General features: G+C 70.3%; 55 protein-coding genes and 2 pseudogenes (2 of these 57 running past the window's edge). 36 read left to right on the top strand and 21 right to left on the bottom strand.

What is annotated here, in order from left to right:
* Positions 1-179, bottom strand: the 5' portion of a protein-coding gene (locus ACF08W_RS19435; RefSeq protein ID WP_385217753.1) for a hypothetical protein. It extends 49 nt beyond the left edge of the window; the window shows 179 of its 228 coding nt (coding positions 1-179); it begins with the start codon at positions 177-179; its stop codon lies beyond the left edge, outside the window.
* A gap of 741 nt (positions 180-920) precedes the next feature.
* Here ACF08W_RS19435 and ACF08W_RS19430 point away from each other — a divergent pair.
* The 5 genes from ACF08W_RS19430 to ACF08W_RS19410 all read left to right on the top strand — a co-directional run bounded on the left by ACF08W_RS19430 (position 921) and on the right by ACF08W_RS19410 (position 7,722).
* Positions 921-2,747, top strand: coding sequence for a glycoside hydrolase family 15 protein (locus tag ACF08W_RS19430; protein ID WP_392279950.1), 1,827 nt, complete (start codon positions 921-923; stop codon positions 2,745-2,747).
* Entirely contained in the window at positions 2,744-4,123 is a 1,380-nt protein-coding gene (locus ACF08W_RS19425) for a glucose-6-phosphate dehydrogenase (RefSeq protein WP_392279949.1), read from the top strand. The genes ACF08W_RS19430 and ACF08W_RS19425 overlap by 4 nt, the downstream gene beginning before the upstream one ends.
* A gap of 141 nt (positions 4,124-4,264) precedes the next feature.
* Positions 4,265-4,723, top strand: a complete 459-nt coding sequence (locus ACF08W_RS19420) for a universal stress protein (RefSeq protein WP_385217744.1) — start codon at positions 4,265-4,267, stop codon at positions 4,721-4,723.
* 211 nt (positions 4,724-4,934) lie between these two features.
* Positions 4,935-6,725: an IlvD/Edd family dehydratase gene (locus ACF08W_RS19415; RefSeq protein ID WP_385217742.1), complete on the top strand. Its 1,791-nt coding sequence runs from the start codon at positions 4,935-4,937 to the stop codon at positions 6,723-6,725.
* Positions 6,712-7,722, top strand: coding sequence for a C-terminal binding protein (locus ACF08W_RS19410; protein ID WP_392279948.1), 1,011 nt, complete (start codon positions 6,712-6,714; stop codon positions 7,720-7,722). Before ACF08W_RS19415 ends, ACF08W_RS19410 begins: the two co-directional genes overlap by 14 nt.
* A gap of 208 nt (positions 7,723-7,930) precedes the next feature.
* Here the strand turns inward: ACF08W_RS19410 and ACF08W_RS19405 are convergent.
* Positions 7,931-8,132, bottom strand: a pseudogene (locus tag ACF08W_RS19405) (MFS transporter); the annotation flags it as partial.
* A 244-nt stretch (positions 8,133-8,376) separates the two neighbouring features.
* Between ACF08W_RS19405 and ACF08W_RS19400 the strand changes: the two are divergent.
* The 18 genes from ACF08W_RS19400 to ACF08W_RS19315 all read left to right on the top strand — a co-directional run bounded on the left by ACF08W_RS19400 (position 8,377) and on the right by ACF08W_RS19315 (position 26,717).
* The gene (locus tag ACF08W_RS19400; protein WP_385217735.1) at positions 8,377-9,282 is read left to right on the top strand and encodes a LysR family transcriptional regulator; all 906 of its coding nucleotides are present in this window, start codon (positions 8,377-8,379) and stop codon (positions 9,280-9,282) included.
* A gap of 442 nt (positions 9,283-9,724) precedes the next feature.
* Positions 9,725-11,293, top strand: coding sequence for a 4-hydroxyphenylacetate 3-hydroxylase N-terminal domain-containing protein (locus ACF08W_RS19395; protein WP_392279947.1), 1,569 nt, complete (start codon positions 9,725-9,727; stop codon positions 11,291-11,293).
* Between the two features lie 274 nt (positions 11,294-11,567).
* Complete coding sequence (locus ACF08W_RS19390) at positions 11,568-12,446, top strand: VOC family protein (protein ID WP_392279946.1); 879 nt, start codon at positions 11,568-11,570, stop codon at positions 12,444-12,446.
* Positions 12,443-13,246, top strand: coding sequence for a dimethylmenaquinone methyltransferase (locus ACF08W_RS19385; RefSeq protein WP_392279945.1), 804 nt, complete (start codon positions 12,443-12,445; stop codon positions 13,244-13,246). Before ACF08W_RS19390 ends, ACF08W_RS19385 begins: the two co-directional genes overlap by 4 nt.
* A gap of 25 nt (positions 13,247-13,271) precedes the next feature.
* Complete coding sequence (locus ACF08W_RS19380) at positions 13,272-13,673, top strand: cupin domain-containing protein (RefSeq protein WP_392279944.1); 402 nt, start codon at positions 13,272-13,274, stop codon at positions 13,671-13,673.
* A 66-nt stretch (positions 13,674-13,739) separates the two neighbouring features.
* Positions 13,740-15,317 (top strand): aldehyde dehydrogenase family protein, encoded by a 1,578-nt coding sequence (locus ACF08W_RS19375; RefSeq protein WP_392279943.1) that lies wholly within the window; start codon positions 13,740-13,742, stop codon positions 15,315-15,317.
* A 14-nt stretch (positions 15,318-15,331) separates the two neighbouring features.
* Positions 15,332-15,733 (top strand): RidA family protein, encoded by a 402-nt coding sequence (locus ACF08W_RS19370; protein WP_385217716.1) that lies wholly within the window; start codon positions 15,332-15,334, stop codon positions 15,731-15,733.
* Between the two features lie 77 nt (positions 15,734-15,810).
* A complete protein-coding gene (locus tag ACF08W_RS19365; protein ID WP_392279942.1) occupies positions 15,811-17,271 on the top strand; it encodes a purine-cytosine permease family protein in 1,461 nt (486 codons plus the stop codon).
* 140 nt (positions 17,272-17,411) lie between these two features.
* Positions 17,412-17,999, top strand: a complete 588-nt coding sequence (locus tag ACF08W_RS19360) for a flavin reductase family protein (protein WP_385217708.1) — start codon at positions 17,412-17,414, stop codon at positions 17,997-17,999.
* Between the two features lie 2 nt (positions 18,000-18,001).
* Positions 18,002-19,195, top strand: coding sequence for an acyl-CoA dehydrogenase family protein (locus ACF08W_RS19355; RefSeq protein ID WP_392279941.1), 1,194 nt, complete (start codon positions 18,002-18,004; stop codon positions 19,193-19,195).
* Between the two features lie 32 nt (positions 19,196-19,227).
* On the top strand, positions 19,228-20,046 hold the full coding sequence (locus ACF08W_RS19350) for a fumarylacetoacetate hydrolase family protein (protein WP_385217703.1): 819 nt from the start codon (positions 19,228-19,230) through the stop codon (positions 20,044-20,046).
* A gap of 384 nt (positions 20,047-20,430) precedes the next feature.
* Entirely contained in the window at positions 20,431-21,285 is an 855-nt protein-coding gene (locus ACF08W_RS19345; protein ID WP_392279940.1) for a HipA family kinase, read from the top strand.
* The gene (locus ACF08W_RS19340; protein ID WP_352274276.1) at positions 21,282-21,665 is read left to right on the top strand and encodes a DUF3037 domain-containing protein; all 384 of its coding nucleotides are present in this window, start codon (positions 21,282-21,284) and stop codon (positions 21,663-21,665) included. The genes ACF08W_RS19345 and ACF08W_RS19340 overlap by 4 nt, the downstream gene beginning before the upstream one ends.
* Before the next feature lie 235 nt (positions 21,666-21,900).
* Positions 21,901-22,662 (top strand): 3-oxoacyl-ACP reductase FabG, encoded by a 762-nt coding sequence (fabG, locus tag ACF08W_RS19335; RefSeq protein ID WP_352274277.1) that lies wholly within the window; start codon positions 21,901-21,903, stop codon positions 22,660-22,662.
* Between the two features lie 20 nt (positions 22,663-22,682).
* Complete coding sequence (locus tag ACF08W_RS19330) at positions 22,683-23,438, top strand: SDR family oxidoreductase (protein ID WP_392279939.1); 756 nt, start codon at positions 22,683-22,685, stop codon at positions 23,436-23,438.
* 117 nt (positions 23,439-23,555) lie between these two features.
* Complete coding sequence (locus tag ACF08W_RS19325; protein ID WP_352274546.1) at positions 23,556-25,136, top strand: ABC transporter substrate-binding protein; 1,581 nt, start codon at positions 23,556-23,558, stop codon at positions 25,134-25,136.
* 81 nt (positions 25,137-25,217) lie between these two features.
* On the top strand, positions 25,218-25,901 hold the full coding sequence (gene ung / locus ACF08W_RS19320; RefSeq protein WP_352274279.1) for a uracil-DNA glycosylase: 684 nt from the start codon (positions 25,218-25,220) through the stop codon (positions 25,899-25,901).
* Between the two features lie 330 nt (positions 25,902-26,231).
* Entirely contained in the window at positions 26,232-26,717 is a 486-nt protein-coding gene (locus ACF08W_RS19315; protein ID WP_392279938.1) for a hypothetical protein, read from the top strand.
* A gap of 31 nt (positions 26,718-26,748) precedes the next feature.
* Here ACF08W_RS19315 and ACF08W_RS19310 read toward each other — a convergent pair whose 3' ends face one another.
* Positions 26,749-27,222 carry a hypothetical protein gene (locus ACF08W_RS19310; protein WP_392279937.1) on the bottom strand — a complete coding sequence of 158 codons (474 nt, stop codon included), beginning with the start codon at positions 27,220-27,222 and terminating at the stop codon, positions 26,749-26,751.
* 352 nt (positions 27,223-27,574) lie between these two features.
* Here ACF08W_RS19310 and ACF08W_RS19305 point away from each other — a divergent pair, with 352 nt between their 5' ends.
* Positions 27,575-28,474: a Gfo/Idh/MocA family protein gene (locus tag ACF08W_RS19305; protein WP_392279936.1), complete on the top strand. Its 900-nt coding sequence runs from the start codon at positions 27,575-27,577 to the stop codon at positions 28,472-28,474.
* A gap of 93 nt (positions 28,475-28,567) precedes the next feature.
* A complete protein-coding gene (locus ACF08W_RS19300; RefSeq protein WP_392279935.1) occupies positions 28,568-28,912 on the top strand; it encodes a hypothetical protein in 345 nt (114 codons plus the stop codon).
* Here ACF08W_RS19300 and lnt read toward each other — a convergent pair.
* The 3 genes from lnt to ACF08W_RS19285 all read right to left on the bottom strand — a co-directional run bounded on the left by lnt (position 28,899) and on the right by ACF08W_RS19285 (position 31,942).
* Positions 28,899-30,500, bottom strand: coding sequence for an apolipoprotein N-acyltransferase (gene lnt, locus ACF08W_RS19295; RefSeq protein WP_392279934.1), 1,602 nt, complete (start codon positions 30,498-30,500; stop codon positions 28,899-28,901). The genes ACF08W_RS19300 and lnt overlap by 14 nt on opposite strands.
* A gap of 15 nt (positions 30,501-30,515) precedes the next feature.
* On the bottom strand, positions 30,516-31,013 hold the full coding sequence (locus ACF08W_RS19290; RefSeq protein WP_385217679.1) for a nuclear transport factor 2 family protein: 498 nt from the start codon (positions 31,011-31,013) through the stop codon (positions 30,516-30,518).
* Positions 31,014-31,078: 65 nt separating this feature from the next.
* A complete protein-coding gene (locus ACF08W_RS19285) occupies positions 31,079-31,942 on the bottom strand; it encodes a universal stress protein (protein ID WP_392279933.1) in 864 nt (287 codons plus the stop codon).
* A gap of 532 nt (positions 31,943-32,474) precedes the next feature.
* On the opposite strand from ACF08W_RS19285, the gene ACF08W_RS19280 reads away from it, so the two are divergent.
* Both ACF08W_RS19280 and ACF08W_RS19275 read left to right on the top strand, forming a co-directional pair.
* Positions 32,475-32,993: an RICIN domain-containing protein gene (locus ACF08W_RS19280; RefSeq protein ID WP_385217672.1), complete on the top strand. Its 519-nt coding sequence runs from the start codon at positions 32,475-32,477 to the stop codon at positions 32,991-32,993.
* Between the two features lie 289 nt (positions 32,994-33,282).
* Positions 33,283-34,293, top strand: coding sequence for a hypothetical protein (locus ACF08W_RS19275; protein ID WP_392279932.1), 1,011 nt, complete (start codon positions 33,283-33,285; stop codon positions 34,291-34,293).
* A 154-nt stretch (positions 34,294-34,447) separates the two neighbouring features.
* Here ACF08W_RS19275 and ACF08W_RS19270 read toward each other — a convergent pair whose 3' ends face one another.
* Complete coding sequence (locus ACF08W_RS19270; RefSeq protein WP_392279931.1) at positions 34,448-35,341, bottom strand: DUF1963 domain-containing protein; 894 nt, start codon at positions 35,339-35,341, stop codon at positions 34,448-34,450.
* Between the two features lie 498 nt (positions 35,342-35,839).
* Between ACF08W_RS19270 and ACF08W_RS19265 the strand changes: the two genes are divergently transcribed.
* The 3 genes and pseudogenes from ACF08W_RS19265 to ACF08W_RS19255 form a co-directional block, all read left to right on the top strand.
* Entirely contained in the window at positions 35,840-36,109 is a 270-nt protein-coding gene (locus ACF08W_RS19265) for a hypothetical protein (protein WP_385213936.1), read from the top strand.
* Between the two features lie 47 nt (positions 36,110-36,156).
* Positions 36,157-36,411: a DUF1049 domain-containing protein gene (locus ACF08W_RS19260; RefSeq protein WP_392279930.1), complete on the top strand. Its 255-nt coding sequence runs from the start codon at positions 36,157-36,159 to the stop codon at positions 36,409-36,411.
* Between the two features lie 21 nt (positions 36,412-36,432).
* A pseudogene (locus ACF08W_RS19255) lies at positions 36,433-36,738 on the top strand (hypothetical protein); the annotation flags it as partial.
* Here the strand turns inward: ACF08W_RS19255 and ACF08W_RS19250 are convergent.
* The 9 genes from ACF08W_RS19250 to ACF08W_RS19210 all read right to left on the bottom strand — a co-directional run bounded on the left by ACF08W_RS19250 (position 36,660) and on the right by ACF08W_RS19210 (position 46,677).
* Positions 36,660-37,529: an alpha/beta fold hydrolase gene (locus ACF08W_RS19250; RefSeq protein ID WP_385213931.1), complete on the bottom strand. Its 870-nt coding sequence runs from the start codon at positions 37,527-37,529 to the stop codon at positions 36,660-36,662. The pseudogene ACF08W_RS19255 and the gene ACF08W_RS19250 overlap by 79 nt on opposite strands.
* Positions 37,530-37,585: 56 nt before the next feature.
* Entirely contained in the window at positions 37,586-38,473 is an 888-nt protein-coding gene (locus ACF08W_RS19245) for an acetamidase/formamidase family protein (RefSeq protein WP_392279929.1), read from the bottom strand.
* An 80-nt stretch (positions 38,474-38,553) separates the two neighbouring features.
* Positions 38,554-38,880, bottom strand: coding sequence for an extradiol ring-cleavage dioxygenase (locus ACF08W_RS19240; RefSeq protein WP_392279928.1), 327 nt, complete (start codon positions 38,878-38,880; stop codon positions 38,554-38,556).
* A 13-nt stretch (positions 38,881-38,893) separates the two neighbouring features.
* Positions 38,894-39,760: a hypothetical protein gene (locus ACF08W_RS19235; protein WP_392279927.1), complete on the bottom strand. Its 867-nt coding sequence runs from the start codon at positions 39,758-39,760 to the stop codon at positions 38,894-38,896.
* Between the two features lie 45 nt (positions 39,761-39,805).
* The gene (locus ACF08W_RS19230; protein WP_385213925.1) at positions 39,806-41,569 is read right to left on the bottom strand and encodes a hydantoinase B/oxoprolinase family protein; all 1,764 of its coding nucleotides are present in this window, start codon (positions 41,567-41,569) and stop codon (positions 39,806-39,808) included.
* Positions 41,570-41,583: 14 nt separating this feature from the next.
* Positions 41,584-43,677 (bottom strand): hydantoinase/oxoprolinase family protein, encoded by a 2,094-nt coding sequence (locus ACF08W_RS19225; RefSeq protein ID WP_385213922.1) that lies wholly within the window; start codon positions 43,675-43,677, stop codon positions 41,584-41,586.
* Positions 43,678-43,877: 200 nt separating this feature from the next.
* Entirely contained in the window at positions 43,878-44,618 is a 741-nt protein-coding gene (locus ACF08W_RS19220; protein WP_352274298.1) for an IclR family transcriptional regulator, read from the bottom strand.
* Positions 44,619-44,868: 250 nt separating this feature from the next.
* Positions 44,869-45,741, bottom strand: a complete 873-nt coding sequence (locus ACF08W_RS19215) for an undecaprenyl-diphosphate phosphatase (protein WP_385213919.1) — start codon at positions 45,739-45,741, stop codon at positions 44,869-44,871.
* 222 nt (positions 45,742-45,963) lie between these two features.
* Positions 45,964-46,677 carry a TVP38/TMEM64 family protein gene (locus ACF08W_RS19210; protein WP_385213917.1) on the bottom strand — a complete coding sequence of 238 codons (714 nt, stop codon included), beginning with the start codon at positions 46,675-46,677 and terminating at the stop codon, positions 45,964-45,966.
* 392 nt (positions 46,678-47,069) lie between these two features.
* Between ACF08W_RS19210 and tuf the strand changes: the two genes are divergently transcribed.
* Both tuf and ACF08W_RS19200 read left to right on the top strand, forming a co-directional pair.
* The gene (gene tuf, locus ACF08W_RS19205) at positions 47,070-48,257 is read left to right on the top strand and encodes an elongation factor Tu (RefSeq protein ID WP_392279926.1); all 1,188 of its coding nucleotides are present in this window, start codon (positions 47,070-47,072) and stop codon (positions 48,255-48,257) included.
* Positions 48,258-48,355: 98 nt separating this feature from the next.
* Positions 48,356-49,201, top strand: a complete 846-nt coding sequence (locus tag ACF08W_RS19200; protein WP_385213911.1) for a spermidine synthase — start codon at positions 48,356-48,358, stop codon at positions 49,199-49,201.
* Here ACF08W_RS19200 and ACF08W_RS19195 read toward each other — a convergent pair.
* On the bottom strand, positions 49,163-50,461 hold the full coding sequence (locus ACF08W_RS19195) for an MFS transporter (RefSeq protein ID WP_385213908.1): 1,299 nt from the start codon (positions 50,459-50,461) through the stop codon (positions 49,163-49,165). The genes ACF08W_RS19200 and ACF08W_RS19195 overlap by 39 nt on opposite strands.
* Before the next feature lie 60 nt (positions 50,462-50,521).
* Positions 50,522-51,592 carry a hypothetical protein gene (locus ACF08W_RS19190; RefSeq protein WP_392279925.1) on the bottom strand — a complete coding sequence of 357 codons (1,071 nt, stop codon included), beginning with the start codon at positions 51,590-51,592 and terminating at the stop codon, positions 50,522-50,524.
* A 153-nt stretch (positions 51,593-51,745) separates the two neighbouring features.
* Between ACF08W_RS19190 and ACF08W_RS19185 the strand changes: the two genes are divergently transcribed.
* The gene (locus tag ACF08W_RS19185; protein WP_352274547.1) at positions 51,746-52,183 is read left to right on the top strand and encodes a DUF4442 domain-containing protein; all 438 of its coding nucleotides are present in this window, start codon (positions 51,746-51,748) and stop codon (positions 52,181-52,183) included.
* 162 nt (positions 52,184-52,345) lie between these two features.
* The gene (locus tag ACF08W_RS19180; protein ID WP_352274305.1) at positions 52,346-53,005 is read left to right on the top strand and encodes a DedA family protein; all 660 of its coding nucleotides are present in this window, start codon (positions 52,346-52,348) and stop codon (positions 53,003-53,005) included.
* 54 nt (positions 53,006-53,059) lie between these two features.
* Here ACF08W_RS19180 and ACF08W_RS19175 read toward each other — a convergent pair whose 3' ends face one another.
* On the bottom strand, positions 53,060-53,590 hold the full coding sequence (locus ACF08W_RS19175) for a gamma carbonic anhydrase family protein (protein WP_392279924.1): 531 nt from the start codon (positions 53,588-53,590) through the stop codon (positions 53,060-53,062).
* A 154-nt stretch (positions 53,591-53,744) separates the two neighbouring features.
* On the opposite strand from ACF08W_RS19175, the gene ACF08W_RS19170 reads away from it, so the two are divergent.
* Positions 53,745-54,500, top strand: a complete 756-nt coding sequence (locus ACF08W_RS19170; RefSeq protein WP_392279923.1) for an acyltransferase — start codon at positions 53,745-53,747, stop codon at positions 54,498-54,500.
* Positions 54,501-54,639: 139 nt separating this feature from the next.
* Here ACF08W_RS19170 and ACF08W_RS19165 read toward each other — a convergent pair whose 3' ends face one another.
* Positions 54,640-55,473: an aminoglycoside N(3)-acetyltransferase gene (locus ACF08W_RS19165; RefSeq protein WP_392279922.1), complete on the bottom strand. Its 834-nt coding sequence runs from the start codon at positions 55,471-55,473 to the stop codon at positions 54,640-54,642.
* A 74-nt stretch (positions 55,474-55,547) separates the two neighbouring features.
* Positions 55,548-55,958 (bottom strand): CoA-binding protein, encoded by a 411-nt coding sequence (locus ACF08W_RS19160; RefSeq protein WP_352274309.1) that lies wholly within the window; start codon positions 55,956-55,958, stop codon positions 55,548-55,550.
* A 58-nt stretch (positions 55,959-56,016) separates the two neighbouring features.
* Here ACF08W_RS19160 and ACF08W_RS19155 point away from each other — a divergent pair, with 58 nt between their 5' ends.
* Positions 56,017-56,272: the 5' end (the start) of a YigZ family protein gene (locus ACF08W_RS19155; protein ID WP_385213894.1), read on the top strand. 371 nt of this gene lie beyond the right edge of the window; only the first 256 of its 627 coding nucleotides appear in the window; it begins with the start codon at positions 56,017-56,019; its stop codon lies off the right edge, out of view.

The following is a 56,272-nucleotide window of genomic DNA, read 5'->3' as shown; positions in this document are numbered from 1 at the left end:
TCGGCAGCGACCTGTTCGTCCACCCACACCTTTCCCTGGCCGTGGCAGTCTTCGCACACCTCCCAGCGGAGGTCGGGCGTATCGGTGGCTTCGTCGAGCATGCCGTGCAGGACCTGAACGGAGCCGTCTCCGTCACACTCGTCGCACTGGAACTCGTACTCGCCCTCAACCAACTCCATGACGCGAACCCCCCTGACCAGGAACGGATATGAGAACTGTGATCCTATGCGCGAGGCTGCCCCGATCTACACGCCGCCTTGCCGGAGCCGTACGGGAACATGGCCCCGGAGTCGACCTGGCCCCCTGGGTCCGCCGCGTGATCCGGACGCTGGCCGGCCCGGACGACGACGAGGACGGGGCGGAGGGCTGACGACAGCAGGTACCGACCAGGGCACCGATGAGCCCATGCCAGTGCTTCGGCACACCTACGCCTCGATCAAGCCGGAAGCCGGCGGGTCCGTCGTGACCCTGTCCCGGCGGCTTGGGAGACTTTTCGTCGACGACTACTCTCGGTTACTGTTCTCGCATCACGCCGCTCCGTGAGGGCCGGCTCGCTCCCCGGATCGTCGAGACCGACGATCCCGGCACGTACGTCATGAGGTTGCCCGCCCGGCGGCGCTGAACCGCGTCGATGCGGCCATGCCCATCCCTCGGCCGCGCCGACAAGCCTTGAGTGTCCTTCGGGACGGCGCCGTGTCACGCGGTCGATTCACCCCGTGCGCTCCCCGGGCGATGTCCTGACGGACCAACTGCGTCAGGACGAGCCTGCCGCGCCGCTGGGCCGGCCCAGCGGCGGCCCAGGGTGGTCCCGCCGCTTCCGCCCGGTCACGGAGGACAGCGTGTTCGCGCGGCGCGCTGCCATGGGCCCGACCAGCCGATGCCGACTCGCCGCTCGACCCGCTCCGGGGCAGGCTGGAGGCATGCACGATCCCGACCCGTCGTTCCGCCCGGTTCGCCTCCTGGACGGATACCTGCCCCTGGAGGATCTCGGCCTGATCGGGGACGGCACCACCGCGGCACTCGTCGGCCTCAACGGTTCCATCCCGTGGATGTGCCTGCCCCGGTTCGACTCCGACCCCGTCTTCTGCGCGCTGCTGGACCACGCACGGGGCGGCCACTTCACCGTGGCACCGGAGAACCTGCGCGAAGCACGGCAACGGTACGAGCCCGACACCGGCGTGCTCCACACGGAACTGCGCAGCGACACGGGCCTGGTACGCGTCACGGACGCACTGGTCCTGCGCTCGGGAGCCGATCTGTCCGACGACGCACCGTCCAGCCGCGGGGAACTGGTCCGGTCGGTGACCGTACTGGAAGGAGCCGTACGCCTCGCGGTGGAGCTGGAACCACGCGGCGGCGCACAGGCCCACCACCTGTACAGCGGACTGGAGGTGCAACCCGCCCACCACACGTCCCCGCGCCTCCACCTCCGCTCCAACCGCCCCCTGAACGGCCTGCGGACCGTACACGACCTCGGGCAGGGAGACCGCCTCGACCTCGTGCTGTCCTGGGGACGCATTCACCGCCACCACCGCTTCGAGCCCGACGCGACGGTGCGCCAGACGGCCGATGCCTGGCGGCGGTGGATGCGGTCCTTCGACTACGCCGGCCCGCAGCACGCACTCGTCCGGCGCGCCGCGATCACACTGAAGATGTGCGACGACTGGGCGAACGGAGCGCTTGTCGCCGCCCCCACGTCCTCCCTGCCCGCGCCCGTCGGAGGAATCCGGAACTGGGACTACCGCTACGCCTGGATCCGGGACGCCGCATTCGCGGTCTTCGCACTGCGCCGCATCGGCTTCGGGGGCGAGGCCGAGGCATTCCTCGGCTGGGTCCTCGACGCGTTCGAACGCGGACGCCGGCCCCGCATCATGTACACCCTGAACGGCAACCAGGTGCCGGACGAGATCGAGGACCCCGGGCTGGAGGGCTACCGCGGCTCGGCCCCCGTCCGCTGGGGCAACGGAGCCGCCGACCAGCGACAGCACGACGTGTACGGCGAGATCCTGGACTGCGCCGACCAGTGGCTGCTCCGGGGCCGCGAGATCCATCCCGCGATGTGGTCGAGCCTGGCCGGCCTAGCCGACGCGGCCGGCCGCGCCTGGCGTCAACCGGACCAGGGCATCTGGGAGATCCGCAGCGACGGCCGCCCGTTCACCTACTCCGCCGGTCTGTGCCACGTGGCCCTGGACCGGGCGGCCCGGATCGCGGAGCGCTTCGCGCTGCCCGGCGACACCGGCCACTGGCGCGCCGAGGCGGATCGGCTGCGCTCCCTCATCCTGGAGCAGTCCTGGGATGAGAAGGCCCAGGCCCTCAGCGTGTACCTGGACGGCGGCGGCATCGTCGACGCGAGCCTGCTGAACCTGCCACTGCGCCACGTCGTACCGGTCGACCATCCCCGGATGGTGGCGACCACCCGGGCCGTCGCCGAACGCCTCTCCGCCGGCAACGGACTTCTCTACCGCTACCTGCACGACGAGCACCCCGACGGCCTCGCGGGCGACGAGGGCGCCTTCGTCCTGTGCTCCTTCTGGATGGTGGACAACCTGGTCGGGCAGGGCCGGCTCGACGAGGCCGAGGAGCTGTACACGTCGCTGTGCTCGCGGGCGAGCCCCCTGGGACTGCTGTCGGAACAGATGGACCCCACCACGGGAGTATTCATGGGCAACTTCCCCCAGGCGTTCAGCCACATCGGGATCATCGCCAGCGGAGTCAACCTCGAACGGGCGAAGGGTGCCTCCCGATGACCATTCGACGACTCGTCGTCCTCGGCGGAACGGGCGACCTCACGGGCCGCTACCTCCTGCCCGCGCTGGCCGCGCTGCACAAGGCGGGACGGATCGACGACCGGTTCGGCCTGGCGGCCGCCAGCCGGGAGGACTGGGACCGCGAACGGTACCGGGAATGGGCGGGCGACCAACTCGACAGGCACGGAGCCGGCGTCCCGGCCGACGCCCGAAGAGCCGTCGTCGCCTCGGCGGACTACCGCAGGGCCGACGTCACGAACTCTGCGGACGTGGCAGCGGTCGTCGCCGGGGACGACCCGGTAGCCGTCTACCTGGCCCTGCCCCCGGCTCTCTTCCCGGCGGCGGTGACAGCGCTGCACGAAGCGGGGCTGCCCCGGGGCAGCCGAATCGTCCTGGAGAAGCCCTTCGGTGAGGACCTCACCGACGCCCAGGCACTGAACCGGCTGCTCGCCGACCTCGTACCCGAGCGCGCCGTCTTCCGGGTCGACCACTTCCTGGCCATGACGACGGTTCAGAACGTCCTCGGCAGCAGACTCGCCAACCGGGTGCTCGAACCGATCTGGAACAGTACCCACATCGCCGAGATCGAGATCGTCTGGGACGAGACCCTCGCTCTGGAAGGAAGGGCCGGCTACTACGACCACGTGGGCGCGCTGAAGGACATGGTCCAGAACCACCTGCTGCAACTGCTCTGCCTGGTCGCCATGGAACCACCGCTCACGCTCGGCGAGAGGGATCTGCGCGACCGCAAGGTCGACGTGCTGCGGTCGGTGCGGCCGCTGACCGACCAGGACGTCGTGCGGCGCACACGCCGCGCCCGCTACTCGACCGGCAGGCTCGACGCCGAGGAAGTGCCCGCCTACACCGATGAGCACGGCGTCGACGCGCAGCGCCGGACCGAGACGTTCGCCGAGATCGAGCTGGAACTCGACAGCTGGCGCTGGGCGGGCACCCGGTTCCGCCTGCGGAGCGGCAAGGCCCTGGGCAGGGACCGCAAGGAGGTCGCGGTGCGCTTCCGGCCCGTTCCCCACCTGCCCTTCGGACAGGACCAGGAGGTCCGGCCCAATGTGCTGCGCTTCGGACTGGAGCCGGAGAATCTCAGCCTGGACATCACCGCGATCGGTTCGCGTGTCGAGACCCTCGCACCACTCTCCTTGACCGCACGCATGGACACCCCCGCTCTTCCGGCCTACGGCCACCTGCTGCTGGACGTCCTCAACGGGGACCCGGCCCTGTCGATCCGCGGCGACGAGGCCGAGGAGGCGTGGCGTGTCGTCGAGCCGGTCCTGTCCGCCTGGGAGAGGGACCTCGTGCCCCTGGAGGAATATCGGGCCGGCTCGGACGGGCCACCGCCGCGCGAAGCCGCCCCCCGGTAGCGGGACGGCTCCCTGGCGGCTCCCGGCCCGTCCGCCCTTCCCGGGCTGCGCGCACGGGGCCTTTCCGTGAAGCTGAAACCGACACCCGTGCGCGGCCGGCTCGACCGGTCCCTCACCCCACTGACCAACCGAGGAGGATCCGTGACTGACCGGAAGCAGGACGGGGAACGCATCGTGGTCGGAGTGGACGGATCGGACTCATCGAAGCAGGCCCTGCGCTGGGCCGTTCACCAGGCCGAACTCACCGGCGCCACGGTGGAGGCGCTGACCGCTTGGAGCCTCCCGCAGTTCCACGGAGCGCTCGGTTGGCTGCCGCCGTCCAGCAGCGACGAGGCGGCGGTCGAGGCGCGGGCGCACAGCTCCCTCACCCAGGTGGTCGGAGAGACCGTGGGAGACCCCCCGCCGGTGGACGTACGCACCGAGGCGCGCTACGGCACAGCGGCCGACGTCCTGCTCACGGCGGCACACGGAGCGTCCCTGCTCGTCGTCGGCAGCCGCGGCCTCGGGGGCTTCGCGGGGATGCTCCTGGGCTCGGTGGCCCAACACTGCGTCCAACAGGCCGTCTGCCCAGTGGTCGTGGTGCGCGACGACAGTCGTTGAACACCTGGGACCGAGGCATCGCCGATGCGGCGACCCCAGGCAGCTCACGGCGCGCCATGATTCCGCCCACTCGGAAATGTCTGTACTTTTCACTCCATTCCCTCAACTTTCCTCGACGAAGGCCCTTGGTGAATCCCCAAGGCCTTTCGTCCGAGCCACAGTGATTTCCGGTGCCGAGGCGAAATCCCGAACCGGTCGCGAGGAGCTGATCATGTCAGCGACACAACACAGCACGGGGAAGCTACGCAGCCAGGCATGGTGGGACAACGCGGAGAACCCGGAGATGACCGCTCTGTATCTGGAGCGGTTCCTGAACTACGGCTTCACGCGTACAGAACTCCAGTCGGGTCGGCCGATCATCGGAATCGCCCAGACCGGTAACGACCTTGTCCCCTGCAACCGGCACCACCTCGCTCTCGCCGACCGGGTCAAGGACGGCATCCGCGACGGTGGCGGCATCCCGTTCGAGTTTCCCGTCCATCCGTTGCAGGAGACCGGAAAACGCCCCACCGCGGCGCTGGACCGGAACCTGGCCTATCTCGGACTGGTCGAGGTGCTCTACGGATACCCGCTCGACGGAGTGGTTCTGACGACAGGCTGCGACAAAACGACGCCTGCCTGCCTGACCGCGGCGGCGACGGTGAACATCCCGGCGATCGTCCTGTCCGGGGGACCGATGCTCAACGGCTATCACAACGGCATGCGGACGGGCTCGGGACTGGTGATCTGGCAGTCGAAACGACTCCTGGCCAGCGGCCGGATCGACCACGACGAATACATGGCACGGGTGACCGCCTCCGCGCCCAGCACCGGGCACTGCAACACCATGGGCACCGCACTGTCGATGAACAGTCTGGCCGAGGCCCTGGGCATGTCCCTGCCCGGCTGCGCGGCGATCCCCGCCCCCTACAACGAGCGGGCGCAAATGGCCTACGACACCGGCCTGAGGGCGGTGGCCCTGGTACGGGAGGACCTGACCCCCCGCAAGATCATGACCCGGCACGCCTTCGAGAACGCGATCGTCGTCGCATCGGCCATCGCGGCTTCCACCAACGCGCCCATCCACATCAACGCCATCGCACGCCACGCCGGGGTCGATCTCTCCAACCAGGACTGGCACCGCGTCGGACGTGACATCCCGGTGCTGGTGAACCTCGCCCCCGCAGGAGAGTTCCTCGGTGAGGACTTCCACCGGGCCGGCGGTGTCCCGGCGGTCATGCGGTCGCTGCTGGAAGCAGGCCACCTGCACGGCGACGCCGCAACCGTCTCGGGCCGCTCCCTGGCCGAGGACCTTGAGGACGTCCCGCCCGCCGACCCGGCAGTCATCCGCCCCGTCCACGACCCCGTCAGCGCGAACGGCGGACTGCTCGTCATGACCGGGAACCTGTTCGACTCCGCGATCATGAAAACGTCGGTCATCAGCGACAGCTTCCGGGCCCGCGGCCCGTCAGACCCCGACGCTCCCTCGGTGTTCGAGTTCCGCGCCGTCGTCTTCGACGGGCCCGAGGACTACCACGCCCGCATCGAGGACCCGGAGCTCGGCATCGACCAGGACTGCATCCTTGTCATGCGCTACACCGGGCCCGTCGGATACCCGGGCTCGGCCGAGGTCGTGAACATGGAACTCCCCGCAGGGCTGGTGCAGCGAGGGATCACCGCTCTGCCCGCACTCGGAGACGGCCGGCAGAGCGGCACATCGGACGCACCGTCCATCCTCAACGCCAGTCCCGAGGCCGCGGTCGGCGGCAATCTCGCCCTCCTGCGCACCGGTGACCGGATCCGTATCGACCTGGACAACGCACGCGTCGACGTTCTCCTGCCGGACGAGGAGATCGCCGCGCGGCGGGCCACCCACACCCCTCCGGTACTGGAGCACCAGACACCGTGGCAGGAGATCTACCGCGCCACGGTCGGCCAACTGGACAGCGGAGCCTGCCTGGAGCTCGCCGTGCCGTACCAGGACCTCGTCCACACCAAGGGAATTCCCCGTGACTCGCACTGACCCCCGCGGAACGATCCTCGTCGCCGACTCCGACTTCGGCGACGTGGACATCGAACGCGCCATCGTCGAAGGCGCCGGATTCCGGCTTCTTGCCGCACAGTGCAAGACCGAGGACGAGGTGATCGAGGCGGGACGCGACGTCGACGGCATCCTGACCCAGTACGCGCGGGTCGGCTCCCGCGCCATCGACGCGCTGACCCGCTGCCAGGTGATCGCCCGCTACGGCACCGGCGTGGACATCGTCGACATCGACGCCGCCACCCGGCGCGGCATCCAGGTCACGAACGCCCCGAACGAATGGTGTGCCGAGGAGGTCGCCGATCACGCCGTCGCCCTCTGGCTCGCCGCCGCCCGTAAGATCTGCCGGTACGACCGGGCGACCCGACAGGGCGAATGGCACTGGAAGACCGGAAGGCCGATCCACAGACTGAGGGGCCAAGTGCTGGGCCTGCTGTCGTTCGGGGCCATCGCACGGCTCGTCGCCGAACGCGCGAAGGCATTCGGCGTGGAGGTCTGGGCACACGATCCGTTCATCGACCAGTCCGTGATCCGGGATTCCCAGGTCCGGCCGGTGTCCTTCGACGACTTGGTGGAAGGCGCCGACCACGTGGTGATCCAAACGCCGCTCACCCCGCGGACACACCACACCTTCGACCGCGCGACGCTCCGACGGATGAAGCCGACCGCCATCCTCGTCAACACGGCACGCGGCCCCATCGTGGAAGACGCGGCGCTCCACCAGGCACTCACCGAACAGTGGATCGCCGGCGCGGCACTCGACGACATCGAGGAGGAACCCGCGAAACAGCGCGGATGGCTCCCGACGAACCCCCTCCTCGACCTGCCCAACGTGATCGTCACCCCCCACGCCGCCTACTACTCCGAGGAATCCGTCAGGGCGGTACGGGCCATCGCCGCCGAAGAAGCCGTACGGGTGCTGACCGGCCAACCGGCACGGTTCCCGGTCAACGAACCGCCTGCCGGCTCTCGCCCGTGACGCCCGGCAGGGCACGGACAGGGTGCCCCGCCGCGAGTCGTGGGAACCGCCCGTAGCCGCGTACGAGGGTCGCGACACGAGAAGAGCCCGGCCGCGTCGGCGTGCTGCTGTTCCGGATATATCCGTGCTCCCCCGTCCGACCGGCCCGTTCAAGGCCCGGAACGGGCCGGTCCGACACGCGGCGCGCGTCCCGGCGCGAGGACCGACCGACGACGAGCGGGATCACCAGGAGCGCGCCGCGCGGGAAGCGGCCCGCCCCGGGGGGCGGCCACGAAATTCCCGAGAACACCGGCGACGCCGTAGACGAGAAGCAGGGTGCCGATCACCGTGGAGCCGGCCCCGGATACCTCCTCCAGCACGAGCCGTACGTACGTATAGGCGGTGAAGTGCCCGGTGACCAGCAGGCGGACGCCGCAGCGGAGGCGTCAGAGCCGTTCGCACGGGCGGATCAGCGGCGGGGGTGAACCGGCACCTGCCCCCGCTCCCGCCCGGGAGCGGGGATCCGGCCTTTCCCAAGGCCGATCAGGCCGAAGCTGTCCGTCGTGACAAGGCGGTCACGGAAGCGGAGGCTCGGTCCCTGACGAATGCGAAGGTGAGGTTAATCTCTGTTGCCGGAGAATTTCGGGGGCCGCGAAAGGTCGAAGGTCAAAAGGTATGGATTTTCGTCAGATCCAGTATTTCAGGGCCGTCGTGGAGGCCGGTTCGGTTTCACAAGCCGCCAAGAACATGAACATGACACAGCCTCCGGTGAGTCACGCCATCGCGAAGCTGGAGGGCGAACTCGGCGTACGCCTCCTCGAACGTACGGTGAAGGGAGTCCATCCGACCCAGGCCGGGCTCTACCTGCTCTCCAAGGGCGAACGCCTGGTGGCCGACCGGGACCGCGCCGTGGAGACGCTGAAGCTGATGGGCGAGGGCGCGGTCGGGGACCTGCGCATCGGCGTGGAGCCCATGGTCATCAACGAGATCGTCGCCGATGTGCTGGCCGAGTTCCTCGACCAGGCTCCGGGGGCCCGCGTCAGCCTGACCGATGTCACCCCGGACCTGATCGTGCAGGGAATTCGGGACGGCCGACTGGACATGGGGTGCATCCCCTTCGGACCCAGTCAGTTCGCCGGCTTCGTCACCGATTTCTGCGACTCCCTCCCCATCCTGGGCATCGATATCAAACTCGCCGTTCCCCGGCCTCGCGCCCGTGAGGACCACCCCGGCGGAAAGGGGTGGGGGCGATGGATCATCCCCTATCGCATTCCAGCGTTCGTCGGCATGCCCGAGGTCGTCGAGAACGCGCTGGTGGGTGACGAGACCTTCGAGGTGCTGGAGGTCTCCACCCCGCAGACCGCCGTGGCCTTCGTGGCCGCCGGGCTCGGCGTGGCCCCCGTGACCCAGCGGATCGCGGGAAGGACGGACGCGGTGGCCCTCCTCGATCCTCCGCACTGGCTCACTCCGATGCAGGCCACGCTGCTGTGGCGACGGGACGCCGAAATCAGCCCGTTGATGCGGCACTGGCTGGAGGCGACCCGGGTCGTCGCGGAACACCGGCGTGCGCTCAAGTCATGAGCCGGGGCGGCCCGGCAGTCTTCCGGGCGGGCCGCCATACAAAAAACTATGCCCCCCTCCCTTGCGTCACATATGGAACGCGCGGAAAAAAAGTGGGGCCACATCTCGCACAACGAGATGAATTCGCTGTGACGTGCGCCACTCCCCAGGCGGCCCGGCTGATCCGCCCCTCGCCCGCAGGTGCGAGAAATGCCTGTTCAGAGGCTTCTTGTCAGCCGTGCGCCCCGCGCTGACCGACTCGTACGGCGTCTGCCCCGCACCTCTCAAGCGCCCCGTGAACCATTGCTCGGGACCAACCTCCGTGTAAGCCTTCCGGCAATTCGACGCCGCAGGCAACTTCGGATCGGCACATCAAATCCCTCTTCGCGCGGGCAGCTGATCACGCATGGCCTGAATCCGGTGTGATCCATTTCTGTCGGGGAGAAGATGGGGTTTTCGTTCCATGAACACAGAAAATGCAAATCAGTCGCCTCCCGGCCGCACCGGCCGTGAAAGCATCCCCTTTACCGGCACCGAGTATCTGGAAAGCCTGAACGACGGGCGAGAGGTCTGGATCTACGGTGAGCGTGTCGAGAACGTTGCCGAGCACCCCGCGTTCCGCAACTCGGCCCGCATGATCGCCCGTATGTACGACGCGCTGCACGACCCGGCGCGCAAGGACATCCTCACCGCGCCCACCGAGGACGGCGGTTTCACCCACCGCTTCTATCAGGCGCCCAGGACCGTCGAGGAGCAGGTGGCCTCGCGCGACGCGATCGCCGAGTGGCAGAAGATCGCCTGGGGCTGGATGGGGCGCTCGCCCGACTACAAGGGCTGCTTCCTCGGCACCCTGGGCGCCAACGCGGAGTTCTACCGCGGCTTCGAGGACAACGCGCGCACCTGGTACCGCAAGGCCCAGCAGAAGACCTGGTACATCAACCACGCGATCATGAACCCGCCGGTCGATCGCGGTCTCGGTGCCGACGCGGGCAAGGACGTGTTCGTCCGGGTCACCCGGGAGACCGACGCGGGCTTCTACGTCACCGGCGCCAAGGTGGTGGCCACGGGCTCGGCCCTGACCCACTACACCTTCGTCGGCCATGTGGGCCAGGTCGCCGTGCAGGACCCGGCCTTCTCCCCGGTGTTCATCATGCCGACGAACTCCCCGGGCGTGAAGCTGCTGTGCCGCACGTCCAACGAGTACCGGGCCGCCGTTCTGGGCAGCCCGTTCGACTACCCGCTCTCCAGCCGACTGGACGAGAACGACGCCATCCTGGTCCTCGACGACGTGTTCATCCCCTGGGAGAACGCGTTCATCTACAACGATCTGGAGCAGGCGAACAAGTACAACATCCACTCCGGATACCTGGAGCGCGCCTCCCTGCACGGCTGCACCCGCTTCGCCGTCAAGATGGACTTCCTGGTCGGCATGCTGTCCCGCGCCCTGGACGTCACCGGGGCCGGCCAGTTCCACGGCGTCATGTCGCAGCTCGGCGAGGTCATCGCCTGGCGCAACACGTTCTGGGCGCTGTCCGACGCGATGGCGAAGAGCGCGGTGCCGTGGAGGGGCGGCATGATCCAGCCGGACCCGCACTTCGCCGGCGCGTACCGGGTGATGAACCAGCTGGCCATGCCGAAGGTCAAGAACATCATCGAGCAGGTCGTGGCCAGCGGGCTGATCTACCTCAACTCGCATGCCGACGACTTCAAGTCCCCGGAGATCCGCGGCTACCTGAACACCTATGTGCGGGGCACCGGCGGCATCGACGCGGAGGAGCGCGTCAAGGTCATGAAGATGCTGTGGGACTCCATCGGCACGGAGTTCGGGGCTCGTCACGAGCTGTACGAGATCAACTACATCGGCAGCAACGACGTGACCCGGCAGACGAATCTCTTCGGCGCGCGGGGCAGCGGCCTCCTCGACTACTGCAAGGACTTCGCGCAGAGCGCCATGGACGAGTACGACCTGGACGGCTGGACCGTGCCGGACCTCGTCGGACCGGACGACGTCAGCATCCTCAGGAAGCGCTGACCACCCCGCGGGCTCCCGGTCGGGGGAGCCCGCCAATGGGCCATGCGTGCCCTCGCGCCGCCACCGTCGTCCGGCGGCAGGCCTGAGCCCGGAGATTCGGTGCCCGAGCCCCGAGCCCCGAGACCGGACCCGGCCTGCCGACGCCTCGCAGTACCGCACGGCCCACCGGCGACGATCCGAGCGTGTCACCTCGCTCCCACCCACCACAGGAGGACCCGTGGCCACGGCAATCGACACAGCCCACGTCACATACGAGGCACCTGACCTCCAAGTCATGGAGAAGTTCCTCACCGCGTTCGGCATGACCAGGGCCGAGGGCAGCGACGACCAGACGCTGTACATGCGGGGAACCGGAACCCAGCACCACATCCACGTCACCCGCAAGGCCGCCAAGCAGCGCTTCGTCGGCGCCACGATCGAGGTCGCCGCCTACCAGGACCTGGTCGAACTCGCCGCGAAACCGGGGTCTTCCGCGATCACCGAGTCGACGGAGCCCGGAGGCGGCCAGGTGGTGTCGATGGCCATGCCGGACGGCATCGAGATCCGGGCGATCTGGAACCGCGACAAGGTGGAGCCGATCGCGGACCGGGAGCCGTTCGTCATGAACAACATCCGGGACAAGAACCGGGTGAACTCCTTCGTACGGCAGCCGGTCGCACCCTGCACCATCGCCCGGCTCGGCCACTTCGTGCTCCATGTGAAGGACCACGACGCTTCCATGGCCTGGCTGAACGAGCGCTTCAACTTCCTGCCCTCCGACTACTTTCTGCCGCCCGGTCAGGACGGACCCGTCGTCGGCACCTTCGTCCGGCTCGACCTGGGCGAGCGGCTGGTGGACCACCACTTCATGCTCGTGCTCCAGTCGGACTGGGTGGGTGTGCACCACAGCGCGTTCGAGGTCACCGACATGGACGCGGTGATGTCCTCGCACGACTACCTCCTCCGGCAGGGGTACGCGCTGGACGTCGGAGTCGGCCGCCATCTGCTCGGCAGCCAGATCTTCGACTACTGGAAGGATCCCTTCGGCTTCCGTATCGAGCACTACACCGACGGCGACACCGTGGACGGCAGCCACAGGCCCGGAAGGTTCAACGGCACCGCCGGCGACACCACCCAGTGGGGCAACCGTCCGCCGCTGGAGTTCTTCCAGTGACCGGCGAGAAGCGCGCGCTGCGCGCGGAACCCGTAGCGGCGTCGACGGTGTCCGAGCCTCCTTCGTCCACCGTGCACGAACCGCTCTCGTCGGCCGTTCGTGAACAGTTGGCGCGGGCCGGGTCGTCCACCGTCGCCAACATGCTGCTCCGGCACGGCCTGCGCAACGTCCTGATGACCGACGTCCACCCCCTGACCAGGGGCGCGGCCCCGATGGTGGGGCCGGCCAGCACTCTGCGATTCATCCCCGCCCGCGAGGACGTGGACAGCCTCGCCACTTACGCGAGCAGCCAGAACCTGCACCGGCGCGCGATCGAGGAGTGCCCGTCCGGCGCGGTGCTCGTGATCGATGCCTTCGGCTCCCGGGCCGGGGCGTCCATGGGCGACATGATGGCGGCGCGGCTTGTCCGCCGCGGGGTGTCCGGTGTGGTTACGGACGGCGGATACCGGGACTTCGGCGCCATCGCCGGGACCGGGCTGCCCTGCTTCCACCGGGGCAACGCGCCCGCCGCGACCCCCATCGCCCTGCACCCGGTCGCGCTGGACGAGCCGGTCGGCTGCGGCGGCGTGGCGGTCTACCCCGGTGACGTGGTGCTGGGCGACGAGGACGGTGTCGCCGTGATCCCGCGCCGTCTGGCCGCGGAGGTGGCAGCACAGGCCGCGGACGCCGCCGCGTACGAGGAGTTCGCGGCTCTTGAGATCCGGCGCGGACGGTCCCTGTTCGGGCTGTTCCCCGGCACGCCGGAAAGCCGCCAGGAATACGACACATGGGTGGCATCGGGCCGCCCGGGTTTGGAGTGAGACAGTGAACATCGACCCCACGGTAATGAAGTCCCTGGAGGTCCTGATCCACGCCGCCGATCTCGACGACGCGAACTGGATCGACTACCCCGACTACGGGTTCCGCCAGTACTTCCTCTTCAAGAACCCCGAGACCGGCGCCAGCATCGCCCTCCTGGAGTACGAGAAGGGCGGCACGATCCCGACCAGGCACACGCACGCCTCGAACCAGTTCATGTACTGCCTCGAGGGCGACTACGAGTACACCGACTCCGGCCTGCGGCTGCGCCCCGGTTCGTTCTACATGAACCCGAAGGACCACCCCCACGGCCCGACGCTCGCCCATGAGCGCAGCGTGCTGGTCGAGATCTACGACGGCCCGCACTACTACGAGAAGCCCGACTACCACACCGACGAGACGATCGGGGACTTCCTCGCGAAGGGCTGACACGACCCAGCACGGCCAGGAGTTCACCGGACCCGCGCCATCGGCGGGAATTGAGGAGAAGCGGCAATGACCGAGACCGACAACACGAAGAGCACAGCCGGCAGGGCCGGTCCCCTGTTCGACACCGAGAAGGTACTGGCCGCGTTCGGCATGGACCACATACATTCCGGCACGTACACGGATTCCCTCGGCTGGGGTGCCGTCGAGGACCGTCCGCTCATCGAGGCGTTCTGCCCGGCCGACGGCACGATCGTGGGGCGGATCGCCGCCTCCGACGCCGAGGACTACGAGCGGATCGTCACAGCCGCCGTCGAGACGCAGAAGAAGTGGCGGATGGTTCCGGCGCCGCGCCGCGGCGAGTTCGTACGCCGGATCGGTCAGTTGATCGAGGAGAACATCGACGGCCTGGCAGCCATCGTGTCCCTCGACACCGGCAAGTCGACGATGGAGGCCAAGGGCGAACTGCGCGAGGCCGTCGACATGTCCACGCTGGCCGCGGGCCAGGCGCGGATGCTGTACGGCTTCACCCAGCAGTCGCAGCGCGCCGAGCACCGGATGTACGACCAGTGGCTGCCGCTGGGCGTGATCGGGCTGATCAGCGCGTACAACTTCCCCGCTGCGGTCTGGGCGCAGAACGGGTTCCTCTCCGCGATCGCGGGCAACACGGTGGTCTGGAAGCCGAGCCCCAAGGTGCCACTCACCGCCATCGCGGTGCAGAAGCTGGTCAACCAGGCGGCGGCGGAGATGGGGTGCGAGGGCGTCTTCTCGCTGTTCATCCCCGCCGACAACGCCGTCGCCGAGCGGCTGATCGCCGACACTCGAGTCGCGATGGTCTCCTTCACCGGCTCCACCGGCGTCGGTCGCAAGGTCGCCGAGATCGTCGGGTCGACACTCGGGCGCCGGTACCAGCTGGAGTGCTCGGGCAACAACGGCTGCATCGTCGACGAGACCGCCGACCTCGAACTCGCGGCGAAAGCACTGACGTTCGGTGTGGTCGGCACCACCGGCCAGCGCTGTACCAGCACCCGCCGGGTCATCGCGCACCGGAGCATCGCCGACCGTCTCGTCGAGTTGATGAAGAAGTCCTTCGACCAGATCACCATCGGGGACCCGAGGGACCCGGACTCCGTCGTCGGTCCGCTGATCGACGCACAAGCGGTGCAGGACTACCGCGACGTCCTCGCCCGCGCCGAGCTCGACGGGGCCACTGTTGTGTACGGCGGAAAGGTGATGGACCGTCCGGGCCTTTACGTGGAGCCCGCGATCGTCACCGGTGTGGAACCGCACTTCGACATCGCCCAGTCCGAGACCTTCGTTCCGATCGTCTCCGTGCTGGTCTACGACGACCTCGACGAGGCCATCGAGGTGCACAACGGTGTGGCCCAGGGGCTGGCCTCAGGCATGCACAGCACCGACCTGAACCACATCGAGACCTTCCTGTCCGCCCGTGGCAGCGACTGCGGCATCGTGCGCGTCAACATGGGCACCACGGGCGCCGATGTCGGCGCCGCGTTCGGTGGCGAGAAGGAGACCGGCGGCGGCCGTACGGCGGGTTCCACCGCCTGGCAGGGATTCATGCGCCGCCAGAGCGTCTGCGTGAACTGGGGCGGAACCTCCGCCTGGGACAGCCGAATCGATCTGTGAGGACCACCGCACCCATGAAGAAAGAACGTTTCTTCTCCGACTCCGTCCGCGAACCGGCGGACAGGACCTGGTCGAACTGTCTCCGCGTCGACGACCTGATTCTCGTCTCCGGCATGACCGCGCGTGGCAAGGACGGCGAGACCCTCCTCGGCGACACCGCCTACGAACAGTCCAGGGTCGTCTTCCAGAAGATCCAGGACATGGTCGAGGCGGCCGGCGGCGCCATGGACGACGTCGTCAAGATGACCATCTTCGTCACGCACATGAGTGACAACGCCCAGGTGTGGAAGGCCCGCGAGGAATTCTTCACCGGCGACTTCCCCGCCTGCTCGCTGGTCCAGGTGGCCGCCCTGGCCAAGCCGGAGATCCTCGTCGAGATCGAGGCCATCGCCATCGCGGGTTGCAGCAAGGACTGACCGAATACGGCGACACCCGGCGCGTTCCCCCGCGGAACGCGCCGCGGGCGCCCCTTCTCCTCCGACGGGTAGGAACTGTGTCGTCATCATCAACGAATCTGCAGAGATCCACCGACTCGAAGCTGGCCGCCGCGGCTGAGGACCATGCCCTGGCCAGCGTCCCGGCGACCGAGCGCCGAAGCGGCTACCAGCTCGCCCTCAGCCCGGTCAGCGTCGCCACCGCGCTCGTCGTCTTCGCCATCGCGGGCTTCACCGTCGTTCTCGCCGGCTTCACCGTGGGACTGATCGTCGGTGCCCTCGTCGCGGCCCTCGGGGTCTTCCTCGGCAGGGCACTCGGACGGATGGCCTTCGAGACCGGCATGTCCAGCACCATCACCTCCCGGTTCTTCGGGTTCGGCCTGCGGGGATCGTCGATCGGCTCGGCGATCTTCGCGTTCATGATCCTCGGCTTCCTCGCCATGGAGTCCGCCCTGCTCTACCAGGGCACCCTGCTGATGTTCGACCTCTCCGACTCCTGGACGACGCGCATCCTGCTCTACGGCCTCATGACCCTGCTGTGGATCGTGCTGGCCGTCTTCGGCCTCAAGCTCGCCCTGCGCGCGTCCGGGGTGCTGACAGCGGTCACACTCCTCGTCACGATCTACATGATCATTCACATCTACGTGATCGAGGGCGCCGACCCGATGGACGTGTTCCGCTACGCGGGCGTCGTCCCCGGTGGCCTGTGGCCGAAGTTCGAGGCCGCGATATCGCTCATGGGCGCGACGGCCGGCACCATCGCTCTCGTCACCACGGACTTCGCCCGCTACTGCCGGACCCGCCGTGACGTCACGGTCCTGGCCGCGGCCGGCCCGGTGACCCAGAACATCCTGATGACCGTCCTGGGTTCGCTCGTCGTCATCGGCGGCATGCCCGATGTCGTCACGTACCTCATGGACCACGACAGGAGCCTGACCCCGGAAGCGGCGGGCGCGGCGGGGAGCGACTTCGTCATGCAGAACACCGGCGCCTTCTTCGTGATCTTCGCCGCGTGGCTGGGCTTCGTCACCATCTACGCCGCGCAGGCCAAGGCCCAGGCCATCAACGCCTACTCCGGCTCGCTCTCGCTGGTCAACCTGGTGAACGCCCTCACCGGCCGGAAGCCGGGCAGGGCGGTGATGGTGGTCGTCGGAAACGTCATCGCCCTGGTGATGATCGGCGCCGGGATCCTGGAGAAGTTCTCCTCCTACCTCGCGTACCTCGGCGCCATGACCCTCGGCATGTGCGGCGTGATGATCGCGGACTACTACCTGGTGCGCAGGGCGCGGTACGACAGCCGCACCCACCGCGTGGAGAAGTGGAACTGGGCCGGAGTCATCACGCTGGCCGTGTCCGCCTGCGTCGGCATCGTCCTGATGGCCACCGATGTCTTCACCCTCGGCTTCCTGGTGTCGTTCGTCACGGCGCTCCTCCTGTACCCGCTGCTCCGGGCCTGGCTGCCCGAGGGCACCCGCACCTCCTTCGCCGCGGCAGAGGCCGCCGTCGAAGAAGCCCTCTGATCCCTCCTCTCCCGGGCCGGCGGCTACGTCCCACACCCCTCCGTGGCCGCCGGCCCCCACCCCCGGGCTCCCCGCCCCCATCCCCTGGCACCTCCCCACCCCGCAGGCGGGACGCCCCGACTCATCCAGAAGGTTCGCCCATGACCGACATCATGTGGAACGCAGAGATCTACGAGAAGGCCGCCGCCACCCCTCCCGCGTCGGACACCACGTACCCTCCGCTCCCCGATCCCCGCCAACTCCGCCACACCTTGGGCAACTTCGCCACCGGAGTCGTCGTCCTCACCTACCAGTCGGGCAACAACCACTACGGCGTGACCGTGAACTCCTTCACCTCGGTGTCCCTGGACCCGCCGCTGGTGCTGGTGTCCATGCAGCGCACCTCGCGCGCCCTCACCCACCTGCTGGAACGCCCCTTCGCGGTCAACGTCCTCGGGGAGAACCAGCTCGACACCGCGCTCCACTTCGCGGGCAAGCCCCAGGACCGGCCCATCGACTGGATCACGAACGGCCCGGCCCCGCGCGTCGGCGGCTCACCCGCCTACTTCCAGTGCACGCCCTGGGCCGGCTACGACGGAGGGGACCACGTCCTGGTGCTCGGCCGGGTGACCTCCTACGGCCAGCAGGACGACGCCCGGCCCCTGCTCTTCTATCGCGGCCAGTGGAGCGCGCTGGCCCAGGAACACGAGGACGGCACAGCCGACGGCACCCGTTCGGAAAGGAGCTGACCATGACCAGGTCCACCACCCCCGCCGACTTCGCCGCCCTCCTCACCCGGCTGGACGCCATCCGCCCCCTCGTGCTGAGCGAGGCATCCGACAGCGAGCGGCTGCGCCGCCCGACGCCCGCGGTCCAGGACGCCCTGCGCGCCACCGGAATCCTCAAGCTGACCGTGCCCGCCGAACTCGGCGGCTTGGACGCCTCCCCGCTCCAGGTCCTGGAGGTCATGGAGAAGCTGTCGCACGCAGACGCCTCGCTGGGCTGGCTGGTCCGGGTCCTGACCAGCGAAACCGCGACGGCCGCCGCCCACCTGGGCGACGAGGCCGTGGCCGAGCTCTTCGCCGACGGCGCGGACCCGCTGGTGGCCGGGCAGTCGGCGTCGTTCACCGGCCGGGCCGTTCGCGTCGCGGGTGGCTACCGGGTCGACGGCGTATGGCAGTTCGCCCCCGGCACGTCCATGGCCACGCACCTCAACCTCGCCGCCACCGTCGAGGGAACCGGCGAACGGGTGGTCTGCCTCGTCCCCCGGTCCGCCGTACGGATCAGCGACAACTGGAACATGCTGGGGCTGCGCGCGACCGCGAGCCTGGACTACCGGGCCGAGGACGTACGGGTCGAGGACGCGTACGTGTACGGCATCGGCCCGGACCACGTCCGCCGCGGCCGTCCCGCGAACCGGCTGAGCCCCGCCCACTGCGCCGGACTGCACCAGGCCGCCTGGTCCCAGGGGGTCGGTCGGCGCATGCTCGACGAGCTGCGCGAACTGACCCTCCGCAAGGACCCGGCGCAGGAGTCTCCGGTCACCAGCGACGAGTTCTTCGGTGAGTTCGCCCGCCACTTCTCCCATGTCCGCGGCACGATGGCGCTGCTCCGCGAGACCTGGCGCGAGAACGAGCTGACCCTCTCGACCGGAACGCGCCTCAGCGACGAACAAGAGACGATGTCGCGCCTCGCGTGCAGCCTCTCCGGCCGAACCGCGGTGGAGATCAGCCAGCTCGTGCACCGGTTCGCCGGAGCACAGGTCATGCGGGACGGTGTGCTGCAGCGCTTCTTCCGTGACAGTCACGCCGGCAGCCAGCACCGGGGCTCCTCGCACATCGTGACGCAGAAGTGCGGACGCATGCTGTCCGGGACCCTGCCCGCCGGTGCGCACTGGGGATTCTTCGACCTCGTCGTCCCGGGACACTCCGCCGCCGGCGCCTGAACACGCCCTCGCGGGAGAAGAAGGAAAAGATCATGAAACTGGCAACCGTACGCACCGCCGACGGAACGGTCGCGGCCCGTCTGGACGGCGACTTCTACACCGAGATCCCCGGCCACACCGACATCGGCGCCCTGTTGCGCGACGAGGACTGGCACCGGCTCGCGGCCGACGCCGACGGCCGGCGCATCCCGGCAGCGGGGGCCGGGCTGGACACGGTCGTACCGAACCCGTCGAAGGTGCTGTGCACGGGGCTCAACTACACGAGCCACATCGAGGAGATGGGCCGGGGCCTTCCCTCCCATCCCACCCTCTTCGCGAAGTTCGCCGACACCCTGACCGGCCCGGCCGACCCCGTGGCCACCGTGCCCGAGGACCCGGAGATGGACTGGGAGGGCGAACTCGTGGTCGTCGTCGGCCGCACCGCGTACCGGGTGGACGAACGCGCGGCGGCCGGTTGCATCGCCGGATACACCGTCGCCAACGACATCTCGATGCGCGGCTGGCAGTACCGGACCACGGAATGGCTCCAGGGCAAGATCTGGGCCCGCTCCACCCCGGTGGGCCCGGTTCTCATCACACCCGACGTCTTCGACCCCGCCACCGCGACACTGCGCACCACGGTCAACGGTACGACGGTCCAGGAACACGCGATCGACGACCTCCTCTTCACCCCCGCCCAACTGGTCGCGTACATCTCCACCATGCTTCCCCTCCGCCCCGGTGACCTCATCCTCACCGGCACCCCCGGCGGCGTGGGCCGGGCCCGCACTCCCCGCTGGTACCTGAAGTCAGGCGACGTGGCCGAGGTGACCATCAACGGCATCGGCACCCTGACCACCCTCATCACCTGAACCCCTCCCCACGCCCGCACGGCGGCCCGGAGAACCGCCCGACACGGCCGGACCCACGTTCGCCGCACCGCCACGGAGCGGCCGTCGTACACCCGGATCGGGCCGCGATCGTGTCGGAAGCCGGGGAGTCCGTCGTGACCCTGTCTCGGAGGCTTGGAAACTCCTCGTCGGCGATCACTCTCGGTTACTATGCTCACTTCATGCCGGAGGCCGGCAGCAAGGAGCGCGGCACCATCGACGGTCCGCTCGGGGAGCGCGGGGGATCAGCTTGCCAGCCGAAACTCCCAGATTCTCCGCAGCGCTGTCGAACCGCATCCCCGGCCTCTACGCTCTGAAGAAGTCCTCCGTGGATTGCAAGGTCGAAGAGATGGGTGGCCTGGGAAAATGTTGGAAGAGGTCGTAGCGACCCGCTACATCACGCCGCTACGTGAGGGCGGCTCGCTCCCCGGGATCGTCGAGGCCGACGACCTCGGCACGTACGTCATGAAATTCACCGGCGCCGGGCAGGGGCGCAAGACGCTCGTCGCGGAGGTGATCTGCGGACAACTCGGCCGACGGCTCGGGCTGCGCGTCCCGACCCTCGTCCAGATGCAGCTGGACCCGGTCATCGGCCTCGCCGAGCCCGACCAGGAGGTGCAGGAGCTGCTCAAGGCCAGCGGCGGGCTCAATCTCGGGATGGACTTCCTGCCCGGCTCCATCGGCTTCGACCCGCTCGCCTACGAGGTGGACCCGCGCGAGGCCGGACGGGTCGTCTGGTTCGACGCGCTGATCAACAACGTCGACCGGTCCTGGCGCAATCCGAACATGCTGGTCTGGCACGGTGACCTGTGGCTCATCGACCACGGCGCCACCATGATCTGGCACCACAACTGGCCCGGCGCCCGGACCTCCGCCGCCAAGCCGTACAACGCCTCCGACCACGCGCTCGCCCCGTTCGCCCCCGACATCGCGGCCGCCGCCGCCGAACTTGCCCCGCTGGTCACCGAGGAACTGCTCACCGAGGTCGCCGCGGACGTCCCCGACGAATGGCTGGTGGACGAGCCCGGCTTCGCCACCACGGACGAGCTGCGCCGTGCCTACGTAGAGGCGCTGCTGCCGCGCGCCGCGGCCATCCACGAGCGCATCACCATGGACGGCCCCACCCCGGACCGGCCGTCCCAGGCCCCCGGCTGGCTCACCGACCACCTCGCCCCCTGGCCCCACCCCACCAAGAAGAACGACAAGGACGGCCAGCGGTGAGCGAGCGCGATGTCTTCGAGTACGCCCTGCTGCGCGTGGTGCCCCGGGTGGAGCGCGGTGAGTGCTTCAACGCGGGCGTGGTGGTCTACTGCCGTGCCCGGAGCTTCGTGGCCGCCCGCACCCACCTCGACGAGGCCAAGCTGAAGGCCCTGGACCCGGCCGCCGACACGAGGGGCGTACGGGCCGCCCTGCACGCCGTCGAGGGCGTCTGCCTCGGCGGCGCACAGGCGGGCCAGGCCGCCCGCGACGACGCCGGCCGCCGCTTCCGGTGGCTGATCGCGCCGCGCTCCACGGTCGTCCAGCCGGGCCCCGTGCACAGCGGTCTCACCACGGACCCGGAGGCCGAGGTCGAGCGGTTGCTGGAGCTGCTGGTCCGCTGACGGTCCGCCGGCGCGCCGCCCCGCCGCCATCGCGCGGGTGGTGCGCCGGATGTGACATGCGCCGCGGCGGCCGCGCGCCGTTGACACCGGATGCCGCGGCTTCTAGCGTCTCCTCTGCTGAAGGTACTAAGCGGTCGCTCAGGCATCGGGAAGGTTCCGCACACGAGATCGAGATCCCGTGCCGGAGGCGCCCCGGACCCGCTGGGCGGCGATCCAAGGGCGAGGAGAACCAAGCATGTCCACCACCGAGCAGCGCGTCGCCGTAGTGACCGGAGCGGCCCGGGGCATCGGCGCCGCCACTGCGGTGCGCCTGGCGGCCGAGGGCCGCGCCGTCGCCGTACTCGACCTCGACGAGGCTGCCTGCAAGGACACCGTCGACACGATCACCGCGGCCGGGGGCCGGGCCCTCGCGGTCGGCTGCGACGTCTCGGACAGCGCCCAGGTGGAAGCCGCGGTCGCGCGGGTCGCCGCCGAGCTCGGCGCCCCGACGATCCTGGTCAACAACGCGGGCGTGCTCCGCGACAACCTGCTCTTCAAGATGAGCGAGTCCGACTGGGACACCGTGGTGAACGTCCACCTCAAGGGCGCGTTCCTGATGGCCAAGGCCGTCCAGAAGCACATGGTGGACGCCGGGTTCGGCCGGATCGTCTCGCTCTCCTCCTCCTCGGCGCTCGGCAACCGGGGCCAGGCCAACTACGCCGCCGTCAAGGCGGGCCTCCAGGGCTTCACCAAGACGCTCGCCAAGGAGCTCGGCAAGTTCGGCATCACCGCCAACGCCGTTGCCCCCGGTTTCATCGTCACCGAGATGACCGCCCAGACGGCCGCCCGGATCGGCATGGGCTTCGAGGACTTCCAGGCCGCGGCCGCCACCCAGATCCCGGTCCAGCGCGTCGGCCGCCCCGAGGACATCGCCAACGCCATCGCCTTCTTCACCGGCGACGACGCGGGCTTCGTCTCCGGCCAGGTCCTGTACGTCGCCGGCGGACCGCTCAACTGAACCCGGAGGGCTGGGACATCATGGCAGTGCAGGACAGCGGGAAGGTCGCGCTCATCACGGGCGCGAGCCGGGGCATCGGCTACGGGGTCGCCGAGGCGCTGGTGGCCCGGGGCGACCGGGTGTGCATCACCGGACGCGGCGAGGAGGCGCTCCAGGAGGCCGTCCAGCGGCTCGGCGCCGACCGGGCGATCGGCGTGGCCGGGAAGGCGCACGACGCGGAGCACCGGACCGAGGCCGTCGAGCGCACGATGGAGGCGTTCGGCCGGGTCGACTTCCTGGTCAACAACGCCGGTACGAATCCGGTCTTCGGGCCGATCGCGGAGCTCGACCTCGACGTCGCCCGCAAGGTCTTCGAGATGAATGTCGTCTCCGCGCTCGGTTTCGCGCAGCTGACCTGGAAGGCATGGCAGAAGGAGAACGGCGGGGCGATCGTCAACATCGCCTCCGTCGCCGGTATTTCCGCCTCGCCCTTTATCGGTGCGTACGGCATGAGTAAAGCGGCCATGGTCAATCTGACCCTGCAACTGGCGCACGAGTTCGCGCCGGCCGTCCGGGTCAATGCGATCGCGCCCGCGGTGGTGAAGACGAAGTTCGCCCAGGCGTTGTACGAAGGCCGGGAGGCGGAGGCCGCGGCGGCTTATCCGCTGGGCCGGCTGGGAGTTCCCGAGGACATCGGCGGCACCGCCGCGTTCCTGACCTCCAGTCAGTCGGAGTGGATGACCGGACAGACCCTGGTGGTCGACGGAGGGATCTTCCTGAACGCGGGTGTGGGCTGAGACGGCCTGAGCTGGTTTGGCCCTGATTGACTCAAGTGCCCTGTCGGGCCTGCGGATTGACCCGACGGGGCACTGCGGTATCGTCTGCCGACCCATGGCTGATCGAGGAGCGTGCACGTGTTCTACCGGGCCAGTCTGCAGGCCGCTGCAGTCTTTGCTTCCCTTTCTCTGCTGGCCGGCTGCGGACTTCTTTCCGACAGTGGTTCGAAGGGCGAGCAGAAAATAGTCGTCGGCACCACCAGTGAACCCTCGACCCTCGATCCGGCAGCGGCGTGGGACAACTCCTGGGAGCTGATGCGGAATGTCTTCCAGACCCTGGTGAGTTTCCCGACCGGAAGCACCAAGCCCGAGCCCGATGCGGCGGAATGGTGCAGGTTCACCGATGCCACCAGCACCTCCTACCGGTGCAAGATGCGCGAGGGTCTGAAATTCTCCAACGGGGACAAGCTCGACGCCGCGGCGGTGAAGTACTCCATCGACCGGATCTCGGAGATCGCCCTCAAGACCGGACCGGTCGGCATGCTCGGTTCGCTCGACCGTGTCGAGACGAAGGGGGACGACATCGTCGTCTTCCACCTCACCCGGCCGGATGCCACGTTCCCGTTCATTCTGGCCACGCCCGCGATGTCGCTGGTGGCCCCCAGTGACTATTCGCAGCACAAAATACGCAACGACGGAAAGGTCACGGGTTCCGGTCCGTACCTCCTCGACTCGTACAAGCCGGGGACCCGTGCCGAGCTGGTGAAGAACCCGGACTACCAGGGCTTCGCGCACCGCAAGAACGACGCGGTCACCATCCGGTACTTCAAGGAGTCCGCCCCGGTGGTCGCGGCGCTGCGGAAGAAGGAGATCGACGCGATCTACCGCGGTCTCACCGCCGAGGAGGTCGTCGGCCTGGAGCGGGACCAGTCCAAGGACGGCCAGCCGCGCATCGTCGAGACCGTCGGCGCCGACATCCGCTTCCTGGTCTTCAATCCCGAGGACCCGGCGGCGGGGAACGTGGCCGTGCGGCGCGCCATCGCCCAGCTCGTCGACCGCGACGCCCTGGTGGCCAAGGTGTACCAGGGGACGGCCGAACCGCTGTACTCCATGGTCCCCAAGGGCATCGCCGGCCACACCACCAGCTTCTTCGACGCGTACGGCGACCCGGACCGGGCCAAGGCGAAGCAGATCCTGTCCAAGGCGGGCATCAACAAGCCGGTCGAGCTGACGTTCTGGTACGCCACCGACCGGTACGGCTCCTCCACCGCCCCCGAGTTCGACGAGCTGAAGCGCCAGCTGGACGGCTCCGGGCTGTTCCGCATCACGCTCCGGAGCACGACCTGGACGCCCTTCCAGGAAGGCTTCACCAAGGGCGAGTACCCCGTCTTCGGCCGTGGCTGGTTCCCGGACTTCCCGGACGCGGACAACTTCATCGCCCCGTTCGTGGGCAAGCAGAGCGTCACGGGAATGCCCTACCTGAAGGACGAGATCACCAAGCAGCTGCTGCCGGAGACCCGCAGGAAGAGCGACCGGGGCGCGGTCGCCAAGCAGTTCGAGCGGGCCCAGCGGATCCTCGTCGAGGACGTGCGGCTGCTGCCGCTGTGGCAGGGCAAGCTGTACGTCGCCTCGGGCGAGGACATCGGCGGCGGCGAGCGTGCCCTGGACCCGCAGACGGTCATGCAGATGTGGGAGTTCTACCGCAAGACCAGCTGGTAGTCCGCACTGCGGGACGCGTTGTCAGTGGCCCCCGGTAGGTTCTCGGATGTACAGCTGATTTGCTTACCGGAGGTTGTTGAAGTGACCGACACCGACCTGTTGCCCGAGTCCTGGCGAGACGTGCTCGGCGACGAGCTCCAGAAGCCCTACTTCAAGGAGCTCACCGAGTTCGTCGAGGAGGAGCGGGCCAAGGGGCCGGTCTATCCGCCGCGCGACCAGGTGTTCGCCGCCCTGGACGCCACGCCCTACGACCGGGTGAAGGTCCTCGTCCTCGGCCAGGACCCGTACCACGGCGAGGGCCAGGGCCATGGGCTGTGCTTCTCCGTGCGGCCGGGGGTGAAGACGCCGCCCTCGCTGCGGAACATCTACAAGGAGATGAAGGAGGAGCTGGGCCTGCCGGTTCCGGACAACGGCTATCTGATGCCGTGGGCGGAGCAGGGCGTGCTCCTGCTCAACGCCGTGCTGACGGTCCGCGCGGGCGAGGCCAACTCGCACAAGGGCAAGGGCTGGGAGAAGTTCACCGACGCTGTGATCCGGGCCGTCGCCTCGCGGCCCGATCCGGCGGTCTTCGTGCTCTGGGGCAACTACGCCCAGAAGAAGCTCCCGCTGATCGATGAGGAGCGCCATGTGGTGGTGAAGGGGGCGCACCCCTCGCCGCTCTCGGCCAAGAAGTTCTTCGGCTCCCATCCGTTCACGCAGATCAACGAGGCGGTGGCGGCGCAGGGGCACGACGCCATCGACTGGCGCATCCCGGACCTGGGCTGAGCCCGCGTCCCGGTCCGGCCGGCGGCGGCTTTCGGCGGCCGGACCGGGACGCCCGCCCGTGCCTCGGCGGGATCGGCGGCCGCCGGGGCCAAGGTCTGTCCCGTAATCCCTGGCGGGCGCGCGACGGCGGCTACGACACCTCGCCGACGGAAGCCAAGACACCTCGCCGCGTTGTCGGAACATCCGCATACATCCGGTATGGGGATGTTCCTCCGCCTTACGATGTACCGCATCCGACGCCGCGCGCTGATCCACCACGGATTACCGGGAGGACAGTCCTTGGCGTCGACCGGGAACGAACGGGGGACCGGCGCGTGTGAGGAGGCCGCGGTGGCGGAGCAGCGGGAGGCGTCCAGGGACGCCGTCATGACCAGGATCGGCCAGGCGGTCATGCTGCTGCACGGCGGCGACCGGGAGGAGGCCCGCAACCGCTTCGGTGCGCTCTGGTCGGAGATCGGTGAGGCGGGCGACGCCCTGGACCGGGCCACCCTCGCCCACTACATGGCCGACACCCAGGACGACCCCGGTGACGAACTGGCCTGGGACCTCCGGGCGTTGACCGCTGCCGACGGGCCGGGCGGCGAGCGGGCGGCCCGGCATCCCGACGCCCCCGCGCTGCGGGCCTTCTACCCCTCGCTCCACCTCAGCCTGGTGGCGGACTACCTGAAGCTGAGACGCCCGGACGCGGCGCGTTTCCATCTGGACCGGGCGCGCGCCGCCGCCGGCACGCTCGCGGACGGGCGGGCCGACGATGGGTACGCGCAAGGGGTGCGCGCGGCGATCGCCCGACTGGAGCTGCGGTTGCGCGAGCCCTGAGCCGGTCCGCCGACCGTGCGACCGGGCGGGGTCAGTGCCCGTAGGCGTGGTCGCAGATCCTGGACTGCGGGCTGCCCGCGGGCCAGTGCCCGTAGCCCCGGCCCAGGGCGCAGATGCCCGTACCGGGGGCCGGTGGCGGTGGGACGGGGGCCGGTGCGGTCACCACCGGCGGCACGGGAACCGGGCGGGGGAGCGGACGCGTGGTGGCGGGGTGCCGCTGCCGCCACGGCGCACGGGGCGCGGAGCGGCGGGGCGCGGACGGGGCGCTGGTCGCGCGGGGCGGGGCGGCCGACGAGGGGCGGGGGGTGGACGGCTCGGGGACCGGCAGGGCCTCCAGCGAGTCATGGACGGGCGGCAGCACGATCTGCGGCGACAGCCTCTGGGCGGGACCACTGCTGTGCGGCCGGGGCGGGATGTCCGGACCCGGCCCCACGGACACGCAGCCGGACAGCGTGGTGGCGGCCATGCCCACCAGGAGGCTCACGGTGATTCGGGTTCGTTGCACCTGATCAACTCTGCGGTGCGGACGCGTCCCGGGAGGGAACGGCGGCCGGGATTGCTCCGCACGGGTGACACCCGGTCGGCGTGGCGCCCGCCCGGGACCGAGGATTCCGTTCAGCAGTTCGGTGAATCCCCGCGTGTGACCCTCTTGTCCGGGAAGGACGGACGGACCGGCGGCCGGGTCCGGCCGCGTGAGGGAACGACACCGGTCACCCGCGCCGGGCCACCGGAGGCGGGCACGCCACCCGGTCCCGCCTTCCCCGCCGGTCGACGGCCGCCCCGGCCCACGTATGCTGCCCCTCGCGAGGCGGACACGGCGCCGACGGACGCCGGACAGCGAGAACAGGGAGACCCTGATGAAGGTCGGCTGCATCGGGCTCGGCGACATCGCGCGCAAGGCGTACCTGCCGGTGCTGACCAGCCTGCCCGGCGTCGAACTGCACCTGCAGACCCGTACGCCCGCCACCCTGGCCGCCGTCGCCGAGGCCCACCGGATCCCGGCCGCGCAGTGCCACGCCGACCTGGACGCGCTGATCGCGCAGGGACTGGACGCGGCGTTCGTCCACGCCCCGACGACCGCCCACCCGCAGATCGTGGCCCGGCTGCTGGAAGCGGGCGTCGCCACCTACGTCGACAAGCCGCTGGCCTACGAGATCGCCGATTCCAGGCGGCTGGTGGCCCTGGCCGAGGAACGCGGCACCAGCCTCGCCGTCGGCTTCAACCGCAGGCTGGCCCCCGGCTACGCGGAGTGCGCCGAGCATCCGCGCGAGCTGATCCTCATGCAGAAGAACCGGGTCGGCATGGCGGAGGACCCGCGCACCATGGTGCTCGACGACTTCATCCACGTCGTGGACACCCTCCGCTTCCTGGCGCCGGGACCGGTCGAGGACACTGTCGTACGCGCCAGGGTCCGCGACGGACTGATGCACCAGGTCGTGCTCCAGCTGTCCGGCGACGGATTCACCGCCATCGGCATGATGAACCGGCGCGGCGGGTCGACCGAGGAGCGGCTGGAGGTATCCGGCCAGGACGCCAAGCGCGAGGTCGTCGACCTCGCCCGGATCATCGACCACCACGGGGTGCCGAGCGTACGGCGGCGCGGCGACTGGGTACCGGTGGCCCGCCAGCGCGGCATCGAGCAGTGCGTCCTGTCCTTCCTCGACGCCGTACGCGCCGGCAGGGTGCTGCACGCCGGGGACGCCCTGCTGACCCACGAACTCTGCGAGCGCGTCCTCACCGACCTGGGCCTCGGCTGAGGCCGAACCCGGCTCCGCCCGGCCCCGGGATGCGCCGGATCCGGACGGGATGCAGGCTGGGGTGATGTCCCACCGGCCTGTGGAGGTGACCTCGTGCGACCCCACGACGAGCCAACGGGCTGGGGAACGCTCCAGCCACCGCCCGGCTACTACTCGGCCGACGGACGGCCGCCCGACGCGACGCAGCGCGCCCTGATCCTCGACTGGGCGGTCAACCAGCGGATAGCCGCCGGCTGGCGGGTGGAGTCCCGGTCCCGGACGCAGGTCGTCATGGTCCGGGGAGCCCCGCTCAACCATCTCCTGCACGCCCTCCTGACGGTGCTCACCTGCTTCCTCTGGGGCGCCGTCTGGCTGGGGCTGGCCGTGACCAACAAGGTCCAGCGGGTCGCGCTCACCGTCGACGCACAGGGCCGCATCGTCTCGGTCAACGGTCCCTGACCGGCCGGTCGGAGGCGGTCCGCCCGCGCCCCGCGCGGGAGCGGACCGCCTCGTACCCGCAGAACAGGACCAGCACCGCCGCCGCCCCCTGGAGGGGCCAGTCGCCCAGCCGCGCATAGAGCGTTCTCCCCGTCGCCAGGGGCACGTCGAACACGGCGGAGCCGCGCACCTCCGTACCGGACGGTGTGCCGATCCGGGCGCCCGAGGGGCCGTACGCCGTACTGACGCCGGTGAGCGTGGAGTGCACCATCGGGCGGCCGGTCTCGGCGGCCCGCAGCGCCCCCAGCGAGGCATGCTGCCAGGGCGCCCAACTGTGCTGGAACGAGGAGGTCGAGGACTGGGCGACCAGCACCCGCGCCCCGTCCCGGGCGAGCCGTCGGCTCATGTCGGGGAACGCCGACTCGAAGCAGATCATCGGCCCGATCCGCAGGGCGCGCCCGCTCCCGGCCCCGGGCACCGTCATCGTGGTCTGCCGGGTGCCCCGCAGCCGGTCCTCGCCCGCCGCCCGGCCCAGGGACGTGACCCAGCCGAGCACCGACCGGGCGGGGACGTACTCGCCGAACGGCACCAGCCGCATCTTGTCGTACCGGTCCCCGGTCGGCCCGTCCGGACCCACCAGCACCGCCGACTTGAAGATCCCCGTCCGCCCCGCCCGGTCGGTCTGCCGGGCGTCCACACCGACCAGGATGTCCGCGCCCACCCGGCGTGAGAGCGCGGCGATCCGACCGGCGACGTCCGGCCGGCGCGCGAGATCCACCCCCGCGCTGCTCTCGCCCCACACCACCAGGTCGACGCCGCGCCCGGCCAGCGCACCGGTCAGCCGCTCACCGGCGGCCAGCCGCCGCTCCGGGCCGAGGGGCCCGTCGAACATTCCGGGCTGTACGACGGCGATCCTCGCCACCCCCGACTCCGCGGGCCGGGGCGCCCACCGCACCGCCGCCCCCACGGCCAGCCCGCACACCACGAGGGACACCCCGGCCACCGTGCGGGCGGCCGGAGCCAGGAACAGCAGGGCCACGGCCGTGTTCACCACCACCAGCACCAGGCTCACCAGCCACACACCGCCCACCGACGCCACACGCAGCGCGGGCCCCACCTGCCACTGGGAGGCGCCGAGCAGCCCCCAGGGACCGCCGAGCGCCTGCCAGGAACGGACCAGCTCGATCATCAGCCAGCCACAGGGCACCAGCACGACCGCGCGGGCGGCCGCCGGTGCGGAGGGCCGCCCGCCCATGGTCCGGCGGACCAGCAGCCCCCACGGCGCCCACAGCAGACCGAGCAGCGCGGCCAGGACCACGATGAAGACATGGAGACTCGGCGTCAGCCAGTGGTGCACCGCGAGCATGTAGCCGGTGCCGCCGAGCCAGCCGTCCAGCGCCGCCCGCCGCCCCGTACCGGCCGACCGGACCAGGAGCAGCCACGGCACCAGACAGACAGCGGCCAGCCACCACAGGTCCGGCTCGGGGAAGGTGAGCGCGGGCAGAGCCCCGGAGAGCAGGGCCAGACACCCCCGCCCCCAGGCCGACCGCAGTACCCGCTCCCGTCGCTCCTGTCCCCGCCGCTCGCCCCGGCCGGCCGGAATCCGCATGCGGCTCCTCCCTGTTCACTCCCCGGCGAAAAGCCCTCCGGCGCCGCGCCACTTCTCGTGCACGGTCACCGTGCGAATGCGCCAGCCGTCGACCGTGCGCGACAGCGTGAACGCGTACCGTCCGCCGGAGACGAAGTTCGGCGCGGTGGACCGCGCCGCCGGGCCGTCCGCGCGGCTCTCGGGGTGCTCCAGCCGCATCGGGTTGAGATAGTCGGCCCGGGCCTTCGCCCCGTCGCCGCGGTACCCGTCCGGGGCCTCGAGGTCGATGCGCCGGTTGACGATCAGATGCTGGCGTACGGGGAAGAGCCGCATCGTCTCCGCCAGCCACCGGGCCACCTCGGCCACCGGGCCCTCGATGCCGCCCGCGCCGCGGTAGTCGGCCCGGCCGTCAGCGGTGAACAGGGCCAGGTAGTCGGCCCACTCGCCGTCGTCCACCGCCGCCGCGTACCCCGTGAGCAGGGCGTCGACGGCGAGCCGGTCCATCAGATGGGCGAGGTCCGCGCGCTGCGTCATCGGGTCAGTGTCCGCCCGCCCGCCGAAGAGGCCAAGAGGCGTGCACGGACGATCGGAGACGGTGGTCAGCACGGCACGACGGCGACCGGACCGAGCGCGTGCGTGAGGGTGGTCTGGGCGACGGGGGAGAGGCCGAGCCCGAGGGACTCGCCGCCCCGGCGCCGCCCGATCACGGTGAGCGCCGCGGTGGCGGACGCCGTGACCAGGGTGCGTGAGGCGGAACCGCTGACCGGCTCCCGTACGGTCTCGACCTGTGGGTACTTCTCGCGCCAGCCCGCGGTGAGTTCCGCGAGGGCCCGCGCGGCGGCGTCGGCCGCGGCGTCCCGGTCGAAGACGGGGCCGCCGGAGAGCATGGAGGAGAACATCGTCCAGCCGTGCACGATCCGCAGCCGCGCGCCGGGCCGGGACGCGGCGGTTTCGAAGGCGAACTCCAGGACCGCCTCGCTGCTCTCGTCGGCGGCCACCCCCGCGACGATGTCGCGAGGCGCCTCCGCGTCCTCCGGTGCCTCCTCCTCGGCCCGGGAGGAGTGGACGACGACGACCGGGCAGTCCGCCATCGAGGCGGCCGCCAGGCTGTTGGAGCCCAGCAGCAGGGAGCGGAAACCGCCGAGCCCGCGCGAGCCGACGACGATCAGCGCGGCGTTGTGGCTGAGCGAGGAGAGCACCGCCGAGGGGTAGTCCAGCGGTGCCAGCGTCGACGGGCTCAGCTCCGGGGCGATCCGGGCCACCTGCCGTACGGACCGGTCGAGCAGTTCCTCCGCCTCGCGGCGGCGGGCGTCCCGTTCGGCAGGCCGGTCCGGCGTCAGGGCGTGCACGACGGTGAGCCCGAGCCCCCGGCGCGCGGCTTCACGGGCGGCCCAGTCGAGGGCTTCGTCGCTGTGCGACGAGCCGTCGACCGCGGCGATCACGGGGCGGTCGGTGCTGGTCATGGTGTCCCTCCAGATTCCGGCGGTGCGTGTCCCAGACTGGTCGGCGCGGACACGGTGCGGCAGGGCCTTTCGACCCTATCCGCCCGGAAGATCCCGGGACCACCGCAACCCGCGTCCTCGGCGGATTCCTGGAGGCGGCCCAGGACCTGGCGAGGGCGACGTGGTGGTGGCCGCGTCGGGCGCGGCCCTCGAAGAGGTCCGGGCCGAGGCCGTGTCCGAGCACGACCAACCGCACCAGGCCGGCGGCCGGGGTGCCGGGTGGCGGGTTCGCCGTCCGGTGGCCCGTCGCGGAGCCCCGGCGGGACGGCCACACGTCCAGCCCGTCGAAGCGGGCGGGACGCCGAGGGCCCGGCGCTCCGAAACCGCCCGCGCAGCCGGCCTTCGCGGTCCAGGCCGCGCCGACGGATACGGCACGCTCTGCCATGTAGTTCTGCGCTCATTGCCAAGGACGGTGCCGGATTTCCTCCGATGATGACCAGGCCCGTTGTGAACGGGCGGAGCGCCGCGGCGCTGATCCACAAGGAGGAACACGATGAAACCAGTACGGCATCTCGTCGGAGGGTTGCTCGGCTCGATCGTCCTTGTCGTCGGTCTTGCGGGCAACAGCCAGGCGGACTCGGGCGACTTCACCCTCAAGAACGCGAATTCCGGTAGATGCCTCTCCGTCCCCGGGACATCGACGGGTTTCGCGTATCTCAACCAGTTCAGCTGCAATAACTACGCCGACCAGTTCTGGTACTGGGAGGCCGGCCTCTACGACGAGGACGGAACTGTCTGGTACAAGATCGTCAACCGGCACAGCGGGCTCTGCCTCTCGGTCGACGGGGCATCCATGGATGACTACGCCAGGGTGACGCAGTACCCGTGCGGTGGCTACTTCGACCAGTACTGGCGGGAGGGGCCCTACGACGCTCTCACCAAGGGTTACCAGATCAAGAACTTCAACAGCGGCAATTGCCTCGCGGTCCAGGATGGAAGCACTGCCGAGGCCGCACCGGTCATCCAGTTCCGCTGCGGCAGCTGGAAGGACCACTACTGGCTGATTCACTGATTCACTGACAGCGGCCCAAGATCCACCGACGGGTACCCGGGCCTGCTGGATTGCGGCCGGAAAGCTGTGAGCCGCCGCGCGTTCCGTGAGCCGGGCAGTGTCCAGGGGGATGCGTCGGCCCTGACCGAACACATAGGCCTTCAGCGCCTTGTAGTCGGCCGGAGCGGGGCAACGGCGCTGGAGGCAGCCCGGTGCACCGGTGCGAGAAGTGCGCATCGCTGACGACTCGATGCGCACTGTTCCAGAAAACTATGGCGAACGATCGGCCTGCTGTGGCGAGGGGGGAGACATGGACGCTGCGGAGTTGGCGGCCGCAGCTGTCGGCCGTCTTCTGGCGGTCGTGGCTGGTGCGGCGGGAAACGCGTTCGGCCAGAGCGGAGGAGACGCTGTCGCCGAGATCGTCCGCGCCCGGCTGAGTGGAAACCCGCGCGGGGAATCGGCGCTACGGGGGCTCGAATCGGAACCCGGAGACACCGGGGCACGGAATGAGGCGCAGAATGTCCTGCGCGAGCAGATCGATACCGATCCCGAGTTGCGGCGCCAATTGTCCGCGCACCTGTCCAGCTCGTCCGTCCATCATCATGGATCGGTCGCCATTGCCGGAAGGCGGGTTTCTCGTAACCACCTTTCTTTCGGACCGCTCACGATCAACAACACACCGGCGGCACGGATATTGATCGGGGTGTCCCTGTTGCTGACCGCCGGACTGCTCGCCCTGGCCGTCCACGGTGGCCAACGCCTTTTGATCTCGCAGAGCCCCGCCACGCAGAAATCCCAAGGAGCGGGCAGCCGGGCCGACAGCACGGGACCGCATGTGCTGCCCACTTCGGAAGCCGACCGGGCTCTCCTGACGGCAGACGACATGCCTCGGGGCTGGGTCACGTTCGACGTGGACACCTATGGGGAGGAGGACCGGCAGGACGGATGCGAACTGGACGGTATCGAGTTCGAACGTGACGGAGACACTCCCCATTCCCCGTTCGTGGACGCCTCATTCATCATCCACGTCTGCTCCTCGTACGAGGTGGCCAAGGATGTATTCCAGCAGACCGCTCGACAAGCAACAGAGCAGCAGATGAATGTCGGGACCCCTATGAAGCTGGATTTTCCTCGTTTCGGAGACGAGTACTCGACGAACTGGTACAAGTCATCGGACGCCGTTTACACCACCGTTCGTGTCGAGAACGTCGTCCTGGGGCTCCGGTACAAGCCGTATACCGCGTCGAAGCGGCACAAGGCCGAGATCGTGGAGCTGACCCGGCGGGCGGTCGAACGAATCCGCTCGCTGGAGCCGCGCTGAGCCGGTCGCGACATCGGCAACCTCGCCGCCGCCCGCCTCGGTCGGATCGCCCGAGCCGTGAAACGCGAGCTCACGAGGGTGCAGTACCGCCCGATGCCATCGACGGCTGCCCCGCGGGCACCGGTATGGTCCTTTGGCTGAAGCCGCCGCGCGGTCACGAACAGTCCGAGCGGTGGGCGAAGGGCCTGTCGGGGCAGCTGGTGCATTCGAACAGGTAGATGCCGCCCATGTCGCCGAGCATGAGCCCGGGCGGGCATTGGATCGCGGTGCGTTGTTCGTAAGGAAGGTCCCATATGGTTCCCGTGGCAGGGGTGTCCTCGATGGGCAGCCACGTGCGCCAGCTCTCGCCGTCGAACTCGGAACTGTTGATCGTCAGGAGATGCTCCATGCGCACACTGCATGTAGGGCACGTCGGCCAGTTGGGCTCCTGCGTCCATGTCGGGTATCCGCCGACCTTGATGCCGTCCGACACGGAGAGGTGGGACCAGTAGGACCAGCCGGTTTCCTCCTCCAGCTGTTCGAACCTGGCTTCGAGCGCGTCGGCGACCTCGTCCGGGAGGTCCCAGTTCGGGTAGTCGGTAACGCGCTCGGGGTGCAGGACGCACGGGTTCGGAAGGTAGGGGTCGTCAGGGCCGGTCGGGCGGGGCGGGTCGGCCGGCCGCAGGTCGCTCAGGGAGCTGCTCCGCCAGTACGTCTCGGGGCGGGGAACGTAACCGTCCTCATGGTCGAAGGGGCACCAGAGCACCTGCAGCAGATCGGCGGTGCCGGGAAAGTCCAGGTCGGGCACGTCGGTCGCGAACAGTTGGAGGACCGGGACGAGCGGGACCGGTCCCTGGGCGGGAGGGGAGAACGCCGTACGCGGGTGGTCGTCCTCGCAGTGGGGCCAGGGCTCCGAGAGCGGCCAGAGCACGGGCCCGCCGAGCGAGCTTTCCCGCGCGCTCGGACTGCCGAGGCGCGGGTGCAGGCGAACGGCCGTCTTCCGGTAGTCGGCCACCTCCGGGAACAGCGCCTCGACATCGAGCGGACGTGGCGGGGTGGTGCGAGCCATCGGACGTGCTCCTCACAGACCAAAGCGTCGGGCTTGGCCGCGACCGGGGCCGCGGTGGGCTGAGAGTAGCCGCACGGCCGGTCGGACCCACCAGCAGGCCCCGTTCTCGGCCACGGGGCACTTCGCGGTCGGCCTTGCCAACACCCGACATCACGCGTTCACGTTCAGCAGCCGGTCAAGGACTTCCCTAGGACCTGTCTTCAAACTGCCGTCGTCCGGCCGGAGGCCGGGCCGTGCGGTGTCCGGTGCGTGCGATCGCAAGGCGGAGGGTCACCCCGATACTGGATGTATCGGGGTGACCCCGACAACGCGGCGAGCGTGCGTGCCGGGCGCCGCACGGCAGGCGGCAGTTTGAAGACAGGTCCTAGAGGGGCGAGCCACGGCCGACGGGTCGACCGGGACGAGGAGTCCGCCAGGCCCGGTGCCTGTATCCGGCAGAGGCCGGCCCCGGGGCGTCCGGGCCCTGCGATTGTCAGTGCCGGGTGCGATCCTGCCCCCATGGACGAGCTGATGCGGCAGCGGCGCGTGTACGGCGCCGACCACGACGACCCCGATCCGGGGCCCCGGCCGGGTCATGTCTACCGGGAGCTGGTGGGCGGCCCGCTCGACGGCCTGTTGCTCGACGTGACGGGGTGGACGGACCGGGAGCTGCGCGAGGGCGCGGCGCTGACCACGGAGATCGGGCGTTTCGGCCCCGGCGGCAAAGCGGAGTACGGGCCCAGGGACGGCGACGCCGACCGCTGGGACTGGCGGGGTGATACCCCCTGAGCGGGGTTCGTCGGGCCTGATCGGCCGAACCGCCCGATACTGGACGCATGGCGCAGAAGACGTCCCGGTCGCAGGAGCCGTCGACCCTGACCGTCAAGGGGCGGAGCGTACGCATCCGCACCGTCGGGGTCGTGGTGCTCGCGGCCCTCGCGATCTGGTTCATCGCGGCGAACACCGGCTCGGTCGCCATCCGGCTCTGGATCCCGTCGGTCACCCTGCTGCTCTGGGCGGTGCTGGCCGTGACACTCCTCGTCGGCCTGGGCATGGGCGGATACCTGTTCCACCGCCGCACCAAGCGCTGACCCCGGGCGCCGAGCACCCGGGTCGGCGACCAGAAGATCGCCGAGTACGAGGGCAACGGCGCCCAGCCTCCGGCCGACGTCAGCCACGAGGTCGACTTCGGCGGCTTCACCGGCAAGCAGAAGGTCCTCGCCGTCTGGAACGTCGCCGACACCGTCACTTCCGAGGGACACCGGGAACGGACCCCGGCGGGCACCTGTACGCGGGTGCCCGCCGGGGACCGGCTGCCCGGACTCGTGGCCCGGTCACCTCACACCGGGCCGCTCCCCCCGTGCCTGCGCAGATACCGGCCCACGCTCTCGTTGAAGTCCTCGACGCGTTCCACCTGAGACCAGTGCCCGCACCGGCTGAAGAGGTGCGCGTCGGCACGCGGAAGGGCGTGCAGGAGTTCCCAGGTCCGGGAGACCGGGATGACCACGTCCCGCGTGCCGTGGATCAGCAGCACCGGGATGTCCACCTCCGCGAGCGCACCGAGGTCGAGCGGCAGCGCGTCCCGGTCCCGGTCACGGGCCGCCACGACCTCCTTGAGCCGACTCGACGCGCTGTCGTTGAGCGCCGCCCGGTAGCGCAGACCGACGAGTTCGTCGGTGATCAGACCCGTGTCCACGACGAACTGTTCGAGCGTACGGCGGATGCCCTGCGGCGAGAGTTCCGGAGTGGCGTGGCCCGCCAGCGCCGCAGTCTTTCTGGCTCCTCCGGTGCCCATCGAGACGATGCCCAGGATCCGCTCGGGAGCGTCGATGGCGAGTTGCAGGGCGACCCAGCCGCCGATCGAGTTGCCGACGATCCAGGTCTTGTCGATGCCCAGTGCGTCCAGGACGCGCAGCGCGTGCCGGCCCCACTCCCGGATCCCGTACTCGGTGCCCGGCGCCACGACACTCTGGCCGTAGCCGATGGAGTCGATGGCGATACAGCGGCCGTGCCGCGCGAGGTGGGGCAGGTTCAGCCACCAGTTCGCGGCGGCGGTGACCCCCGTCCCCGAGCCGTGCAGAAAGAGGATCGGGGTTCCTTCGCCGACCTCGTGGTAATGGGTCAGCTCGCCGTCGGCGGTGGGCAGCCACCTGTCCTCCAGGCCGAAGAAGGGGTCGGTCCTGTATTCGGGGATCTCGACCGTGGTCATCGGCATTCCTTTCCCTTTTCCTGTCCCAGGGTCGTCCCATGACGCCCGGGGACAGGTCACGAACGGCGGGTGAGCTTCTCGATGACGGCGTGCACGCCGACGACGTTGTTCACCATCTGGGTCACGCGGACATCCGCGGCGATGGAGCAGAGGCTGTACGCCTCGTCCGGGTCGAGGCCCTCCTCGGTCAGCCAGTTCACGAGGTCGTCCACCGCGTCGTGGGCGGCGGCCTCCAGGTTCTCCCCGAATCCGGTGGAGACGAAGTGGTCCTCCGTCTCGGCCCGGGGGGTGCGCGGACCGGCACCGGGCTCCACCGTGAACCGCAACCGGACGTGGTCCATCCCGGTCTCGATCGCGGTCTGGTTCACCTCGCCGTCGCCCTGGACTGCGTGGCCGTCACCGCAGTAGAAGCCCGCGCCGTCCCGGAAGACGGGGAGCCTGAGGCGGGCGCCCACGACAAGTGCGGACAGGTCCATGTTGCCGCCGAAGGGGCCGGGTTCCACCGTGCTGCGCGGGCCGTCCTCGGCCGGGGCGACTCCCATGATGCCCAGGAACGGCTTGAGGGGGACGCGCACCTTGCTGCCGAGCGTGGTGGTCATGGTGGCGCGGTCCAGCTCGAAATGGCGGATCGTTCCCCGGGGGAAGCGGTCCCGCAGGACGCCTCGGCCCCGTGGCTCGGCCACGACCAGGTTGAACCCGTGGGCCGCGGGCGTCAGCGCCAGCACGTCCACCACGAGGGCGTCACCGGGACGGGCCCCGCGCACCCGGATGGGGCCGGTGAGGGAGTGCGGCCCGAGCGCGTCGGGGAAGGCCGCCCGGAGCGCCGGGAAGTCCTCCATCACGGTGCCCGGGGTGACGCGGTCGCCCCAGTGCCCCCAGGTCGACAGCGTGACCTCGTCGCCGGAGTCGATCGTGAGCACCGGCGGTGCGGCGGGATCGATCACCCCGACCCGGACGGTGTCGGGCCCGGCAGGAAGGTCGTGGACACGGCCTCCCCCCACCGCGGACGGGGCGGGCACCCGCGTCACAGGCCACCCGTTTCGGTCCGGCCCGGGGCGGGTTCACCACGGATCGAGGCCAGCAGGTGCTGCACGGCACTGGTGGCACCGTTCGTGTTGCTGGCGAACAGGATCCGGGCGAACTGGGCCCCGAGGTAGGGATGGAACCCGAGGTCGTACAGGGTGCGGAAGTCGCGCTCCTCGATGGCGATGCGCTCGGCACCGGTCAGTTCGTAGCGGTCGAGCACGGCGGCCTCGTCCTTGACGAACTCCTCACGAAGGCCGGCGTCCCACTTCAGGTCCTGCACGAGATCGTGCGCGACCAGGGCGCGGTTGATGTGTTCCAGACTCATGGCGTTCTCCTTCTCAGCGTCCGGCCGGCGCCGAGGTCATGTCCCAGCTCACGGCACCGATGCCGCAGCGCCACTGGTCCCAGGCGGTGTAGCCGAGGACGTCGCAGGGCCGCTCGCCGATCGCGCCCATGACCAGGATCCAGCTCAGCAGCTCGCCGGTGCCGCCGATGCCGGCCCGGTCGAGCCGTTCCAGGGTGACCTCGGTCAGGACCTTCTCGTGGTCGCCGTCGGCGAGCAGGCCGAGGAACCACTGGTCGAACTCCTCGTCGATCCAGAAGTCCCGGACCCCGCCGGGCTCGTGGCTCATGCCGCCGGTGGCGAAGAGGCCGACGCGCAGATCGGACGGCAGGTCGTGCTCGATGAGGTCGGCGAGCTGCCGGCCGATCTCGTAGCAGCGGTGCTGGTCGGGGAAGGGCGGGACCGTGACGTTCTGGAGAATGGGCACGATCGGGACGCCGCTCGCCTCGATCCCGGTCCTGACCACGGGCACCGAGACGTTGTCGTCGAAGTTGAGGTTGGCGCGGGTCGCGGAGACCGGAACACCCCGCCGGTTCAGCCCGTTGAGGACCTTCTCCGCGATGTCCGGGCGCCCCGGTATCCGGTACTCCCCGCACCCCAGCCAGTCCTTGAAGAACTCGGCCGGGCCGCGGTGCACGGGCGCCATGCCGACGACGAAGTCCGGGTACGCGCGGATGCGGTTGTTGGCCATGTGGTCGTTGGCCACCATGAGGAGGACATCGAGTTCGGCGTCACGGATCTGCCGGGTCAGGGCTCCGTAGGCGGACGTGACCATCTGCTGCGATGCTTCGGGCGCCTGATCGAGCATGCCGATCAGGCCGGGGGCGTGGCTCGCTGCCACGGCGAGGCCGATGTGGGCCATGGTGCGTGTTCCTTTGGTGCTCGCGGGGATGTGTGTGGGGGCCGGTCAGATCGCGGCGCGCAGGTCCCGGGTCTCGTCCTCGTGGACTTCGAGGGTGTCCGCGTCGATGGCTACGCCGTAGACGGTGCGCGCCGCGTCGAGGGAGACGACCCCTTCGCGTACGTCGCGCAGCACCAGGTCGGCGGGGCGCAGTCGCGGATCGCCGAATCCGCCGCCGCCGCTCGCGATCACCTCGACGACGTCACCCGTGTCGAGGGTGTAGAAGGAGTTCGATTCCATTTCGACGGGCTCGGCGCCGGCGCGGATCAGGGTCAGGCGATTGACGATGCCGGGGCGTCCGCCGAGCAGTCCCACGGGAGCGGTCCGCGGCATGAAACCGCTGCCGTACGTGGCGCAGGCGATGTTGTCGGCCAGGACCCGCCACCGGTAGCGCACGCCGAGACCTCCGCGCCACTGGCCGCCGCCCGCGCTGTCCGGGAGGTATTCGAGTGCTTCCAGCAGGTACGGGGTGTCCAGTTCGTGCAGTTCGGGGTCCGGGGCGCGCAGTCCGCCCAGGGTGTTCGACGGGGAGAGATGGTCCCAGCCGTCGAAGCCCTCGGTGGCTCCGCTGCCACCCTTGCCCAGGAAGTGGAGGTCGCCGAAGTGGCGTCCGGTGCGCGGGTTCATGCCCATGGTGGCGGGTGTGCACCAGCGAGCCCAGCCGGCGTGCGCCCGGTCGGGGACGGCCTGCGAGAGGGCGACCCAGACCGCCGAGGCGATGGCCTCGCAGGTCGGGACGGTGCAGGCGGCGACGGGTGCCGGGGCTTCGGGGTTGGTGAGGGAGCCGGCCGGGGCGATCACGTCGATCGGCTCGATCGCGCCGTCGTTGTAGCGGATGTCCGGATCGATGCATCCGAAGAGGGCCAGATGGGCCGAGGACACCGTGTTGGCGATCGTGCTGTTGATGAAGCCCTTGGCCTGCTCGTCGCTCTCGCTGAAGTCGAAGGTGAGGTGCTCGCCCTCGACCCTGATCGTCAGGGCGACCCGGTAGGAACGGTCCCGGTCGATCCCGTCGTTGTCGAGCAGCGCGTCGGCGTGGTACTCGCCGTCGGGGATCGCGGCGATCTCGGCGCGGACCTGGCGGGCGCTGGCCCGCAGCAGCTCGTCGGTGGCGGCGGCGATCGTCCGTGGCCCGTACTTCTCCAGAAGGCCCTTGAGGCGGCGTTCGCCGATGGCCGTGGCACCGATCTGGCAGTTCAGCACGCTCTCCACCAGCGCGCGCATCCGCACGTTGGAGAGGATCAGCTCCCATGCGTCGCGCCGCAGCTCGCCCCGTGCGACGACGCGGGTGGGCGGGATCACGATGCCCTCCTCCTGGACGTCCCGCGCGCCGGGGTTGAACCCGACGACGCCGCCACCGCCGACGTCGGCGTTGTGCCCCTTGGTCGTGGCCCAGAAGACGAGTGCGCCGTCCCAGAAGACCGGCCGGGCGATGGTGATGTCGGGCAGGTGCGAGCCGCCGTTGAACGGGTCGTTGTGGATGAAGATGTCGCCGTCGTGCACGTCGTCGCCGAAGAACTCCGCGATGGCGCGCAGGGCGAACGGCGTCGCCCCTCCGATGACCGGGATGTAGTGGGTCTGGGCAAGCAGCCGGCAGTCCGCGCTGAAGAGAGAGGTGGCGAAGTCGCGGGCCTCGACGAAGATGGGCGACCGCGAGGTACGCAGCATCGTCTGGCCCATCTCGCTGGTGATGCCGTCCAGGGCGCTGCCGATCACGGCGACGAGGATGGGGTTGGACGGGGACTGCGTCTGGGTCGTCTGCTGTGTCATCTGCTCGATTCCCTTCAGGCCGGCTGGTTCGCCGGTTCGATGACGTAGTTGCCCTGCGCGTCCACCGTCATGACGTAGCCCTCGATGAGGACGACGGTGGTGGTGGGCTGCTCGATGATCGCGGGGCCGACGACGCGGTTGTCACGGCGCAGGGCCAGGCCGTCGTAGACGTCGGTGCGGACGGTGCGGCCGGAGAAGACGGCCTCGCGTGCGCCCTTGCGGGCGGCGCTCGGGTCGGGGCCGGCGGAGGGCTCGTCGGCGAGGGCGGGCTTGGTCGTACGGCCGAGCGAGGTGAGGCGGACGTTGATGAGTTCGGTGGGCTCGCCGGGCATGGCGTACCCGTTGAGGGCCTCGTGCTTGGCCTCGAAGTCGCTGACGAGCTGCTTGACCGACTCCTGGGTCAGCTCGCCGTCGAACGACAAGGGGACCTCGATCTCCGTGAACTGGCCGATATAGCGCACGTCCGCGCTGAAGACCAGACTGATCGCCCCGTCCTCGACGTTCTCCGAGCGGAGCGTCTCGACGGCCTCGTCGCGCATCTCGCGGTACAGCGCGCCGACACGGTCCAGGTCCAGGGCGTCCATGTCCGACACGAAGGTGCGCGCGTACAGGTGCTTGAGGTCGGTCAGAAGGGTGCCGACGGCGCAGAACACCGACGATTCGCGGGGCACGATGATGCGGGTGATGCCGAGTTCCTGGGCGATCGGTACGGCGTGGATCGGTCCCGCGCCGCCGGCGACCACCACGGTGAACTCCCGGGGGTCGACACCGCGCTTGACCGACACCGCGCTGACGGCCTCGGCCATGGTCGCGTTGACCACGCGGTAGATGCCCTCGACCGCTTCGGTGACCGTGAGTCCGAGCGGTTTCGCGACCTTCTCCTCCACGGCCCTGCGCGACGCCTCGACGTCCAGGGTGAAGGCGCCGTCGCCGAACATGTCCGGGTTCAGGTAGCCCATGAGGAGATCGGCGTCCGTCGTGGTGGGGTTCTCGCCGCCGCGCCCGTAGCAGGCGGGGCCCGGGTTGGCGGTGGCGCTCTGCGGACCCACCCGGAGGATGCCGCCTGAGTCCACCCAGACCAGCGAACCGCCGCCCGCGCCGACCGTGTGGATGTCCAGCATCGGCAGGGCGACGCGGTATCCGGCGATCTCGCTGTCGCCGGTGAGCAGCGACTCCCCGTCGCGCACCAGGGCGACGTCGAAGCTGGTGCCCCCCATGTCGACGGCGATGACGTCCTGGGCGCCGTGCCGACGGGCGTACTGGAGAGCCGCCCCGGGCGCCGCCGCCGGTCCCGACATGAGCGCGTTGACCGCGGAATTACTGGCGATCTCGGGCGACATCACGCCGCCGTTGGACTGCACGATGAGCAGGGTTCCGGAAAATCCCCGGTCTGCCAGCTGACGTTCGATGTTCGCCAGGTAATTCTGCAGTTTGGGTCCGACGAACGCGTTCAGCACCGTGGTGCTGTGTCGCTCGTAGGCGCGGATCTGGGGCACCACGTCGCTGGATATCGTGATGAATACACCGGGAAGTTCCTCGCGCAGGATTTCCGCGGTGCGCCGTTCGTGGGCGGCATCGACGAAGGACCACAGATACGAGACCGCGACCGCCTCCACGCCCTGCTCGCGAAAATAGCGCGCCGCCGCGCGCACGTCCTCCTCGTTGAGCGCCTCGATCTCGTTGCCGGACACGTCGACGCGTTCGCGGACGGTGGCGATGAGCTCCCGGGGGACCAGCGGGGGCGGCGGCGCGTACTTGGAGTCGTTCTGTCGATCCCGGATACCGCGGCGCATGTTCAGCAGGTCACGGAAGCCGTGCGTCGTGACGAAGCCGGTCTTCGCCCCCTGGTGGGTCAGCACGGCGTTGGTGGCGATCGTCGTGCCGTGCACGATCGTGGACACCGCACCGAGGAAGGCCTCCAGCGACTCCCCGAAACTGTCGGCCGCTTTGGTCAGGCCGTTCAGCAGACCGACGGACGGGTCGTGCGGCGTCGTCGGAGACTTGTAGATACGGGACTCTCCGTTCCCTTCGACCACGAAGAGGTCGGTGAATGTCCCGCCGATATCAATTCCGATCCGCCGACTCGCACTGCTGCTTACGTTCGTCATCGAGGAAACTCCATTACTGAGAACCGAATGGGCGCGCAGAAGGGCGTGCGGTGCATTGACGCAAGAAGAATTGCGCGAATGGTGCGGCCGGTGCGAACCGAATTCGAGAATTACAGAAGGCGCGGTGTTTCCAGGACCGTAGCCCCTCGTACAGGGGCCGACAACGAAGTGTTCGGCTCAGCCGAACAGGAACGGCCGGGTCACGGCGCACGCTCGGAAAGCCGCCGGGCGGCCTCGGTCACGGCGCGGGCATACGTGTCACCGTGCGTGGCCAGCCGCTGCTCGACGAAGCTCATGCTCAGCGCCCAGGTGACGTCGCCGTGCCGGTTGCTGACCGGCGCCGCGACACAGCACACGCCCTCGACCGCCTCCTCGACGTCCCGTGCGTACCCGCGCTCACGCACCGTGTGCAGCTCCGCCTCCAGCGCCGTGAGCGTGGTGAGTGAACGGTCCGTGAGCGTGGTCAGTGCGTCGTGGCCGTAGACATCGCGCAGTTCGCGGGGGGAGAGATAGGCCAACAGCATTTTGCCGGGTGCCGTGCAGTGCGCCGGAAGGCGTTCACCGACCCGGGTCGCGTTGAGCCGCACCCCGTCGTGCGGCGCGAGCTTCTCCAGGTAGACGACCTCGCCGTAATGACGTGACGACAGTTGAACCGTCTGTCGATGAGCGGCGACCAGGGCCCGCATCTCCACCCACGCCGGCTCGGAGATCTCCGATGTCATCCGTGCACGCAGCCCCAGCTGGAAGGCCCGCCATCCGAGCCGGTAGCGACCGCGCCCCGTCCGGCGCAGCAGGCCGAGCTCGACCATGGACTGCATGTGGTCCCAGGTCGTCGTCTTCGGAAGGTCGAGCGCGCGGCACACCTCGCTGACCGTCCGCTCGGGGGCGTCGGAGGAGAAGAGATCCAGAATCCGCACGGCCCGCTCAAGACCGTCGATCACGCCGCATCACGTACCCGCACGACCGACAGGATACGGGGCCCGGCGCGCCCGCGAGGGGCGGCGAGGGCCATGGCCGCCCGCTCGATGGCTGACGAGCGGCTCAGTCGCCTGCGGAAGGGCCCGCACAGCAGTCGCTGTGCGGGCCCTTCCGTGTCATCCGACGAGTGGGAGACAAGTGGGAGATGATCATGGAGTGGTGCTGCAATCAGGCGCTGGGAATGCTGGACAGCGCTACCTGTACGGCCCGGTTTCAGCCGCCGGATTCGCCCGCGTGCGGGCTCAGCACACCGGCTCCCACCAGCACGAACAGCAGGATGCCGAGCAGGATCCGGTAGATCACGAAGGGCATGAAGCTCTTCGTGGTGATGAACTTCATGAACCATGCGATGACCGCGTATCCGACGCCGAACGCGATGATCGTGGCGAAGATCGTCGGCCCCCACGAGACATGTCCCTCGCCCGCGTCCTTCAGTTCGAAGACGCCCGAGGCGAGCACCGCCGGGATCGCGAGCAGGAAGGAGTAGCGGGCCGCGGCCTCGCGGGTGTAGCCCATCAGCAGGCCACCGCTGATGGTGGCCCCGGAGCGGGACACGCCCGGGATCAGCGCCATCGCCTGGCAGAAGCCGAAGATCAGGCCGTCCTTCACGCCGAGTTCCCGGAGCGTCTTGCGCTCCCGGGCGGCCCGGTGCCGTCCGCCTGCCTCGTCGCGGGCGGCGAGGCGGTCGGCGACACCCAGCACGACGCCCATCACGATCAGAGTGGTGGCGATCAGCCGCAGATCGCGGAACGGCCCCTCGATCTGGTCCTTCAGCGTCACGCCGAGTACACCGATCGGGATCGAGCCCACGATGACCAGCCAGCCCATCTGGGCGTCGTGGTCGCCGCGCATCGACCGGTCGAACAGCGAACGGAACCAGGCGGAGACGATCCTGACGATGTCCTTGCGGAAGTAGATGAGGACCGCCGCCTCCGTGCCGATCTGGGTGATGGCGGTGAACGCCGCACCCGGGTCGTGCCAGCCCGCGAACGCCGCGGTGAGCCGCAGATGCGCGCTGGAGGAGATCGGGAGGAACTCGGTCAGTCCCTGTACGAGGCCCAGGACGAACGATTCGAACCAGCTCATGGGGCTTTGGCCATCCCGGGGTGATCGTGCATCGGCCGACGGAGGTCTGCCGTCGGCGGCGTGTGCATAGTGGTCAAATGCGGACAGGGCCATGAGGGGCCCGGAGGTCTGCGGTCGGTTGCGGGCAGGGTACCGCCCTCAGGTGAACGCAGTTCGTACGTTCCTCGACGGGCGGGTGGCGCGGTCGGCCGCCGGGGCGTGGAGGGGTCGGGGCGCGGGCGCTCACTCGGCGGGCAGCCGGTGGCGTCGGCGCCAGGCGACGACCACCGCCCCGACCCCCGTCAGCACGATGAAGCCCATCGCGGCCAGAAAGGCCGGGGAGGTGGGGGAGGTGGCCTCGCTGCCCGCGACGACGTACGCGGCGGTGTTCGGCACCGAGCCGAGCCCGGTGGCCCCGAGGAAGGCGGGATACCCCATCCGGGAGACCGCCGCGCAGTAGTTGGCCGCCGCGAACGGAACCCCCGGGAAGAGCCGCAGCGCCAGCATCGAGCGGAACCCGTGCCGGCTCAGCTGCCCGTCCGCGGCCCTGAGCCACCGCCCGCGCAGCAGCGTGCGGAGCGCGTCCTGCCCCAGCACCCTCCCCAGGGCGAACGAGACGCCCGCACCCAGCACCGTCCCCGCCAGCGCCGCGGCGAGCCCCGCCTGCGTACCGAAGAGCGCACCGGCGGCGACATTGAGCAGCGGCCGGGGTACGAACGCCACGGTGCACACCCCGTACGCCACCCCGAACAGGAGCACCGCGACGGCACCCCCGCTGACCTGGGCGGGCCAGCCCGCCGTGAGCAGCCGCTGGGGTTCGAGCAGGAACATCGACGCGGCGGCGCCCAGCAGCACGGCCACGAGCAGCGAGAACCGCGACCAGGGAGAGAGCAGCGCCCTCGCGCAGCGCGTGGCGAGGCCGGTGGCGGGCCGGGTGGCGGGGGCGGGGTCGAGCATGCGGGGAGAGTAACCGACGCCGGTGAATGATCGCCGCGACGCGCCCCCGCGCACACCGGGGCGCGGAACCGGCGGACACCGAGCCGTCGGCCGAACTCCCTTGACGGAGCGGTGAGCTGCGCGAAAACCGTTCGACGGCTTCCGGCCCGTCCGCCATCATCGGAGCCATGTCCCGGTACGCCTTCCCCGCAGCGCCGTCCGCAGTCGCGGACGCGCCGAAGGCTGCCGCGAACCTGGTCGTCGCAGCTGTCGCGGCAGCGTGCACCGCTGCCGCAGCGCCCTTCGGCGGCGCCCGAAGCTGACCCTCCCCCGACAGTCCGGCGGACCCCGCAAGGGGAGGGTCGGCAGGGCCCCGGGGTCTTCTCCCAGCTTCGAACAGCAAGGAATCCACCATGTCCAAGACGGCTTACGTACGCACCAAGCCGCACCTCAACATCGGCACCATGGGCCACGTCGACCACGGCAAGACCACGCTCACCGCCGCCATCACCAAGGTCCTCAGCGACCGGGGCACCGGCACCTTCGTCCCGTTCGACCGGATCGACCGGGCGCCGGAGGAGTCGCAGCGCGGCATCACCATCAACATCGCGCACGTCGAGTACGAGACCGACACCCGCCACTACGCCCACGTCGACATGCCCGGCCATGCCGACTACATCAAGAACATGGTCACCGGAGCCGCCCAGCTCGACGGGGCGATCCTGGTCGTCTCGGCGCTCGACGGGATCATGCCGCAGACCGCCGAGCACGTCCTGCTCGCCCGCCAGGTGGGCGTCGACCACATCGTCGTCGCGCTCAACAAGGCGGACGCCGTCGAGGAGGGCGACGACGCGGTGCTGACCGACCTGGTCGAGCTGGAGGTCCGCGAGCTGCTCTCCGCGCACGGTTACGGCGGCGACTCCGTGCCCGTCGTACGGGTCTCGGGCCTCAGGGCCCTGGAGGGCGACCCGCGCTGGACCTCCGCGATCGAGGCGCTGCTGGACGCCGTCGACACGTACGTACCGATGCCGGTGCGCTACACCGACGCGCCGTTCCTGCTGTCGGTGGAGAACGTGCTGACCATCACCGGCCGGGGCACCGTCGTCACCGGAGCCGTCGAGCGCGGCACCCTCCGCACCGGCGACAAGGTGACGGTGCTCGGCGGGGAGCAGGACATCGACACGGTCGTCACCGGCCTGGAGACCTTCGGGAAGCCGATGGAGTCCGCGCAGGCCGGTGACAACGTGGCGCTGCTCCTGCGCGGGGTGGAGCGCGGCCGGGTGCGCCGGGGCCAGGTGGTCGCGGCGCCCGGGAGCGTGATGCCGAGCCGCCGGTTCACCGCGCGGGTGTATGTCCTCTCGGGGCGGGAGGGCGGCCGGACCACCCCGGTCACCACCGGCTACCGGCCGCAGTTCTACATCCGCACCGCGGACGTGGTCGGCGACATCGATCTCGGCGAGCTCGCGGTGGCGCGCCCCGGCGACACCGTCGACCTGACCGTCGAACTCGGGCGTGACGTCCCGCTGGAGACCGGACTCGGCTTCGCGATCCGCGAGGGCGGCCGCACGGTCGGCGCCGGCACCGTCACCGCCCTGCTCTGAGCGGCGCGTCCGGGCCCGCCTTCCGCCGAGTGCGGGAGGCGGGCCCACGGGGCGCACCGGATGCCGCGGCGGCCGGCCGGGCACCCCACAATGGGGGAGTGAACGACTCGATACCGGTGATCCGGGACGTGGACCAGGGCATCGCCAGACTTCTCCCCGACGTGGACCGGGACCGGGCCTGGCTGCTCACCGTCGACGGCGCGCCCCAGTCCTACGTCGACCTCGACGCGCCGGACCACCTGGAGTTCGAGTACGCGCGGCGGCTCGCGCACGTCGTCGACTGCGCCGGGGCACCGGGCGCGCCGCTGGACGTGCTCCACCTCGGCGGCGGCGCGCTCACCCTGCCCCGCTACACCGCCGCGACCAGGCCCGGCTCCCGGCAGGACGTCGCCGAGGCCGACCTGGGCCTCCTCGCACTGGTCGGCGAGCACCTCCCGGTCCCCGAGGACAGCGGCATCACCGTCCACGGCACGGACGCGCGGGGCCTGCTGGAGAAGACCCCGCCCGGCTCGCTGGACCTCGTCGTCGCGGACGTCTTCGGCGGCTCGCGGGTACCCGCCCACCTCACCTCCGTCGAGTACGCGCACACAGCCCGGCGGGCGCTGCGGGACGGCGGGATCTACGCGGCCAACCTCGCCGACGGCGCGCCCTTCGGCTTCCTCCGCTCCCAGCTCGCCACCTTCGCCGCCGTCTTCGAGGAGCTGGCACTGATCGCCGAGCCGGCGGTGCTGCGCGGCCGGCGCTTCGGCAACCTGGTGCTCGTCGCCTCCCCGGCCCCCATCGACATCGCGACGCTCACCCGGCGCTGCGCCGCCGACGCCTTCCCGGCCCGGGTCGAACACGGCACCGCGCTGGAACGGCTGGCCGGTGGGGCCCGGCCGGTCGGGGACGGGGAGGCGGTCGCCTCACCCGAGCCGCCCGACGGCGCCTTCAGCATCGGCTGAGACCGGACCCGGGCCCTTCGCCACCTCGGCCGCAGTGGGGGCCCGGGTCAGCCGGCGTACGTCCGGAACGAACAGGACGGCCCCGGTGACCAGCACGATCAGCGCCGCGCAGCCCCACAGCGCCTGACTCCGCCCGACCACCGACTCCACCGGACCGGCGAGCGCGGTGGCCAGCGGCATCATCGCCACTGAGCCGAACCAGTCGTACGCGGAGACCCGGGACAGCTTCTCCTCCGGGATCTCCTGGTGCATGGTCGTCATCCAGGCGACCCCGAACACCTCGATGGCGACCCCGCTGACGAGCATCACCACGCAGAGCGCGCCCACCGGCAGCGGCACCGCCAGGCCCGCCGAGGGCAGCGCCAGCGGGAAGACGCAGAGCGTCCCGGTCAACAGCATCCGCCGCGGCTTCCAGCGCGTCATCAGCAGCGCCCCGCCCATCGTGCCGACCCCGAACGCGGCGAGCGCGAACCCCCAGGGCCGCGCTCCGCCCAGCTCGTCCCGGGCGACCAGCGGGCCGTACACCGACTCGGCGGCACCCACCGCCGCGACGACCACCGAGAACTGCGCCACGATGCTCCACAGCCAGGGGCGGCCGATGAACTCCCGCCAGCCGTCGCGCAGATCGGCGAACAGGCCGCCACCCGGCGCGCGCGGGGGGATGTGGCTGACGTCCAGGAACGCGCGCAGCGCCCCCGCCACGGCGAAGGCCGCGGCATCGACAGCCAGCACCCAGCCCGGGTCCATCGCCGCGATCATCGCGCCACCGAGCGCGGCACCGCCGATCGACGCGCCCTGCATCGCCATCCGGAACAGGGCGAAGGCCCGGCTCGCCTGCTCCCGGTCGACGCTGGACATCAGCATGCCCTCGGCCGCCGGGTTGAAGAACGCCTGCCCCGTCCCGCACAACGCGGTGAGCAGCATCATCTGCCACAGCTGGGGATCACCGGCCAGCACCAGCCAGGCGAACGCGGCCTGCGAGAGGCAGTTGACGGTGTTCGCCGCGACCATCACCCGATGGCGGGGCAGCCGGTCCGCGATCGCGCCGCCGATCAGCAGGAAGAGCACCAGGGGCGCGGCCCTCGCCGCGGCCACCAGCCCGACGTCCCCGCTGTCACCGCCCGCCTTCAGTACGGCGAACGCCGCCGCGATCAACGCGCCATGGGTACCCAGACCCGTGATGATCGCGGCGGCGGTCAGCAGCCGGTAGTTGCGGCCGGAGCGCTGCGGACGGGACGGGGAGGTGGAAGCGGAGGTCACCCGCGGACTATGCCTTCCGCGCCCCGCCCCGTGCCAACCGATTTCCCGGCGGCGGAGCGGTCACTCCGACTTGACGACGTCCACCAGCCGGACCGTGCTCAGGATCTGCTGGATCGTGGCGTCCGACAGCTCGTCCTCGACGCCGGCGGCCCCGTACAGCACCCAGGAGGCGAACTCGTTCTCCTTGTTCTTGAAGGTGAAGGCGATGGCCTTGCCGTCACTGTCGCACTTCTTCACCTTCTTGACGTTCGGGGCGGTCGCGGTGACGACCTGGCCGGTGAGCCCCGACTTGGTGGTGTACTGCTTGGCCTCGGTGAACTTGATGGTGCTCTGCGGCATGTGCTGCGCATAGGCGGCCCACACCCAGGTGCCCGCCTCGCTGTGCGCGTTCTTGCCCGCGTCGGTGGCGCCCTGGGCGCCCCGGGAACCGGCGCTGGCGAGGCTGGAGGTCTCCTCGACGCCGTCCTTGTCGGAGTCGTCCACGCACCAGTTCTTCTTGAGGAACGACGGTGCGGAGAAGCCGATGAGCGGGGAGCCGTCGCCCTTCTTCTCGTCCTCGAAGTAAGACATGCTGCCGGGCTTGCCGACCTCCCAGTCGCCGGGCACGTCGAACTGGGTGCCCCACTTGGGGTTGGTGACGACCTTCCACCCGGGGATGAGGGGCTTGGGATCGTCCCCGTCACCGCGCGGGTTCGCCTCGTCGGAAGCGCTTTCGGACGGCTTGGCGGGTGCCGAGGACTGCTTGCCGTCGGCGACGTCGTCCTTCTTGTCGCCCTTCTTGTTCATCACCACGACACCGGTGACCACGGCGGCCACGACGACTGCGGTCGCCGCGACGATCGCGATGACGGTGTTCTTCTTCTTGTTGTCACCGCCGCCGGGCTGAAGATCCCCGGGCGGGCCGGGCACCGCGTACTGCGGCACGGTCGGCTGCTGGTACGGGTTCGGCTGCGGGTAGCCGGGCTGCTGGCCCTGCTGCGGGTGTCCCGGCTGCGGTACCGGCTGGCCCTGCTGCTGATATCCCGGCTGCTGATAGGGATTCGGCTGCTGGTAACCCGGCTGCTGGTACGGGTTCTGATTCTGGTCCTGCGGGTTTTGCTCGCCCCCGGGCGGCTGCTGTCCTGGCCACATGGCGAGTAACGATAGAGGTGCGGTGGCCGGTCTGCTACGCCCGCCCCCGTGAGCGGACGGTGAAGGAGGCGATCAGCGGCGGTCGCCCGGAAGGCACAGGGATGGCCAAAGATATCTACTCATGAGTAACATCTGGCCATGAGCGCTGAACAGATGACCGTCGGCGAGATGCTCGTGGCGACGGTCCCGATGGCCCGGACCCTCCATCTCGAATTCCTGGAGACGACCCCCGAGCGTGCGGTGGTCCGCCTGCCGGACCAGGCGGAGTACCACAACCACATCGGCGGACCGCACGCCGGAGCGATGTTCACGCTGGCGGAGTCGGCGAGCGGAGCGATCGTGATCGCCGCCTTCGGCGACCAGATGTCACGCGCCGTGCCGCTGGCCGTGAAGGCGGAGATCGGTTACAAGAAGCTGGCCAAGGGCGTCGTCACCGCCACCGCGACCCTCGGACGCCCGGCGGCCGAGGTCGTCGCCGAACTCGACGCGGGCGAGCGGCCGGAGTTCCCGGTGGCCGTCGAGATCCGGCGCGAGGACGGCGCGGTGACCGGTGAGATGACGGTCGTCTGGACGCTGCGCCCCCACTCCTGAAGTTTGGTCCGTCCCGAAAGGGGCCGCCGCCACCTGCCCGACCCGGGGGTGCGCGGCGGCCTTTTGTGTTGTCCCGGCGGTCGCGGAGGCGGGTAGGCTGCCCGCCGTGCGCCGAGGAGTCGCCCGGCGGGCAGCGGACAACAGCTTCGGGAGGAACGGGCGTTGCACATCCAGGAATGGCTGGAGACCATCCCCGCGATCAGCGTCTACGCCCTGGTGGCCGGAGTCATCGGGCTGGAGAGCCTCGGCATTCCGCTGCCGGGCGAGATCGTTCTGGTCAGCGCGGCGCTCCTGGCCGCCGGGCACGACGGGATCAATCCGTGGGTCCTCGGGGCCTGTGCCTCGGCGGGCGCGGTCATCGGTGACTCCATCGGGTACGCCATCGGCCGCAAGGGCGGCCGCCCGCTCCTCGCCCGGCTGGGCCGGAGGTTCCCCAAGCACTTCGGCGAGGCCCAGATCGCGCTGGCGGAGCGGTCGTTCGACAAATGGGGCATGTGGGCGGTGTTCTTCGGCCGCTTCATCGCGCTGCTGAGGATCTTCGCGGGCCCGCTGGCCGGTGTCCTGCACATGCCCTACTGGCGGTTCCTGACCGCCAACGTGCTCGGCGGCATCGTCTGGGCGGGCGGCACCACCGCCGTCGTCTACTCGGTCGGCGTGGTGGCCGAGGCCTGGCTCAAGCGGTTCTCGTACCTCGGTCTGGTGGCCGCGGTACTGGTCGGCATCACCTCGATGCTGATCGTGCGCAGCCGCGCCAAGAAGGCGGCCGAGCGGATCTCGGCGAGCTCCGCACCCGAGGCGTCGGCGGTGCCCGCCGGGGAGTGACGGCCACGGCGCGGCCGCACCGGCCGCGCCCGCCGTACGTTCCCCGCCGCCCGCTCAGCCCTCGTGGGCCAGGCAGTGCGCCTTGGCGAGCTCCACGTAGCCCACCGCGTTGAACCTGATCCCTTCGCGTTCCTCCTCGGTGAGCTGCCGCTTCACCTTGGCGGGGACCCCGGCGACCAGCGAACCCGGGGGCACCTGCATCCCCTGCGGGACCAGCGCCTGCGCCGCGATCAGCGAACCGGCGCCGATCCGGGCGCCGTTGAGGACGGTCGCGCCCATGCCCACCAGGACGTCGTCCTCGACGGCGCAGCCGTGGAGCACGGCGTTGTGCCCGACCGAGACGCGTTCGCCCACCGTGACGGGGAAGCCGGGGTCGCCGTGGACGCTGCAGTTGTCCTGGATGTTGCTGTCGGCCCCGATCGTGATCGGGGCGCAGTCGGCGCGCAGTACGGCCTGGTACCAGACGCTGGCGCCCGCGGCCAGCGTGACCTCGCCGACGACCACCGAGGTCGGCGCCGCGAAGGCCGCCGCGTCGATGTCCGGCTCCTTGCCGCCCAGTCCCGTGATCAACGCCCGCTCCGCCATGGCGTGCTCCTTCCGTGCTCGGGTCCCGTACGACCGGAGCCGTCCGGCCCCGGCAGGGGAACGGTATGCGACGGTCGGCGGACGGCGGCCGAGTGGGGTGAACATCACAGGTCGCCCCGGCGATCGGGCCTCCGGCGCCGACTAGCGTGAGCGCGTGCCGACAATCAGGAACGTGTTCTCCTCCCTCGCCGCCCGGCGGCGCCGTGCCCTGTCCCGGGCCGTGCACCGCGGTTGGCGCTGGGTACGGGAGACGGGCGCGGTCACCGCGGACCGCCCCGGCGCCCTGCGCTTCGGCCGGATCGGCGAGGGCACCCGGCTGGCCTTTCCCCAGGGCACGGTCTTCGGGGAACGGTGGATCGAACTGGGCGCGCACTGCGTGATCGGCGAGCAGGTCACGCTGACCGCGGGACTCATGCCCGACCTCGATCTCGGTCCCGACCCGATCCTGACCCTGGGCGACGGGGTGGTGCTCGGCCGGGGCAGCCACGTGGTCGCCGACACCCGGGTCACCATCGGCCCGGACACGTACTGCGGGCCCTACGTCTACATCACGTCCACGAACCACAGCTACGACGACCCGCACGAACCGGTCGGCCGTCAGTGGCCCCGGATGGAACCCGTCGCCATAGGGCCCGGCTGCTGGATCGGGACCGGGGCGGTGATCCTCCCCGGCGCCACCCTCGGGCGCAACGTGGTGGTCGCCGCGGGCGCGGTGGTACGGGGAACGGTGCCCGACCACACGGTGGTGGCGGGCGCCCCCGCCCGCGCCGTACGCAGATGGGCCCCCGAGCAGGGCTGGCAGCCGCCGATGCGCACCCCCGCCCCGGTCCCGATACCGGCGGACGCCACCCCCGAGCAGTTGCTGGCTTTGGCGGAATCGGCCGTAACGGAGGACCCGCCGACCGAGTGACCCGCGCAGCACAGTGCGGTGCTCCGCGTCGTTCGAGGCGCACCATCCCTACGCCTACCGCAACGAGGCCCCGACCCGGTGGAGATCACCATGGCGGTCTCCGTCCCGCCCGCACGCCGACCCCGCGGCCGGTCCGCGCTCAGCCGCGCGTGCCGCAGAGCACGGGATCGCGGTGGGACGGCAGCCAGTGGGAGGCGAAGTCCACCGCGTCGGTGACGCGGAAGAGGCGGCTCGTCGAGGAACCCACCGGGCCGGTGTTCACCAGGGGGCCGGCGACGCGGGCGAAGTCCGCGCCCAGGGCGGCGAAGTCGCTGTCGTCCAGGGCGATGTCCTCGTACTCCCACCACTGACGTACCCCCGCCCGCGTCACCACGCAGCGGTAGGTCCGGCGCGGCGGGGCGGGTACGCGGTACTCGCCGAGGTGGAAGGCGGTGCAGGTGTCGAAGCCGGTGCCGAGCAGGAGGACCTGGGCCCGGGCGTCGTAGAGCCGGGCCAGGGGCGAGTCCTCGCCGAGATGGCAGTCGGGGCGGTGGCCGGCCAGCAGGCTCCGGGCCGACGGGCCGACCGCGGCGAAGGACGTCTGCGGATGCCCGCTGCGCACCGCGCCCGGGCCGAACCGCACCGCCTCCGCCAGACGGCCCACCGAGGGCGCGGGGGTCGCCGCGTCGAACGGCGGCATGGCCGCCCGCACCGCTTCACGGGCCCGGTCGTCCAGGCCGCGCACCCGGTCGAGGTAGTGCGGGGAGGTGTCGGAGTTCTCCGGGGTGAAGGCGGGCACGACGAGCGTTCCGCCCGGACCGAGCGCGTCCCGCACCGCACCGGCCAGCGCACGGGCCCCACCGCTCACCGGCCCCACCGCGCGCATCGAGGCGTGCACCAGCAGGATTCCGCCGGGCTCCACCCCGAGCGCCGTCAGCTGCCTTGCCAGGCCGGTCCGGGTGTGGGCGACGGCGGGTGCGGTCGAAGTGGTCACAGCGGGCCATTCTCCCAGCGGGCAGCCCGGAGCGACACCACGCACATCCGGACGAACAACGCGGCCCCTCGGCGTCAGCCGCCCAGTGCGGGGATCTCGATTGCGGGGCACCGGTCCATGACCATGTCCAGACCGGCCGCGCGGGTCCGCTCGTACGCCGCCTCGTCGATCACACCGAGCTGGAACCAGACGGCCCTGGCCCCCGCCGCGACCGCCTCGTCGGCGACCGCGCCCGCCAGCTCGCTGTTGACGAACACGTCCACCACGTCGACCGGGAAGGGGATCTCGGCCAGCGAGGCGTAGCCGTCCTCGCCGTGCACCCGCTCCGCCTTCGGATGGACCGGCACCACCCGCTTGCCGAAGCGCTGGAGCACCTCCGCGACGCGGTAGGCCGCGCGCGAGCGGTTGCCCGACAGCCCCACCACGGCCCAGGTGTCGCCGCTGTCCCGGAGAATCCGGCTGATCGTCTCGTCGTCCGCATACATGATCCGGACAACGGACGGCGGACCGGGACCATTCCCGCCCGGGGCATAGGGTGGCCGGATGCAGGAGCAGTACCGGACCGTCGCCGAAGCGGGCGTGCACGAGACCGAGATCAACCGATCGCGCTTCATCTGCGCGCTCGCCCCCGCCGCCACCGAGCAGGAGGCGCAGGAGTTCGTCGCACGCGTCCGCGCCGAGCACCCGACCGCCACCCACAACTGCTTCGCCTACGTGATCGGCGCCGACGCCTCCGTGCAGAAGGCGAGCGACGACGGGGAGCCCGGGGGCACCGCGGGCGTGCCCATGCTCCAGATGC

Origin of the sequence: Streptomyces sp. NPDC015144 (assembly GCF_043079735.1) — a bacterium.
Classification (GTDB): Bacteria; Actinomycetota; Actinomycetes; order Streptomycetales; family Streptomycetaceae; genus Streptomyces.
The sequence above is the reverse complement of the archived record's forward strand: the minus strand, read 5'-3'. Positions and strand labels throughout refer to the sequence as shown.

Excerpts from the sequence above, each read along its gene's own strand:
- ACF08W_RS19430 (WP_392279950.1), top strand. The coding sequence starts at position 921 with ATGCACGATCCCGACCCGTCGTTCCGCCCGGTTCGCCTCCTGGACGGA.
- ACF08W_RS19425 (WP_392279949.1), top strand. The coding sequence starts at position 2,744 with ATGACCATTCGACGACTCGTCGTCCTCGGCGGAACGGGCGACCTCACG.
- ACF08W_RS19415 (WP_385217742.1), top strand. The coding sequence starts at position 4,935 with ATGTCAGCGACACAACACAGCACGGGGAAGCTACGCAGCCAGGCATGG.
- ACF08W_RS19400 (WP_385217735.1), top strand. The coding sequence starts at position 8,377 with ATGGATTTTCGTCAGATCCAGTATTTCAGGGCCGTCGTGGAGGCCGGT.
- ACF08W_RS19395 (WP_392279947.1), top strand. The coding sequence starts at position 9,725 with ATGAACACAGAAAATGCAAATCAGTCGCCTCCCGGCCGCACCGGCCGT.
- ACF08W_RS19390 (WP_392279946.1), top strand. The coding sequence starts at position 11,568 with ATGGAGAAGTTCCTCACCGCGTTCGGCATGACCAGGGCCGAGGGCAGC.
- ACF08W_RS19380 (WP_392279944.1), top strand. The coding sequence starts at position 13,272 with ATGAAGTCCCTGGAGGTCCTGATCCACGCCGCCGATCTCGACGACGCG.
- ACF08W_RS19375 (WP_392279943.1), top strand. The coding sequence starts at position 13,740 with ATGACCGAGACCGACAACACGAAGAGCACAGCCGGCAGGGCCGGTCCC.
- ACF08W_RS19370 (WP_385217716.1), top strand. The coding sequence starts at position 15,332 with ATGAAGAAAGAACGTTTCTTCTCCGACTCCGTCCGCGAACCGGCGGAC.
- ACF08W_RS19360 (WP_385217708.1), top strand. The coding sequence starts at position 17,412 with ATGACCGACATCATGTGGAACGCAGAGATCTACGAGAAGGCCGCCGCC.
- ACF08W_RS19355 (WP_392279941.1), top strand. The coding sequence starts at position 18,002 with ATGACCAGGTCCACCACCCCCGCCGACTTCGCCGCCCTCCTCACCCGG.
- ACF08W_RS19350 (WP_385217703.1), top strand. The coding sequence starts at position 19,228 with ATGAAACTGGCAACCGTACGCACCGCCGACGGAACGGTCGCGGCCCGT.
- ACF08W_RS19345 (WP_392279940.1), top strand. The coding sequence starts at position 20,431 with ATGTTGGAAGAGGTCGTAGCGACCCGCTACATCACGCCGCTACGTGAG.
- fabG (WP_352274277.1), top strand. The coding sequence starts at position 21,901 with ATGTCCACCACCGAGCAGCGCGTCGCCGTAGTGACCGGAGCGGCCCGG.
- ACF08W_RS19330 (WP_392279939.1), top strand. The coding sequence starts at position 22,683 with ATGGCAGTGCAGGACAGCGGGAAGGTCGCGCTCATCACGGGCGCGAGC.
- ACF08W_RS19305 (WP_392279936.1), top strand. The coding sequence starts at position 27,575 with ATGAAGGTCGGCTGCATCGGGCTCGGCGACATCGCGCGCAAGGCGTAC.
- lnt (WP_392279934.1), bottom strand. The coding sequence starts at position 30,500 with ATGCGGATTCCGGCCGGCCGGGGCGAGCGGCGGGGACAGGAGCGACGG.
- ACF08W_RS19290 (WP_385217679.1), bottom strand. The coding sequence starts at position 31,013 with ATGACGCAGCGCGCGGACCTCGCCCATCTGATGGACCGGCTCGCCGTC.
- ACF08W_RS19285 (WP_392279933.1), bottom strand. The coding sequence starts at position 31,942 with ATGACCAGCACCGACCGCCCCGTGATCGCCGCGGTCGACGGCTCGTCG.
- ACF08W_RS19280 (WP_385217672.1), top strand. The coding sequence starts at position 32,475 with ATGAAACCAGTACGGCATCTCGTCGGAGGGTTGCTCGGCTCGATCGTC.
- ACF08W_RS19275 (WP_392279932.1), top strand. The coding sequence starts at position 33,283 with ATGGACGCTGCGGAGTTGGCGGCCGCAGCTGTCGGCCGTCTTCTGGCG.
- ACF08W_RS19270 (WP_392279931.1), bottom strand. The coding sequence starts at position 35,341 with ATGGCTCGCACCACCCCGCCACGTCCGCTCGATGTCGAGGCGCTGTTC.
- ACF08W_RS19265 (WP_385213936.1), top strand. The coding sequence starts at position 35,840 with ATGGACGAGCTGATGCGGCAGCGGCGCGTGTACGGCGCCGACCACGAC.
- ACF08W_RS19260 (WP_392279930.1), top strand. The coding sequence starts at position 36,157 with ATGGCGCAGAAGACGTCCCGGTCGCAGGAGCCGTCGACCCTGACCGTC.
- ACF08W_RS19250 (WP_385213931.1), bottom strand. The coding sequence starts at position 37,529 with ATGACCACGGTCGAGATCCCCGAATACAGGACCGACCCCTTCTTCGGC.
- ACF08W_RS19240 (WP_392279928.1), bottom strand. The coding sequence starts at position 38,880 with ATGAGTCTGGAACACATCAACCGCGCCCTGGTCGCGCACGATCTCGTG.
- ACF08W_RS19235 (WP_392279927.1), bottom strand. The coding sequence starts at position 39,760 with ATGGCCCACATCGGCCTCGCCGTGGCAGCGAGCCACGCCCCCGGCCTG.
- ACF08W_RS19230 (WP_385213925.1), bottom strand. The coding sequence starts at position 41,569 with ATGACACAGCAGACGACCCAGACGCAGTCCCCGTCCAACCCCATCCTC.
- ACF08W_RS19225 (WP_385213922.1), bottom strand. The coding sequence starts at position 43,677 with ATGACGAACGTAAGCAGCAGTGCGAGTCGGCGGATCGGAATTGATATC.
- ACF08W_RS19215 (WP_385213919.1), bottom strand. The coding sequence starts at position 45,741 with ATGAGCTGGTTCGAATCGTTCGTCCTGGGCCTCGTACAGGGACTGACC.
- ACF08W_RS19210 (WP_385213917.1), bottom strand. The coding sequence starts at position 46,677 with ATGCTCGACCCCGCCCCCGCCACCCGGCCCGCCACCGGCCTCGCCACG.
- tuf (WP_392279926.1), top strand. The coding sequence starts at position 47,070 with ATGTCCAAGACGGCTTACGTACGCACCAAGCCGCACCTCAACATCGGC.
- ACF08W_RS19190 (WP_392279925.1), bottom strand. The coding sequence starts at position 51,592 with ATGTGGCCAGGACAGCAGCCGCCCGGGGGCGAGCAAAACCCGCAGGAC.
- ACF08W_RS19185 (WP_352274547.1), top strand. The coding sequence starts at position 51,746 with ATGACCGTCGGCGAGATGCTCGTGGCGACGGTCCCGATGGCCCGGACC.
- ACF08W_RS19175 (WP_392279924.1), bottom strand. The coding sequence starts at position 53,590 with ATGGCGGAGCGGGCGTTGATCACGGGACTGGGCGGCAAGGAGCCGGAC.
- ACF08W_RS19160 (WP_352274309.1), bottom strand. The coding sequence starts at position 55,958 with ATGTATGCGGACGACGAGACGATCAGCCGGATTCTCCGGGACAGCGGC.